This window comes from Rhizobium sophorae (assembly GCF_013087515.1).
Lineage (GTDB): Bacteria > Pseudomonadota > Alphaproteobacteria > Rhizobiales > Rhizobiaceae > Rhizobium > Rhizobium sophorae.
Window position 1 is genome coordinate 1 of sequence record NZ_JABFCN010000062.1, and the last position, 56,264, is coordinate 56,264.

At 55.6% G+C, this 56,264-nt stretch carries 55 protein-coding genes and 1 pseudogene; 16 read left to right on the forward strand and 40 right to left on the reverse strand.

Annotated elements, in window-relative coordinates; genetic code table 11:
- Positions 1–461 precede the first annotated feature (461 nt).
- From G9X64_RS31620 to G9X64_RS31650, 7 genes are all read right to left on the reverse strand, one after another.
- Complete coding sequence (locus G9X64_RS31620) at positions 462–1,355, reverse strand: TniQ family protein (RefSeq protein WP_312864208.1); 894 nt, start codon at positions 1,353–1,355, stop codon at positions 462–464.
- Complete coding sequence (locus G9X64_RS31625; RefSeq protein WP_171378143.1) at positions 1,352–2,413, reverse strand: ATP-binding protein; 1,062 nt, start codon at positions 2,411–2,413, stop codon at positions 1,352–1,354. Before G9X64_RS31625 ends, G9X64_RS31620 begins: the two co-directional genes overlap by 4 nt.
- A 60-nt stretch (positions 2,414–2,473) precedes the next feature.
- Entirely contained in the window at positions 2,474–4,783 is a 2,310-nt protein-coding gene (locus G9X64_RS31630; RefSeq protein ID WP_171378144.1) for a TnsB C-terminal domain-containing protein, read from the reverse strand.
- A gap of 259 nt (positions 4,784–5,042) precedes the next feature.
- Positions 5,043–5,231, reverse strand: a complete 189-nt coding sequence (locus G9X64_RS31635; protein WP_171378145.1) for a hypothetical protein — start codon at positions 5,229–5,231, stop codon at positions 5,043–5,045.
- A 173-nt stretch (positions 5,232–5,404) separates the two neighbouring features.
- The gene (locus G9X64_RS31640; RefSeq protein ID WP_171378146.1) at positions 5,405–6,238 is read right to left on the reverse strand and encodes a hypothetical protein; all 834 of its coding nucleotides are present in this window, start codon (positions 6,236–6,238) and stop codon (positions 5,405–5,407) included.
- A 63-nt stretch (positions 6,239–6,301) separates the two neighbouring features.
- Positions 6,302–6,559, reverse strand: a complete 258-nt coding sequence (locus tag G9X64_RS31645; protein ID WP_171378147.1) for a hypothetical protein — start codon at positions 6,557–6,559, stop codon at positions 6,302–6,304.
- Between the two features lie 306 nt (positions 6,560–6,865).
- The gene (locus G9X64_RS31650) at positions 6,866–7,549 is read right to left on the reverse strand and encodes a hypothetical protein (protein WP_131710945.1); all 684 of its coding nucleotides are present in this window, start codon (positions 7,547–7,549) and stop codon (positions 6,866–6,868) included.
- 135 nt (positions 7,550–7,684) lie between these two features.
- Between G9X64_RS31650 and G9X64_RS31655 the strand changes: the two genes are divergently transcribed.
- Positions 7,685–8,008 (forward strand): hypothetical protein, encoded by a 324-nt coding sequence (locus tag G9X64_RS31655; RefSeq protein WP_171378148.1) that lies wholly within the window; start codon positions 7,685–7,687, stop codon positions 8,006–8,008.
- Between the two features lie 23 nt (positions 8,009–8,031).
- Here the strand turns inward: G9X64_RS31655 and G9X64_RS31660 are convergent, their stop codons facing one another.
- The gene (locus tag G9X64_RS31660; RefSeq protein WP_171378149.1) at positions 8,032–8,613 is read right to left on the reverse strand and encodes a PIN domain-containing protein; all 582 of its coding nucleotides are present in this window, start codon (positions 8,611–8,613) and stop codon (positions 8,032–8,034) included.
- A gap of 174 nt (positions 8,614–8,787) precedes the next feature.
- Between G9X64_RS31660 and G9X64_RS31665 the strand changes: the two genes are divergently transcribed.
- A complete protein-coding gene (locus tag G9X64_RS31665) occupies positions 8,788–8,979 on the forward strand; it encodes a hypothetical protein (protein WP_130872578.1) in 192 nt (63 codons plus the stop codon).
- A gap of 29 nt (positions 8,980–9,008) precedes the next feature.
- On the opposite strand, the gene G9X64_RS31670 is transcribed toward G9X64_RS31665, so the two are convergent.
- The 9 genes from G9X64_RS31670 to G9X64_RS37330 form a co-directional block, all read right to left on the reverse strand.
- Positions 9,009–9,836 carry a hypothetical protein gene (locus G9X64_RS31670; RefSeq protein WP_171378150.1) on the reverse strand — a complete coding sequence of 276 codons (828 nt, stop codon included), beginning with the start codon at positions 9,834–9,836 and terminating at the stop codon, positions 9,009–9,011.
- A complete protein-coding gene (locus G9X64_RS31675; protein ID WP_130794450.1) occupies positions 9,833–11,023 on the reverse strand; it encodes a toll/interleukin-1 receptor domain-containing protein in 1,191 nt (396 codons plus the stop codon). The genes G9X64_RS31670 and G9X64_RS31675 overlap by 4 nt, the downstream gene beginning before the upstream one ends.
- 126 nt (positions 11,024–11,149) lie before the next feature.
- Complete coding sequence (locus G9X64_RS31680; RefSeq protein WP_171378151.1) at positions 11,150–11,725, reverse strand: toll/interleukin-1 receptor domain-containing protein; 576 nt, start codon at positions 11,723–11,725, stop codon at positions 11,150–11,152.
- A gap of 86 nt (positions 11,726–11,811) precedes the next feature.
- Positions 11,812–12,480 carry a uracil-DNA glycosylase gene (locus G9X64_RS31685; protein WP_171378152.1) on the reverse strand — a complete coding sequence of 223 codons (669 nt, stop codon included), beginning with the start codon at positions 12,478–12,480 and terminating at the stop codon, positions 11,812–11,814.
- Positions 12,477–13,616, reverse strand: coding sequence for a MazG C-terminal domain-containing protein (locus tag G9X64_RS31690; protein WP_171378153.1), 1,140 nt, complete (start codon positions 13,614–13,616; stop codon positions 12,477–12,479). Before G9X64_RS31690 ends, G9X64_RS31685 begins: the two co-directional genes overlap by 4 nt.
- Positions 13,613–14,254 carry an Nmad2 family putative nucleotide modification protein gene (locus G9X64_RS31695; RefSeq protein ID WP_130794442.1) on the reverse strand — a complete coding sequence of 214 codons (642 nt, stop codon included), beginning with the start codon at positions 14,252–14,254 and terminating at the stop codon, positions 13,613–13,615. Before G9X64_RS31695 ends, G9X64_RS31690 begins: the two co-directional genes overlap by 4 nt.
- Positions 14,251–14,733 (reverse strand): TIR domain-containing protein, encoded by a 483-nt coding sequence (locus G9X64_RS31700; protein ID WP_130655558.1) that lies wholly within the window; start codon positions 14,731–14,733, stop codon positions 14,251–14,253. Before G9X64_RS31700 ends, G9X64_RS31695 begins: the two co-directional genes overlap by 4 nt.
- An 84-nt stretch (positions 14,734–14,817) precedes the next feature.
- Positions 14,818–15,123 carry a hypothetical protein gene (locus tag G9X64_RS31705; protein WP_171378154.1) on the reverse strand — a complete coding sequence of 102 codons (306 nt, stop codon included), beginning with the start codon at positions 15,121–15,123 and terminating at the stop codon, positions 14,818–14,820.
- Positions 15,072–15,470: a dTMP kinase gene (locus tag G9X64_RS37330; RefSeq protein WP_376766413.1), complete on the reverse strand. Its 399-nt coding sequence runs from the start codon at positions 15,468–15,470 to the stop codon at positions 15,072–15,074. The genes G9X64_RS31705 and G9X64_RS37330 overlap by 52 nt, the downstream gene beginning before the upstream one ends.
- Before the next feature lie 26 nt (positions 15,471–15,496).
- On the opposite strand from G9X64_RS37330, the gene G9X64_RS31715 reads away from it, so the two are divergent.
- The 4 genes from G9X64_RS31715 to G9X64_RS31730 all read left to right on the forward strand — a co-directional run bounded on the left by G9X64_RS31715 (position 15,497) and on the right by G9X64_RS31730 (position 20,106).
- Positions 15,497–15,985, forward strand: coding sequence for a TIR domain-containing protein (locus G9X64_RS31715; protein ID WP_130794438.1), 489 nt, complete (start codon positions 15,497–15,499; stop codon positions 15,983–15,985).
- A 3-nt stretch (positions 15,986–15,988) separates the two neighbouring features.
- The gene (locus G9X64_RS31720; protein ID WP_281360288.1) at positions 15,989–16,450 is read left to right on the forward strand and encodes an Nmad2 family putative nucleotide modification protein; all 462 of its coding nucleotides are present in this window, start codon (positions 15,989–15,991) and stop codon (positions 16,448–16,450) included.
- A gap of 230 nt (positions 16,451–16,680) precedes the next feature.
- Positions 16,681–19,278 carry a patatin-like phospholipase family protein gene (locus G9X64_RS31725; protein ID WP_246271101.1) on the forward strand — a complete coding sequence of 866 codons (2,598 nt, stop codon included), beginning with the start codon at positions 16,681–16,683 and terminating at the stop codon, positions 19,276–19,278.
- A gap of 84 nt (positions 19,279–19,362) precedes the next feature.
- Positions 19,363–20,106, forward strand: a complete 744-nt coding sequence (locus G9X64_RS31730) for a TIR domain-containing protein (RefSeq protein WP_171378156.1) — start codon at positions 19,363–19,365, stop codon at positions 20,104–20,106.
- Here the strand turns inward: G9X64_RS31730 and G9X64_RS31735 are convergent.
- Both G9X64_RS31735 and G9X64_RS31740 read right to left on the reverse strand, forming a co-directional pair.
- Entirely contained in the window at positions 20,090–20,515 is a 426-nt protein-coding gene (locus tag G9X64_RS31735) for a hypothetical protein (RefSeq protein WP_171378157.1), read from the reverse strand. The genes G9X64_RS31730 and G9X64_RS31735 overlap by 17 nt on opposite strands.
- Before the next feature lie 150 nt (positions 20,516–20,665).
- Positions 20,666–22,606 (reverse strand): DNA/RNA non-specific endonuclease, encoded by a 1,941-nt coding sequence (locus tag G9X64_RS31740; protein ID WP_171378194.1) that lies wholly within the window; start codon positions 22,604–22,606, stop codon positions 20,666–20,668.
- A gap of 375 nt (positions 22,607–22,981) precedes the next feature.
- On the opposite strand from G9X64_RS31740, the gene G9X64_RS31745 reads away from it, so the two are divergent.
- A complete protein-coding gene (locus G9X64_RS31745; protein WP_171378158.1) occupies positions 22,982–24,514 on the forward strand; it encodes a TIR domain-containing anti-phage reverse transcriptase in 1,533 nt (510 codons plus the stop codon).
- A 39-nt stretch (positions 24,515–24,553) separates the two neighbouring features.
- On the opposite strand, the gene G9X64_RS31750 is transcribed toward G9X64_RS31745, so the two are convergent.
- From G9X64_RS31750 to G9X64_RS36865, 3 genes and pseudogenes are all read right to left on the reverse strand, one after another.
- On the reverse strand, positions 24,554–24,916 hold the full coding sequence (locus tag G9X64_RS31750; protein WP_131618756.1) for a hypothetical protein: 363 nt from the start codon (positions 24,914–24,916) through the stop codon (positions 24,554–24,556).
- A gap of 152 nt (positions 24,917–25,068) precedes the next feature.
- Positions 25,069–25,338, reverse strand: a complete 270-nt coding sequence (locus G9X64_RS31755; RefSeq protein ID WP_246271103.1) for a hypothetical protein — start codon at positions 25,336–25,338, stop codon at positions 25,069–25,071.
- Between the two features lie 311 nt (positions 25,339–25,649).
- Positions 25,650–25,854 (reverse strand): annotated as a pseudogene (locus tag G9X64_RS36865) (hypothetical protein).
- A 969-nt stretch (positions 25,855–26,823) separates the two neighbouring features.
- Between G9X64_RS36865 and G9X64_RS31760 the strand changes: the two are divergent.
- The 3 genes from G9X64_RS31760 (at position 26,824) to curA (ending at position 30,804) form a co-directional block, all read left to right on the forward strand.
- A complete protein-coding gene (locus G9X64_RS31760) occupies positions 26,824–28,014 on the forward strand; it encodes an adenylate/guanylate cyclase domain-containing protein (RefSeq protein WP_171378159.1) in 1,191 nt (396 codons plus the stop codon).
- Between the two features lie 266 nt (positions 28,015–28,280).
- Positions 28,281–29,531, forward strand: a complete 1,251-nt coding sequence (locus G9X64_RS31765) for a YncE family protein (protein ID WP_171378160.1) — start codon at positions 28,281–28,283, stop codon at positions 29,529–29,531.
- A 241-nt stretch (positions 29,532–29,772) separates the two neighbouring features.
- Entirely contained in the window at positions 29,773–30,804 is a 1,032-nt protein-coding gene (gene curA, locus G9X64_RS31770; RefSeq protein ID WP_376766414.1) for an NADPH-dependent curcumin/dihydrocurcumin reductase, read from the forward strand.
- 30 nt (positions 30,805–30,834) lie between these two features.
- Here curA and G9X64_RS31775 read toward each other — a convergent pair whose 3' ends face one another.
- Complete coding sequence (locus tag G9X64_RS31775) at positions 30,835–31,569, reverse strand: hypothetical protein (protein ID WP_171378162.1); 735 nt, start codon at positions 31,567–31,569, stop codon at positions 30,835–30,837.
- Positions 31,570–31,649: 80 nt separating this feature from the next.
- Positions 31,650–32,636, reverse strand: coding sequence for an MDR family oxidoreductase (locus tag G9X64_RS31780; RefSeq protein WP_171378195.1), 987 nt, complete (start codon positions 32,634–32,636; stop codon positions 31,650–31,652).
- A gap of 119 nt (positions 32,637–32,755) precedes the next feature.
- Here G9X64_RS31780 and G9X64_RS31785 point away from each other — a divergent pair, with 119 nt between their 5' ends.
- Complete coding sequence (locus G9X64_RS31785; RefSeq protein ID WP_125849383.1) at positions 32,756–33,121, forward strand: winged helix-turn-helix transcriptional regulator; 366 nt, start codon at positions 32,756–32,758, stop codon at positions 33,119–33,121.
- Between the two features lie 24 nt (positions 33,122–33,145).
- Here G9X64_RS31785 and G9X64_RS31790 read toward each other — a convergent pair whose 3' ends face one another.
- The 13 genes from G9X64_RS31790 to G9X64_RS31850 form a co-directional block, all read right to left on the reverse strand.
- Positions 33,146–33,517 carry a response regulator transcription factor gene (locus G9X64_RS31790; RefSeq protein WP_171378163.1) on the reverse strand — a complete coding sequence of 124 codons (372 nt, stop codon included), beginning with the start codon at positions 33,515–33,517 and terminating at the stop codon, positions 33,146–33,148.
- A 79-nt stretch (positions 33,518–33,596) separates the two neighbouring features.
- On the reverse strand, positions 33,597–34,226 hold the full coding sequence (locus tag G9X64_RS31795; protein WP_171378164.1) for a response regulator transcription factor: 630 nt from the start codon (positions 34,224–34,226) through the stop codon (positions 33,597–33,599).
- On the reverse strand, positions 34,207–35,802 hold the full coding sequence (locus tag G9X64_RS31800; protein WP_171378165.1) for a sensor histidine kinase: 1,596 nt from the start codon (positions 35,800–35,802) through the stop codon (positions 34,207–34,209). The genes G9X64_RS31795 and G9X64_RS31800 overlap by 20 nt, the downstream gene beginning before the upstream one ends.
- A gap of 286 nt (positions 35,803–36,088) precedes the next feature.
- Positions 36,089–36,532 (reverse strand): hypothetical protein, encoded by a 444-nt coding sequence (locus tag G9X64_RS31805; protein WP_171378166.1) that lies wholly within the window; start codon positions 36,530–36,532, stop codon positions 36,089–36,091.
- Positions 36,533–36,727: 195 nt separating this feature from the next.
- Positions 36,728–38,383 (reverse strand): FAD-dependent oxidoreductase, encoded by a 1,656-nt coding sequence (locus G9X64_RS31810; protein ID WP_171378167.1) that lies wholly within the window; start codon positions 38,381–38,383, stop codon positions 36,728–36,730.
- Positions 38,384–38,406: 23 nt separating this feature from the next.
- Positions 38,407–38,709, reverse strand: coding sequence for a UBP-type zinc finger domain-containing protein (locus tag G9X64_RS31815; protein WP_171378168.1), 303 nt, complete (start codon positions 38,707–38,709; stop codon positions 38,407–38,409).
- A gap of 376 nt (positions 38,710–39,085) precedes the next feature.
- The gene (locus G9X64_RS31820) at positions 39,086–39,565 is read right to left on the reverse strand and encodes a sigma factor-like helix-turn-helix DNA-binding protein (protein WP_125849367.1); all 480 of its coding nucleotides are present in this window, start codon (positions 39,563–39,565) and stop codon (positions 39,086–39,088) included.
- A gap of 488 nt (positions 39,566–40,053) precedes the next feature.
- A complete protein-coding gene (locus G9X64_RS31825) occupies positions 40,054–40,467 on the reverse strand; it encodes a GlcG/HbpS family heme-binding protein (RefSeq protein ID WP_125849365.1) in 414 nt (137 codons plus the stop codon).
- Between the two features lie 187 nt (positions 40,468–40,654).
- Positions 40,655–41,374: a hypothetical protein gene (locus tag G9X64_RS31830; RefSeq protein WP_171378169.1), complete on the reverse strand. Its 720-nt coding sequence runs from the start codon at positions 41,372–41,374 to the stop codon at positions 40,655–40,657.
- Between the two features lie 26 nt (positions 41,375–41,400).
- Entirely contained in the window at positions 41,401–42,231 is an 831-nt protein-coding gene (locus G9X64_RS31835) for an alpha/beta fold hydrolase (protein WP_171378170.1), read from the reverse strand.
- Between the two features lie 380 nt (positions 42,232–42,611).
- The gene (locus G9X64_RS31840) at positions 42,612–44,111 is read right to left on the reverse strand and encodes an aldehyde dehydrogenase (NADP(+)) (protein WP_246271110.1); all 1,500 of its coding nucleotides are present in this window, start codon (positions 44,109–44,111) and stop codon (positions 42,612–42,614) included.
- A 52-nt stretch (positions 44,112–44,163) separates the two neighbouring features.
- A complete protein-coding gene (locus G9X64_RS31845) occupies positions 44,164–44,751 on the reverse strand; it encodes a TetR/AcrR family transcriptional regulator (protein ID WP_171378172.1) in 588 nt (195 codons plus the stop codon).
- Positions 44,752–44,865: 114 nt separating this feature from the next.
- Positions 44,866–46,260, reverse strand: coding sequence for an ATP-binding protein (locus G9X64_RS31850; protein WP_171378173.1), 1,395 nt, complete (start codon positions 46,258–46,260; stop codon positions 44,866–44,868).
- A gap of 355 nt (positions 46,261–46,615) precedes the next feature.
- Here G9X64_RS31850 and G9X64_RS31855 point away from each other — a divergent pair, with 355 nt between their 5' ends.
- The 3 genes from G9X64_RS31855 to G9X64_RS31865 all read left to right on the forward strand — a co-directional run bounded on the left by G9X64_RS31855 (position 46,616) and on the right by G9X64_RS31865 (position 48,017).
- Positions 46,616–46,918, forward strand: coding sequence for a hypothetical protein (locus G9X64_RS31855; RefSeq protein ID WP_171378174.1), 303 nt, complete (start codon positions 46,616–46,618; stop codon positions 46,916–46,918).
- A gap of 99 nt (positions 46,919–47,017) precedes the next feature.
- Positions 47,018–47,377 carry a response regulator gene (locus tag G9X64_RS31860; protein ID WP_125849349.1) on the forward strand — a complete coding sequence of 120 codons (360 nt, stop codon included), beginning with the start codon at positions 47,018–47,020 and terminating at the stop codon, positions 47,375–47,377.
- Between the two features lie 4 nt (positions 47,378–47,381).
- Complete coding sequence (locus G9X64_RS31865; protein ID WP_171378175.1) at positions 47,382–48,017, forward strand: nucleotidyltransferase family protein; 636 nt, start codon at positions 47,382–47,384, stop codon at positions 48,015–48,017.
- Between the two features lie 6 nt (positions 48,018–48,023).
- Here the strand turns inward: G9X64_RS31865 and G9X64_RS31870 are convergent, their stop codons facing one another.
- Positions 48,024–48,686 (reverse strand): response regulator transcription factor, encoded by a 663-nt coding sequence (locus tag G9X64_RS31870; RefSeq protein ID WP_130816915.1) that lies wholly within the window; start codon positions 48,684–48,686, stop codon positions 48,024–48,026.
- Positions 48,687–48,897: 211 nt separating this feature from the next.
- Here G9X64_RS31870 and G9X64_RS31875 point away from each other — a divergent pair, with 211 nt between their 5' ends.
- Entirely contained in the window at positions 48,898–51,444 is a 2,547-nt protein-coding gene (locus G9X64_RS31875) for an MFS transporter (RefSeq protein WP_246271112.1), read from the forward strand.
- A 214-nt stretch (positions 51,445–51,658) separates the two neighbouring features.
- Entirely contained in the window at positions 51,659–52,417 is a 759-nt protein-coding gene (locus tag G9X64_RS31880; RefSeq protein ID WP_171378176.1) for an SDR family oxidoreductase, read from the forward strand.
- 40 nt (positions 52,418–52,457) lie between these two features.
- Here G9X64_RS31880 and G9X64_RS31885 read toward each other — a convergent pair whose 3' ends face one another.
- Both G9X64_RS31885 and G9X64_RS31890 read right to left on the reverse strand, forming a co-directional pair.
- Positions 52,458–55,214 (reverse strand): ATP-binding protein, encoded by a 2,757-nt coding sequence (locus tag G9X64_RS31885; protein WP_210259751.1) that lies wholly within the window; start codon positions 55,212–55,214, stop codon positions 52,458–52,460.
- Between the two features lie 182 nt (positions 55,215–55,396).
- Positions 55,397–56,185, reverse strand: a complete 789-nt coding sequence (locus G9X64_RS31890; protein ID WP_171378177.1) for an SDR family NAD(P)-dependent oxidoreductase — start codon at positions 56,183–56,185, stop codon at positions 55,397–55,399.
- Positions 56,186–56,264: the final 79 nt, after the last annotated feature.

Here is a 56,264-nt window from a genome sequence, read left to right on the forward strand (position 1 = left end):
CCATGCTCGCTTTGGCCGCAACAATCCTATGGCTCAGATAAGTGTCCACAGCTCCTAGTCTCGGATTGAATCCTGACGGCCTAAAAACGGGTCAATTCAAGTCGTTCTTGTGGAATTTATTTCCAGCTGCTTGAAAAATTAAGTCCGTGCATGTGCAAGTCACTTCCTACGATTTCGAGGAGGCAGGATCCCAGGCGACAACTTGGTGAAACTGCCGGATTGTCTTTTCTCGGGGGGTAACGCGACGTCGCGTCGTCTAAAGCGCCAAAGAGGGAACCGCCCAGCGTCTGACGAGACATTTGCTGAGAAGCGGAACAGCTAAAGGAACGCGGGGAGGAAAAGACAGGGCGTTTGCCGCGAGCCTCAAGCGCATCGTCATTGATTGATCGATTGCGGAGCGTTGGTCGCACGATTGGCTAGTTGAGGTCGAAGAAGAGATCTAGTTGATCAGTCTGCGCCGATCATTCCCCAACGACCTCTCTCATAATTGAAATGACTTCGCGGTAGCCTGGATCATTTTCAAACTCCAAGACCTCGGCAGCCAGTCTGCCGAATACCATCGTCAGTGATTTTCTTCCGCGCGGCATCGGACGCGAAGCGATTTCGTGGAGCACCTCTTTGACAGCTGCCAGCCCAGCGCTGGTGACTGCGATCCCCTCACGACCCGCATCCACCCATTCCGACGATGTCAGTGTTTCCAGATCAGGTTCGCTTCCATGCCGCATTACCGCACCCAGCGTTTCTGTAAAGTGGATCGCTGTTTGCAGTGGGAGCGCGTCGAGCCACGCGTCGGAAACAAGGTCCTCGTTGAGGCGCAGCGACACGTACGGTTCGAATGGTGACGACCGGAGCTGGGATGTGGAGCGTTCGATCAGCTTAAGGTTCTCGCGTACGACCCAGGCGAAATCTGCGCTGTCTTGCCATGTCCGCCCCTTGAAGGTCATCAATTCGCGATCATGAATGGGGCAGCAGCGCATCGACTTGAGCGCCCATTCCACCTTCGAATAAGAGCGAGTGGGGTTGTGCTGCGGTCCCATCCCGTCGATCACACATTGGGGACAAAGTCTGCAGCGGAGGGGATCCACGAACCGCCTCGCGAAGCGGTGCCCATTGATCATGACATCGCGTCCGACCGAAGCGACCCCGACATCCAGACGTGTCGTAGGAACACCTGTGATCTCGGCGAAAATTCGCATGTCCCGGGGCCCGCCATTGAGCAGGCCCCAGAAACTAAATTCGAAAAGCTCAGCAAAGTAAGATGCCGACCTCAACCCGTACGCCGCCGCCAACCGCGAGCAGAAACTCCCGACTGGTTCTCCCGGATTGAATTTCACTACTGGTCGGATGGTACTCACAGGCCGAGTACCTTTGCATGACGGGGATGCTCTTTCTGCCAGAGGCGGTCCGCCTCACGAAGTTTGGCCAGCCGTGGGGTGATTTCGCTCCAGTGTGCCACAGAGAAGATGTTATCGAGTGGACCGCAGCCCGAAAAGTGGCTGTACGCCTTCTTGAAGTGCTCGTCGGTCACGACGACGTCGTCGTCCCAGATCGCATTTTCAGTTGCCGCGCGAATGATCTGGGTGACCGTTCCGAAATCGTGCTCGCCAGCATGCGCCAGGCGGTGGACGAATTCCGGATCATCATGCAGCGCGGTTTTAAGGGAGGCATGCTCGGTAATGATCGTCTTTGCAGCGTGCTGGATGGTGGCAATGCCGACGGCGTCTTTCATCTTTTCGAAGTGGACGACGGTATGGCGATTGGTGAGCTGCTTTATCGTGAGAAAAGAACCAAGGGGCTCTACGCCCGCCAAAATCAGGCGCACCGGCCAGTCGGGCATCTGCACCAGGTTCTTGAAAGCATTTGCGATCTTGGTGATCTCGATCACATTGGCGGTGTCGATGGCGTGCTGCGCTTCGTCGACGAAGACCCAATGAACCCGTCGTGCTTTCAAGGCAGAACGGAACACCTGCCAGGCCTCATTTTCTTGCATTTTCTTGCGGATGGGAAACTTGAGTGCGTGAAGACCCTCCAATACGAAAAGCAACGGAGTGTTTGGCGAGGGGTTGGTAAATGAGAGAACGGGATCGAACTCGTTGCCGTCGTCGTCAACGTAGGGCAGCATCGCGGGACGCTGGTTGATGTGCTCGAACAAAGCGGTGGTTTTGCCCGCGCCGGATTCGCCCAACACGGCGATGATCCGGCGCTTGTCAGGACGGGAAAACTTCCCAATTTCGGAAACAGCAATGCTGGTTTCCTGGGCATCGAGATCATATGCAAGGCTTTCGTCGCGCTTTAGACCGATATATCGACCGTTCATATGTGCGATACGATCCGCCTTCAGGAGACGATGCGCAGGTTGCAGTGCGCGAATGCGGGCGATGGAGGGGCTAATCATGGTCGTTGCAGTGGTCATAAACGGTACCTCTTTTTGAAAACAAGGGATGCCGAGCCCGGTCTTCCGGGCGCGGCATGGCTAGCGATCGAAGCGGCTGGAGGTGCTGGGGGCGATGGCCCGTGCGGGGTCAAGCGATGATGAGGAGCGATCGGTAGCAGGCGCTGCCTCCACGCTCGCCGACGGACGCTTCGAGCGGTCGCTATTGCCCCGCTTAGACGTCTTGGCGTGTTCTGCCGCCCGCTTTTGCGCCTTGGCCTCCTCGCGGGCCAGCAGCATTCCAGCATGCATGTCGCTGTAGAGGTCGATCAGGTTCGACTCATCGTGCAGTACAGGCACTTCTTCCTCTTCGTCATCGATGATCTCGACCGTGTGAGCGAGGCTCTTTTCCCAGCGCTTAAAGTCGTCGTCGTTAACGACCGCTGTTCCGAGCTGCGCTTCAGCGCGAGCGATCTCAGCTTGATTTCGAAGATATTCCTTGGCCCTGAGAGCAACCGAACGGTGAACCTTTGCCGTCGTCTGGTTCAGGATGCGAAGACGTTTGTTGAACGCTATCCACTTCCAAACACTCATGCCCGCGAATTCCTGATGCAGAGCTGGGACGTTCAACCAGCCTTGCTCATGTTTGACGGAAATCATGCCAAGGTCCGAAATACCTACTCGGATTTCGACCTCGATATCCTTCTTCAGGAAGAGGTGATGGAGAGCCTTGGACCAATACTGGATGCCAAGGAACCGGATACCTGCGTTTGTGAGCTTACGGGTGCCCTTAACGCCAAAAATGTGGCGATGAATGTTCTGAGACATGGGCGGCGTAGGCTTGTAAAACTTGTTCAGGCGCTCCCAGGCTGCAAGCGGCGTTTCCCCCTGAAGCCCGTAGTGCGCAGTGTTGTGGTAGACATCGATCAGGAAGCGATACATGAGTTCCGCGTACTGATCATACGCGATGCTGGCCTGCTCTGACGCAGTAAGGTCGCCCATCTCATCTGGACTGCCCCACGTACGTCCGGCAAAGGTTGCGAGCGCATCCCGATTGATGGTGCGGAACCACCGTTCGATCGTACCTTTCGAGCGAGGGTCGCCCGCTTTCGGCTGGAAGAAGCATGCACCGGCGTCAAGCACCGCTACGCGCATTGCCATGCTCGCCAGCCAAGTGGCGGAGTCAATGACCACTTCCTCGGCATTGCCCTGCTGCTTCCACCTGGTTACGCAACCAAGGGTCTCGGAGAGCTGTGACTTGTCTTGAAAGACCATGCCCAGAGTGGCAACGGCCGTCGAAGCGCTCGGTTCTTCTGGATGGAAGCGAAGCCCAAGAAGGTTTTTTGTAGCGGTGTCGATAGCCGCTGTGATCCAAAGTCGGACCCGTGAAACGACATCTTTCTCTGCTTTCGTGAGCTTGTTCCACAAGCCTGCAAGCATCATGATCGTCATGAGGTCGACTTGGCTTTCGTCAAGTTCGATCCGCTCAAGTGGTCGATCGGTGTCGATGCCGAAGCGAACTGCAGCATTCTTATTCCGTGCTGCCTCCTTTCCCAGATAAGCTAACTCAATATGGCCTCTCGGAATCTGATTGCAGCGCTCGCGAAACGTATCGATGTTCGGAACCCGAAGTTCTTCATGAACCTTCGCACCTAAATCCTTGTTCTTCTTTCGGATCGCGTCGTTCTCTCGATCGAAAGCCGCTCCCAGCATTTCATAGAGCTCGGTGATTGCCGTTCGATCCGACGACGCCTTGAGTGCGACATGCTCATTGATAATCACCAATTCGGGCGCGGTAAAATGTTCTCTCCGGCCCTTACCAGTGTTGTCGTAAAACACGATGGGATCGTAGTCCGCACGCTCGTAGCGCGTTACCCAGTCGAGAAGTGTTCCTCCCTTGGGCGCAGCGGGAATGGTTTCCATGGTCTGGCGTTTTCGGCCTTCATCCTCATGCAGCTTCTCCGCCGCCGCGACGATCAGCGCGTGCTGTTCGGTAGCCCAACGTGCGGCATCTGCTTTGGTACGCTTTACCTCGCCGCGTTCGTAGGCGTTTGCGAACCGCTTGCACCAATCTACGCAGAAGAGGATGTGCTTCTGCTCATCGGGCTTGAGGGGACTGAGCAGGCTTGAGATATCGGTCGAAGCAAAATGGCCGTGCTGAGGGCGGCGACGCGGGATGTAACCCATCGGGTTTTTTGGGCGATGGAATCCCTTGTGCAAATCGATATGTGAGAAGAACTCCTCGGGACCGGGATCGCCGACGCGCAGGAACCAATGACCATCCTGAGCGGAGCGCTGCCACTCGTACATGATGTCGCGATCTTCGACGCGGTCGCCTTTGTAGAAGGAATAGATGCGGTATTCGAATTGGTTCTCTTCGCGGTAGCGGTAGGCGTTCAGTGCAGCGGCCATTTTGCTTAACTCCTTTGAAAACGCACAAGAATTCTCACGCGGCCTTTCCGGCCGATTTAGCCAGGACCCACTGAGAGCCCTGGTCTGCAGAAGAGTGAGGTGAGCGGCCGTGCTACGGCGGAGCAGCTGGCCAGATTCCCAAGGACCGGCAAATGCTGCGAGTGCGGAAGATCGTTACCAAGACGGCAGCCTCCGAATGCACCCCGTGGATCGATGAACGATGGTCATTGTGGGTTGAGACCTTAGCGGGGAGCGCGGTTTAAGACTGGTTTTCGCTGTCGCTAAGGACCTCGTCCGTGCTCTCTTGAAAAGTCCACGCACCACTCGCGTAGAAAAATGTTGCAAGATCGCAGGCGTACTCGTCGACCTCAACGCGCTGGCGAGTACCAAAGGCGGTCAGATCACCTGAATGCTTCGCGAGCAGCTCGTTGCAGATTGTGTTGGTCATTGCATGGTTCCTTTTAGGCAAGCGTTCCCGATCAGCCTCATGCGGCCGTCGACGAGCGCCAATTGGCGCGTATGAGAGTGGAGAGGTGCTGGCCGCTTAGGGTGGAGGGCGGGCAGCGGTTGGACCAGCCCGATGATGATGCAGCAACAACGATGAGACTTGACGCATCGGAGTCACTCCTCTTCCTGCCGGACGCGCACGTACGGTGCGTCGATAAGCTTGCGGTGTGGCTGAACGAGTTCGAGAACGCCGTCGTAGAGTAGGCACAAAATGGCATTGAAACCATCGGCAAAACGCTTGAAGGTCCGGGCAACCTTGTAGGCGCTGAACTCACCCCGGATGTCTCTTACGAGGTCGAGCATGTACTGGCAGTCGGCCTCATCGCGAACTTTATGAGCATGTACGATGCTCTTGCTGTTCCAAGCGACATCGCGCGTCAAAGTACGATCAGTCAGGAGGACAACCTTGTCAGCGAAGCCGTCCAAATGGGGCTTAGTGCGCTCGACAACATCTTTGATTTTGGACTTCTCGAGCTGGTCGACGGGCTTGATCGGGTAAACGATCTTAAGGCCGTTCTTCAGGCTCGCTCGAAGGTCATAGATGTGCTTGCGCTTCTTGCCGTCGGCATCAAAATATGTGACTGCGGGTGGCTGGTCCTCGATCTCGACAACCGCACTGCTTGCCATCAGAAAAAGGATACAAGTCAGTTCGTAGGTGCTGCTGAAACCGATGGCGCGATTGGTCCGCGGGTCTACGATGTAACCACGAGCGTGCGATTTCGTACGCTTTGGTGGCTGTCGCGTCCCGGTGGAAGCCTTATGCCCCGTCCAAAGCTCGGCATCGTGCGCGACCCCATCGTCGTCATAGAAGCGAACGGTTACGAACTCACCTGCAGGTGCGTAATCCCCGAGAGCTTGGTCGTATACCGTCGGCTCGTCATCGACGTAATTGTCGATGCCGTGCTCGCATTCGATCATGTAGCGAAGAACCCGCTTGGTCGTCATCACATTCCTGTTCCGGACACGGCTGTGCCACCAATCAATAAAGATGGGGTGATTGGTTCGCTGGAATCAGCGATGGACGGTTATGACAGGACGATCAGGGGACGCGGGCGGGTCGGCATCGGGGCCGTCAGGTGCGTGATATTCGTCGACAACGGCCTTGGTGGCGGCTTCGGCAAGGGAGATGACCACATTGTTGGAGGTGGGCGCATCGTAGCCCAGAGGTTCGAACGAGCGCCGGAAGAACAGCTCTGTGAACGCCTTGAACGAAGGCGTCCAATCATTGGGATTTGCAGACGATTCAGGCGTGGGGTGGTAGATGGACATGCTCGGCCTCCATAACAAACTGGATTGTTTGGAGGGCAAACCGTTAGCTAGAACGACCGCGATCGAACTAACAGGCCTAACGGTGTACCCATAGCCAAACTGCTATGGCATGTCCTAAGTATCGCACGACCTTCGCCCCTAAGCGCTTTCGTTATCGATGTCCCAATGAAACACAGGCTTTAACGATAGGAAAGAGGCGCGGATCTCAGATCGTATCGAAATGGTTTACTTTCTAAAAACATGGTTAACGCCAAGCATTGACCGCAACGGCCTGCTCCAAATGGGGACATCATGGCCGCGGCATTGTCAAAAGGGTTTGAAGATGGTCTCGTGGTTTGAGATCTGAGCCTTCGGCATCGGTTCTGCAAGATAGGATAATGCCAGGAGGAGTCGTGTTACCGCTTCACTCATCACCTCATCAGAAGAGACCATTGGGTCGCCGACAGTCTGCGACAGGGTTATTGCGGATAGATCCGCGAGAGGCGCAGCGGCAAAAGCTAGACGCCCCTGTGTGCGCAGGATCCGTGCGAGCGACGCGTCATCCGTAATTCCCGAAGCATCTGAGCCGCACACAAACGCACAATGTAGGCTGGATTTCCCCGAATTGCTTGAGAGGATGACCAGGGCGCCATCAATGAAATCGCCTGCTGTTGTCTTTAGGCCCGCAGTCAAGCCGAAGTGTACATAGAATGCTTCTGGATAACCGTCATCTGGGATCTGTGCGGGCGCCGCCACCTGCGTCCCGGCAAGCGCTTGCATGGGCTCGGCCATATCAAAAACCTGCCGCCCATGATCATTCCAGGCGTTGAACATCACTGTGAAGCGGTTGATGGCGGCCATAATCTGCGGCATGTCCGCTAGCAGCAGGTCGGAAACGTCAGACTGATGCTCATCCAGCTCCGCGTGCGCTGCGGAGCTTGCACGCAACTGCGCGGCTTTGGCTAGCCTGTTGAATCTGTAAGGCTGGTAAATGGTGTGATCGGCGGTCATGACTGATGCTCGGTTTGGTTCAGAATGTTTTACAAGCTGCGTCCGCAAGAAAGAAGCCCAGTGTCACACACGGTCTGGGATGTGGTACGACGTTAAAAGCTAATCACCTTCCACCATCCCCGCAGCACAGCTTCAATGCCGAATATGAACCTCACCTCTGGATTCGTGTCCGAACTCGTTCGTGCTGCCAATCAAATCGAGATACTTTCGATTTCTGAGGTGCGGCGGTTGCTTCAGAGGTCGATCGCAACCATTCGGGATCTTCGACAAGCAGTGGGAATTCCTTCCGACGGTACGGCAAACGATGCCTTAGTCCGATTGAAGCTTGCTTCAGAAGGTGTCGAGCGCCTTTCACATGAGAAACAGGCGAAAGCACTGCTGGAAACCGCGGACCTCATCCGCACCCTTGGGATCGTCCACCAAAGCGGAACACAAGTATCGGTCAGGCCGGTCGATTAACCAGCTCAAAAGCACGAGTCAGATTAGTCAGCACCGTTCAAGAGGGCAAATAGGGGCGATGTTTCAATGCCTTCGTTCTCTTCGAAAGAGTCATTGGCCACCAACGGATAAAGATCAGCCAACGGCTCCATGCGGGTGTGCCACTGATTTGCAAGTGGGTCGTAGATCCCAGGAAGGGGATAGCATTCATGGATTAGCATGAAGTCGCTGACGTTCATTGTCGCGATCGGCAATCGCCGAACCAGCGCGGCAGCAGCGATATGGAGGTCTTGGCCACCTCGCGGCTTCTTTCCATTACCACCTTGGGTCAGGCGCTGGAGCCGTGGATCGGCCGACAAAACACCCCAGGTCTCGCTGACCTCCCGGTCGGTTTCAATAATCGGGATCCCCGCTCGTACGAGCTCGTGATACCAAGCGCTCAGCTTTACAGCCTTTAGCGGGTTGGTGGCGCAGACTTTGGTTATTCCCATCTGCAGTTCCATCAGGGCGCCCGCTGGTATGAAGTAATTGTCCGCTGTGGCGAGAAAGTCGATTACGCTCTCTCTTGGCCGGGGCAGGGCAGTCTCGCTGATCACGCACGTGTCTAGCAGAAATGCTGTTTTCATGACGCGTCCTCTCTGCTGAAAAAGGGTGCCGAGAGTGTGGTTAATTGATCGATAACAATTTCTGCGAAATATCGGGGTGTGTTTGCCGCGCCGGTGGAGCTGCTGGATGTCGCTCTACAGGCTCGGAATTCCGTGCTAAGGAAATTTACAAGAAATGCGGAACGACTCACGCGAATGCCGTCTAAGGAAATTTTTGTGCTGGGTGAGGGCGACAAGGAAATCATAGATTTCCTTGAGAAAGTGCGTGCCGCCAACGGCTTGCGTGTGCAGCTGGGCAAAGACGTGTTTTCTGTGACGATCTCTTCTGAGTCTGTTTCCGACAAGGGCCGTGAATATCTTACTAAGGGCGGCCGCGTCTCGGAGTGACGCCCCGACATAGTGGGGCGATCACATGGCTAAGCGGTCATCCCACCTTGCGAGCCGAGGTTAGCCTTTGTTAAGCCGCGCAAGATCAAGACAATGGCCTGGTCGACATGCGGAGTGCTCGCGAGAACCCGGTTCTCTTCTGCAGACAAACCGTTGTTTAGCTTCTTGCCCTTGAACGAGTTGAATTTGTCTCGGCCGGGCCATTCACGCACGCTATTCGGCTCCAGCACGCCGATTTCCTCGGCAACATCGCGAGCGCAGCCGCCGAACCCGCCCATGACGTAAAGCGGCTGTTTTGCTTGAAGCGAATGAAGCGCCTCCTCGGCGATTCCCGGCATGTCTCCCATAAACTTGTCGACGCGGCCTCCAAGGATGATCCTGGCATCGGTTTCCGCCAGCATCTTGTGTCGCATTGAGGATAGTCCAAGCGCCCATTCTGGCTCCGTCGGCTGATGGGTTTTCAGATTGTGGCGCTCTTTCAGATCGAGGTCTTTGCCGTTGATGTCTAACAGCCGAAGCTCGGCGACTCCCTCCAGATCGGCAGATGCTTGGTCCAACTGTTCTGGTTCTTGCCGAATATGGACCGGCCAAGCGAGATAGTTGGTCACACCTAGTTTGCGTGGATTGATCGTATCGCGGCGGTATCGCGCGGCAAGCTCGAATAGGAGGTTGCTAAAACCGTCGGTGCGGAGGTCCCCGCCGTAAACGAGCTTTGCGCCAAGTGCGAGTGTATGCCGCGCAATCTCAGTCATCGCGTCGCGAAGATGTTCCGCCTGCAGCCCCAAGCCTGGCATGTCTGGGCTTTCTGAAGTGGAGACCGCAATCGATTTGTTGTCCAGAACTTCCCGGTAGGTCATCGAACTGCTCCCGCCAACCATTCCGTGGCACTACGTAGCTGGATATGCGAGGCGATATCGTGAAATAGTCGTTGTTCCTCGGCGCCCAGGGGAGGGTCCGGGTACACGATAATTGTAGGCTCTCCCTCAGTCGCAGGCACGAGCGCCGCAAGCGAAATGAGTTCAGGTGGCCTGGGCAAGAACGTGACACCCGGGGAAGCTTTTGGACGCATGAGCTCGACTCTACACTGCCAAAGGAAGTCTCGCAAAATTTCATCCAACAACGCGCGTATGACAACATCAACACGCGTCAATTTTCGGTCATCCAACCGGATAATTGGTACATTTCCAAGGTAGGGAAAGCCGCGTTCGTCTTTGTCGCTAATGCAGTTCGCGATGACGAGAGGTCTGTGGTGGCGTTTAGCTTCAATAATCTCACGGCGACACCATTCTCTCGATGAGAACGAGTCCGTATGTATCGCCACGACGGCACTCACCTCGATCTGAGAAAGCAGAACATCCTGAAATTTGACGCCAGGTGGGATGTCGTAAACGTCGAAGAAACTGTCCAGACCATCACGGGTCGTGAGCTGCTTGCGAATTGCCTTGGCGATGCGCTCCCCGGCGTCGTTGGGATCATGCTTCGAATGACTGAGGAATATATCGACTTTCTTCAGGTACCCGCGCAAAGCCTCTCTGGTCTCACCCGGGCGTCTCAGATGCTCCAGGTAGTGCCGGAGCATCCTGCAGAACTGGTAGGTCAAATGGCCGATCAGTGTGGCAGTGAGATCAGCAAGGCTGCCCTTCCATTTGAACCACCGAAGTGCCTGCTCGTCCAGCTTGAGGGCATCAAGCACTCCGGCGTCCATTGCCACCGGGAAGAGCCTAGTCGCGAGGCCGGTCGCTGCAGTCTGAGCGACTATCTCCTCAAGGTAAGAGGTCCATATCGGGTCTTTTGAGAACTGTTGATCTGCCAGAACGATTACAGCAGACGTTTCGGCGGAACTGAAATCGATAGGCAAGGGCCTTTTTGTCCCGTCTGCGATCGCGAAGCGATAGACGACGCTGATGCCGGTACCCCCGGTAATCCGTTCATAGTTCTCCCTGCGGAAGTGCTCGAACAGTGCTTTCGCCACCTTTGGCCCCAAATCGAAATTGGGATGCCAGACAATGTAAACAACCAGAAACGGGCGTGCCGTGTCGACCATCGGTATCTCGCGTTCGCCCAGATTGCAGGCGAGGAAGGGGTTTTGTCACAAGTATGCCTTGAGATTACATAAGACGGGTATTTGGTGGAGATAAGCAAGCGGGTTGCGGCGAGGCTCTCAGGCGGCCTACCGCTCGTTTATTTTGTCATTGTCTTTTACCCACTCATTATAGACGGCATATTTTGACTCGGTTTCCCAGATCCAAAGCCGCTCCTGGCCGCTTCTATCCTTCGCATTGCCCACATATGGGTAAATTCCAAGGTACTCTTGTCCCACGTACTTGCTGAGTACGTTTTTTGTCACCGGGAAGATGCCCACCTTCGAACGGTATCCGTCGAAGTAGCCGAGTTCCCAAGGCATCCATTTCGACACGTTCGAGTTCTCGCTGTGCAAAAAGAGAAGAGACTTCGACTGTCGAAGCCGCCTCCGGAGAGTTTCGGCGGTCGCTTTTGTGACGTTGTCAGGGGCAAGGTTTGGATCGTCAAACTTATCGACGTAAGCCGTCAATCCATAATCCTTCAAGGTTTCCTTGACGCCTAAAATCACTTCGCTCTGCTCTTGCGACGAGTAACTGAGGAAGACGTCGAATTCGGTCGGAAGGCTCACTGAGGCCTGTTCCAGGATTGCCGTAGCGGTTTTTTGAACGCGTACCGTTGTAGCCTGGGCACGCGCTCTGATCGCAGCTTCTGTGAATGTCGCCATAAAATTGCTCCATAGATATCAAGGGGTGTCCAGATGCTCGACGCCTTGACGTGCAAGAAATTAGACAGGTGTCGACTAGCCGCGGTTCAGAACATGGCCAGCTGCTGGGTAGCTTTGGAGGCGGAAGGCAAATCGTAGAGTCCTTCGATCCCAGAGATGAAATCACTCTGCCCGCCATAGCTTGGGTGACGAACTTGCATTGCATCTATGCCGAGATCGGCGAGGGCAAGCTGCGCGTCGCGCCCGACGGCCACAACCACCCTTGGGTCGAGCACGTCAAGAAGCCAGCTGAGCAGTGGGCGGCAGGCATTCCGCTCGCCGCGTGTATGGCACCGATTGGACTGAGGATCGCCGTGTTCATGCGGGTGGAGGGGAAACACGTTCCACAGGAAGACGGGCCGTTGGATCCGGTTGAGGGTCTGCCAGATGACGCTCGCGGTTCGCTCGGCCAATGCCGGACCCTTCGTCGCGCGGACGAGAGGGAGGTCCCCGTAAAGAACCGAGTGGTCTGTCAGGTGAGCTTCATCGGTCAATGCGAGGCCGGTGCGTCGTCCGCCTCGATATCCAAGGTCGCGAGCAATCCAGATAGAATCGACTTTGCGATCGATCGCTGCATCCAGGACGAGCTTGAGGTTCATTCGGCGGATAGCCGGAGCGTCGTCCTGATCGAAATCTCCGCAAGCATCCGAGTACGGATTGAAGGCGTCCTTGAAGGAAAGGTCGGCCAATGTCTCAACGAACTCGGTGGTGTTCATTGCGGAAGTTCCTCTATCGATAGCGACCGCTTCTCTACATCAAGCTTGATCCGGCCGCGACGATTATCTCTCAGATATCGGAACGCGTGGTTTCCTTGAAGGATGGCATCTTCCCACAGCCAAAGGGGTGAGGCGTTCACCTCGTAGCCCTTGGCGAATTGTCGGACGTTCTTTAAAAGAGTGAGACTGAGGTCACCCGGCTTCTGATCGGCAAAAAATTCGAATTCTTTCGCGACACCAAACACATAGGTCGCCAAACCTTCTTCAACCTGGATCGCCCGTCCACCGTCTTCGCCTTCGTCGACGCGGACCTTGCTCTTCCGCTTGCGCTTGAGAAGCGCTCGGGTGACGGGTGACCATCCGAGAACTGCGGCATAAGCATAGTGAAAGACATCGTGGAAGCGGTAGTCGTCGGGCTCCATGATGTTGTCCGTTAGCCGGTCTCCTATGAACAGGCCTCTGCAGCTCTGGAGCACGTAGCGTTTGTCATTACTTGCCTCGCGCTCGTAGATGTCGATTTCGAGCGTCCGAGGAAGCTGTTCATCAGGCGGAAAGTCCTGATCGAAAAGTGGAGGGTATACCCGTTCCTGCGGCCAGCGATCCTCAGTTTTTTGAAGGTTTGCGCGAGCTGCCTCTTCGAGCAGGACGTCAGACTCGTTGGCGACCTGCACCAGACGGTTTAGCACGCCAGCCAATCGGGTTTGCAGGAGCGATTTATCGCCGTGAGACGTATCCACCGTGCTTGCAAGCTCGCCGGTCGCAGCCGTCAAGCGAAGAAGCGTCTTTTCGAATTGAGCGCTGGGTGTATTCATCGGGAGGGTGTGTTGGGGCTGCAGCGCAGAGAACGCTAGGTCCGAACCGTGACCACCGCCTGCCAACGTGGCCAACTTAATGTCGGCATGATCTGCGATAATCGCCAAATACCAAAGCGTATCCCCGAGTTCTTCGAGCACGGTTTGCTTATAGCCGACGATCGCAGCGAAATCGCGCTGGCGTTTCTTCACTTCGCTCAGCAGGCTTCCCACCTCCCCAACCAGGCCGAGCACAGGTAGGTCAAAACCATTGCCTTTGTTACGGGTCCGGTCGCTGCGAGAAGCCAGCAACTGATAATCGTTCAATCCGAGCGATGAATTCATGACTGGGCTCCTTGCGATCGTAGAGTCAACCATTCGAACGGGGCTCCTCGCAGGCCTCCTGGCCCAAGAGAGCGAATCCAGGCCACAAATGCACCTTCCATCACCTCGTCTTTGAATTTCGAGCGGCCAATACCGTTTTTGCAAATGTGCCTGCCGCGATTATCCACGAGGTTTGCGGGGAACTCGGGTCCTTGCCCACCGAAATAGATGTAATCGTCGCTCAGGAGGACACGATCGACTTGCGTGTCGTTCGCAACGTGCTTGGGGTTGGGACCGCCGCTGACTTGGCTATGGAAGGAGTCCCGCTGAGACCAGCCAGCAATTCCTGCCGCGTGATAGTATATATTGTCGCCCGCGCTCTGCTTTCGGCTTCCGTTTCTTATCGGCTTCTTGGCCTTGAACCGTGGCTCGGAGTCGTACCCGTCAAACGTCAGGTGGTCTGTGACACGCATTGCGTAAACTAGATGGCCACCGCGTCGGACGGTGCGATCATCGCTGCCACATCCCACGACCCAGTCTCCGATTTTGGCGTGCTGTCTGATCAGGGGCTTGCAAGTTGCTAATGAACAGATCCCGTAAAACGGATTGGGAGCGAAGCCGCTGTCATACCTTACTATATACGAATAAATGCTCATCATTTCACTCCGCAAGGATGCCGTTTGATCGGAAGGACAGGCGCAGCGGTGCCATCGGGCAATTCCGATTTGTCTTGGTCTTCTACGATTGCCTCGACTATGGAGTTGCCGTGCCAGCCGACGAGAGCGTCGTGATACTCCTTCAAGGCATCCGGCAGTTCGCAACCTTCTTCGCCCTCCGCCCACACGCCGACGATCCGTTTGCCCCGGCTCGCGGCATATTCGATTTCCCAGTTCACCCACTCGCTGTGGCGGGTATCGGCAGTGATGTAGACAATCAGTGTCGAGGCCCACTCAATTTGGGGGGCAAGAATAGAATACTTGATGTAATTCTCGTCATTTGCGTTGTTGGGATTGCTTGAGTTGATAGACGAGTCTCGGACATCAAGATTATGATCACTCAGGATCTGTTTGAGCTTTGGGAGCCCATGATCGTCTTCATGGATATGACTGATGAAGACGTTTTTGAGGAAATTCGTCACTGTTAAAACCTTTAGCTGAAACTCGCTTCGTAAAAATCGCCAGCGAGCCTCGATGAAATTTCAATGCTATGAATTGGTTGCCGCTTACGAAGCTAAAGCTTTCGAGATCGAGGCTAAAGTCGAGTCAACAGCATCCGGCAGCGACCCCATATTGCTGATTTTAACGACTGAATACTTGCCGCTTTCGACCGCAGCCAGCTGAGCATATTCTTCGCGAAGGCGCTGCCAACCGGTAAGATCTTCTCCCTCACGGTCAATCGGGCTATCCCTATCGACAAGAAAGGCGGCCGCCGGTTTGATGTCGCCCCACACCGTTTCTTCAGCGGCAACTAGCTGTTTCAGCGCCGTCTGATCACCGCCGCTGACATTCCATAGACCAATGTCGACCACCAGAACCGATCAAGAACCACGTTCTTACCCGCTACAATCCAGGGTCTAATACGGGTTTCGATCACGTCTATGTGGGCGGCGACATGCAGCGCCTGCTTTGCGAGCGGGGACATACCGGCAATGCCAAATTCCTCCGGCGCATGATGGATACGGTAGATTGCTTTCCCCAGCGTGCCGTCATCGCGGCCCGGAAAGCTTAGAAACTCGGAAGAATCCCGAGGTAACCTTTGTTTTAGCTCGTGTACGATCGAAGATTTCCCGACCCCGTCAGGTCCCTCGAATATCAACAGTTTTCCGGCCATAGTTTCCCCCGCGACTGTCGAAAACAAATTCAACTTATGGTACATGAGTCGTCAACAATTGGAGAAGAGAAATGGCTGGTCGACGTCATGTTTTTATTAGTCATCATCACGCGGATGACGCGCATGTCTCCAAGCTAACGGATTCCTTGGCCCGGAAGGGCTACGAGATCCGAAACAGCTCCATCAGGGCTAAACCAGCAAACAAAGAGCGTCTCGCCAAAGGCCTGGTCAGCGACAATGCGATCAAGCGCCTGTTGAGGATTAAGATGTCGTGGGCGTCGACGGTAATTGTACTTATCGGGAAAGAGACGCACGCAAGGCCGTGGGTTAACTGGGAGATCAAGAAGGCCCACGAACTTGGGAAGCGTATCATCGGCGTTTTCACCAGGGGAGGCACCAAAGCGGATATTCCGCCCGCTTTCGAAGACTACGGCAGTGATCTAGTCAATTGGAATCCGGAGGCAATTATCGATGCCGTGGAGGGCGCAGACCCTAATTTCCGTGACACTGACGGTTCTTCACGCGCCCCGGTCCACAATCCCTCCACATCGCGCTGCTGATCTATGGCCGTCTATATCTACGTCGTCGCTCGGGATTTTGGCTTCGCGCCGAACCCTTTTCACGGGGTTTGCACTCTCGCCACCTGCAAGCCAATCGTCCGTCGCATGGCGAAGGTCGACGACTGGGTTTTTGGAATGGGCGGAGGTAAGCTTGGCGCGGTGAGCCGATGCATTTTTGCGATGCAGGTGACCGAAGCTGTCTCCTTCGACGAGTATTGGGCGGATACAAGATTCAAAGACAAAAAGCCCGTCCGCAACGGAAGTCGTACGATGATGCTCGGTGACAACATTTACCACCAGAGCAACGATGGATGGCAGCAGCTCGACTCCCATCATAGTCGTCCCGATGGTTTACCTGATATTCACAACATCAAAACCGACACCGGGACGAATCGGGTATTGCTCTCGGAGCACTTCCTTTTATTTCGGGAAGGCGGCGCCGGAGGTCTCGAAGGCCGTTCTTGATGAAATTGGCTACAAAAACATCCGGGGACACCGGGTCTATAGGAATTACGAGTGTCAGGGACTGCTTGATTGGCTCTCGACAACTCAGTCGGCCAACCTCAATCGCGTGGTTGACGATCCCTTCCAGTTTCATCAAAGCGCCGCCCGATATTCGGTAAGCGATGACAAGATTTTAGATTAGACCATCCAGCGGTGGTGGACTTCGGAATAGTTCAGATTGCGAATTGTAAATGACCGACGATAGCCTGGGGATCGGAATGATGACGACAAATATTCGGTCAAATCTCACGACTCCGCCCAATGCCATCGTCTTCGGGCCGGGTTTCTTCGACGCCTATGGCGACCGCGACTGGACTGCTGACAACCCTAATATGGCCGCTGCTCATCAATTCAGGACTGAATTGATTTCGAGGGTCGCTACTGCTCGTCTTTCATACGGAAGTGGCGTTGAAAAACGAGCGTTGGAAAGCATCGTTGAGCTATTCAAGATAGCGCGGGCGATTACCGCGAAGAACGTAGGATGCGGCACATTCGAGATACTGGTTTGGCATACTTTGAATGCAGTGGTGAGACCCTTTACTGCGAAATGGCATCCTCTTAGCCAATCGGGTGTCCTTGATGCGCTTGATGCAAGCGATGACTTCCGTGCTGAACTATACCGTGTTCAAAACGCGCTGCGGGAGCTTGAGCGAGGACTGGCGCTGCTTGAGGGGGTTACTGCTTCCTATAACCCAGGCGTAGCTGCCCTGGGGGGCACCCAAAAAGCGGAGCCAGGGGATGTAACTTGGCGCCCGGCTGGCGGAAATGAGGATTTCGAGGGGCTGGAACGCGACGCCATTGAACGCCGAAGAAAGACCTATAAGGTTTCACCCAGAAACTGGGCCGCCGGACTCGCGCTTTCTGGGGGCGGTATACGGAGCGCCACTTTCTCCCTTGGTGTTCTAGTCGCGCTCTCGCGGCGGAATTTGCTGCCAGAGTTCGATTACATGTCCACCGTTTCTGGCGGTGGGTATACCGGCAGTTTTCTCACATCGCTTCTGGGCCAAAGCGGCTTGAACGAAGGGATGGGGCTTCGCGGGGATCAAGTGCCATTTAAGCGGACAGAACAAGAGTCACCGTTTTTAATGGGCGTACGGCAGCGGGCGAGTTTCCTTTCTGCCGGGGTCATCGAGCGCCTTCTCTTGGTGATGCGGTCGACATACGGTGTGTTTATCAACGTTTTGCTTGCGTTCGGAGTCGTAGCTTTCGTGGCTGCGATCGAATTGTTTGGTAGGGAACTCACGAAATCACTCGGGGCACCGACATGGATTGGCTGGGGTTTTCCTGTTGCAGCGCTAATTTTACTTAGTTTTGTGTCACGGCAAGAAAGGTTGCAGTTAAACGAACTTAACGGGTGGCATTCCTTCCTTGGTGCCATGTTCTGCTTGCCACTGATCTGGAAGGCCTTAGGCGTATTCCATCACGGAGTGACACTGCTTACCAGTGGACCTGGTTGGATCCTGGGAATAAGCGAGCTCTCCGCAACCCTCCTGATCGGCGCGATTTTGTTAGCCCTTCTTGGTGCAGCTTTCGCAGTTTACGCGAACGCCCGGTCTGTTATCGTCTCGGCTGTGACCGTCGCTGTGCTCCTTTTCGTCGAGCATGCATTCTTGGTAGTTTTCCAAACCATAGGGCGGTTCGACACCGCCCTCGTATTCGCCGCGATTGCAGGAATGACAGTCATCCTTTGGTGCGCGGTCGATGTGAATGAGACTTCGCTCTATCGCTATTACCGGTCGAAGCTTGCGACAGCTTTCATCTGCGTCAATGGAGAGAACCCGTCACCGCGCGTTAGCGACTTTCAGCCCGAACTTTCCTTTTATCCTATCGTCAACTGCGCGTTAAACGCCCCAGGATCTAAAGAACCAAAGATGCGAGGTCGGCTTGCGGATGTCTTCTCATTCACGCCGCACATGACCGGGAGCAATCTGATTGGTTATCATGATACAAAGCTGTGGGAGGTGAGTAATCCCAAAGTGGATTTGGCGGCCGCCATGGCCCTTTCAGGTGCTGCTGTGTCGCCGCAAATGGGTTTACGGACCACAAGGCACGGAAGTTTCTGGCTGACGCTGTTCAACGCACGGCTCAACGCCTGGCTGAAAAAGCCCAGCGAACTCAGCAAGGAGCCAATGTCGAACCAAGAGAGCTGGTGGAGCCGTGGTCCTGGTCTCCAATACCTATTCCGCGAATTTACTCCAACTGCCAGTGAGAAGCTGCCTTTCGTCAACATCTCGGACGGCGGCCACATCGAAAATCTTGGGGTCTACGAGCTACTGCGGCGCCGGTGCAGGTACATATTGGCGATCGATGGAGAGTCTGATCCCAGGATGACCTTCCATGGGCTGACGAACCTCCAGCGGCTTGCCTACATTGATATGGGCATTCACATTGATGCGGAGCTGGATGAGCTGCGGTTGATGGACTCTGGTTTTAGCCGGTCCCATTTCAGATTTTGCAAGGTCCGTTATCCGACTGGTGACGCTGCGCGTCCATGGGAGACCGGATATCTTCTCTATGTGAAGCTCTCCTTGACTGGCAACGAGGGCGAGTTCCTTCGGCGCTTTCGTCTCGACGAACCAACTTTTCCGCATCATTCGACAGCCGATCAATTTTTCTCGGAAACCCAATTCGAAGCCTATCGTTCGCTCGGTGAGCACATTGGCGACAAGCTCTTTATGGAAGCTGTCGTTGAAGAGCTGGCAGGCGAACCAGATATAGCGGTGAGGGATTGGATGAAGAAGTACGTGAAGAGCTTCATCGCTCAACCATCAATTAACCAGCGCGTGTAATCGAATTCGTCATACCCTCATAAAGATACAAATTATTAAACCTGGGGTAGTTTATAGGGCATGTTTTTTCTTCAGGGGATGAGCATGCTTCCAAAAGTCTTTATAGGATCAGCCAGCGAGAATACTGAGCTGGTAAACGCTCTTCGTGCCGAGCTCAGTGGCGTAGCCACTTGTGTAACGGACAAGAAATTTGCCCCGGGCAAAAGCTTCTTGAGCAACCTACTTCATTTGAGCAACGAAGTGGATTTCGCGGTCTTCGTCTTGGCAGCGGATGACATTTTAACAAAAAGAGGGATGGCCCCAGGGTCGTGCCCGCGAGACAATGTTATATTTGAACTCGGTATGGCATACGGGGCGCTTGGAGACGAGCGCACGATCACATTATGTCCGAAAAGCCATGATCTTCAGCTGCCAACTGATCTCCACGGCCTGCACCACCTCGAATATCACGTAGTCGATGACGATCCGTCCGAAGGAATGATCGTGGCGGTGCAGAACGTGATCAGAAAGATCAAAAAGGAAGGTATCCGGACGAAAAAGTCGCATGTGGAGGCTTTAGTAGCGGACAAGATCCTAATCGAGAAAGTTCCAGAACTCGCGGCAACTGATCTCAAACGATCAACCGAAGGTAAGAGGATCTCCGGCCAAGGCATTGCGATCACAAAGGAAGAAGAGTCATTCCTGGTGAAAAGTGGGAACAGGACGGAGCGGCAGGTCATCAAGATTTCCGGAGCGGAGTGGTGGGGTGGCAAAGACGGCTGGAAAGCCGACGAGGCGATCGTTAACCGCCTCCAGAAGTATTTGCCGAAGGTCAAAATTTCGGCATAACGATCTCGCATTCGCTCTCGTCCGGCTGCCATTCAACAAGGACCGCATCGTCTGGAAATATGAAAAGGGAGGGAGGCTGTGTTTGGGTTGTAATAACCCTTCGACAGTCTCGCGCTCTCATATTGCCCACCAAAATCTGCTCGTCAGGCCTTTTGTCGCAGTAGACGTCTTCAAGAGTTCGGACGTGGCCACCAAGGAAGTAGGTAGGGCTTACTTCCAAGCTTTGGTTGCCATTGGATTTAAGATAGCGTCGTACGAAATGAAACGAAAAAGGCTGGTCTCCCCATTGGGAGGTCATGCGGTTGGCTATCTTCTTTGCTTCCTCGACGTCGAAAGAGGTCAGATTGCCGACGACTTCATCGGCGCGAAACATCTTGGGAAAGGAAAAGTGAACCGAAATTTCTGACATGAGATGCTCCATTGCTTGAGACCCTCATGAAGTCACGAACGCTTGCAAGAAACGACAATCCAATCGCGTACTTTTCAAGTGCCCGCGCCGTGACGTTGCTGTTCCATTGCCCAGGCAACCACCCCGTCGCTTAGTGACGTCTTCCTCGTGTCAGATCAAAATATCATTCACCGAGCTTATCCAGCGTGTTCGGCGCGTCGACTCCAGACTGTCGTGCGCATCGAAAGGACGAATTCGTTCGAAGTTCAGCCCCGTCTCACGCTCAATCGTCGCGATCGTCGTCTGGATCTTGCGGGTCCGAAGTTCCTCGAACCGGTACGGTGCGAGCGCCTTGAACACTTTCGCCTCGTAGAGAGCATCGACATACTGGGTCTGGCCGACAATGAACGCGGCCGCTGACACATTCGTCGCGGTCTTTTGGACGACCGCGATCTTCCAGAAGGAGAGGGGAATCTTCCACGGTCCGCCCTTTCGCTCTTTGCCGTAGGGCGGGTCGTCCGGGCGATAGATCGGGCCCTGAAGGACGGTGACCTTGCGTTCTGTAAGCTGCGTTTGGTTCAGAACGTAATCTTCGAGATCGCCCCAGTCGACATTGTTGTACGCCTGAAATTGCGGGGCGGCGTTGGTGTAGTGGAACGAATCCTCATCTCCATTGCGAGCCTCCTCCAGAGAGCCGCCCCAAGCCGGATCGAAACGTCTGACGAGATGACCACGGCTGAACTGTACCTTGTCGTTTCCCTTGGCCTTTTCGTAGAATTCGCCGTCAGGCTGATATTCGTCGGCGATCCGCGCATCGCGCCGAAAACTGCCGGGACGATCACCGGGGTGGCGAAGCTCCGACCCGTTTATGTTCACTGCAGTGATCAATGCGAACTTTCTGTCCGCATGCATGATAACTGAGAACTTATTATAAACGAGTTCGACCCCAGTACCGCTCAGCAGTGGTGCTGCTTGAGCTTTTACCGGTGCGATAATTTGTTCCAACGACAAGCGCTCGGAGAGAAAGTCCGGGTCGTATCCATACACCGTGTTCTGCTTTGCCCAGCGCGTCGGCTTGTATGGTTTTCCGTCGGCTTCCAAAACCTCAGATGAGGTCGTGGAAATCTCCGGCACCATTGGCGTGAACCCCAATGCTCGCTCCAGCCGGTCCAAAACACGAAGAGCGTGGTCGTTTTCCAGGCGCCTCCGTTCCAGAAGCCGGAAGATTGCGCTTATCCTCACACCTTCGTTGCCAATCCATTTGATTGGCGCCTCTGGTTTTGCAGTGTCCCTGGGCGCTGCGACAGCTTTGTGGTGAAGGGCAACGACCTGCCATTGATCATTGAGTACCGGCGAACCCGAAGATCCTGGCTCTGTGTCGGTTCGGTAGTGGATGAAGGCGTCGAGGTTCCGGCCAGGTATCTTAAGGTTGACGACTTGGTTGCTGCGGATACTGATCTGCTTTGGTCCGCCGCCAGGATGTTGAATTATAGTGACCCATTCTCCTTCAACCGCTTTCCCGGAAAGGGGCAGAAGGCTGAGCCAGCCGAAGCGCTCCAAAGGAACGCCTTTCTCGGACACTGGCGCCACTGAGACAAATGTCACGTCGGCCTGCGGGTCTGAGAAGAAGATTTCATGCGGCATCAGGTTGAACTGGATTGGCGTCCCAAGCACCCCGTCTACATCATGCTCGTATCCGAATTCGGCCTCGGCTTGGCCCGCCTCGATTTCACTCCCGAGAACGTGGGCATTCGTCATCAGCAGCCTTGGACCGACGAGGAAACCAGTGCCGTACCATTCGCCACCCGGCGAGGGCACCCGTATACGACAGACGGCCATGGATGCTCTCTTGCCGCGTTCCAGATAGTTGATCGACGTGAGATCGCTTTTGCCGATAATACGCTCAAAGCCGGTCGGATCGGCTTGGGGTGGCTCCAGTAAGTCTCGACGGATTGCAAGTCGCTCGGCGGGCTCAACGGCGGGCGCAGTATTGGCGGTGACTGCGAGCGCCCGAGAGGAGGCGTTAGCTTCCGCCATCGCCTTGGAAAGCTTCTGATCCGTGGTCGTTAGGAGGTCTCGCCGTCCCAGCGTGAAATTCTTTTGGCCTGACATTGCGTCCTCGATTTGCCCCGACATGTCGAAATGCAATATTTCCCAGCTGATGATGCCGGTAGCGGCTGACGATGTGCCACTACTTTAAACTGTAACTGGGCTGTGGCAAGGTGCAGCCGTTTGTGCCGATTGCGCGGATGCGGTTCATTCTCGTCCGCCGCTCTCGCTGCCGGGTGGCCTTCCCAAAAGTGGCTGGCCACGTACAATTTCACCGTGCACAAAGAGGAACCTGGCTTGACAGCTCCAGCGGCACATAAGACCTATGTAATTGAGGCTTGGCCCTCTAATTTGTGCCGGTGAATTCACGGCAACTCGCTGAGACGTCAGTACACAACCGCGCGGGCCGGGCGATTGCTCAAACGGTGCACCACGGGAATGGTAAAGAGCGAGGGCCAAGCCTTGGAAACGCGGGAAACACCAATCAACAATGCGCTTCTGCAACTTCGCATGGCCCATTCGGTCACGGATGTCGCTTTTTCCCTTGGACTAGAACCCTCAAAGTTCTTTTACGTGGTCCAGAACGCGGACAATGGCCGATATTACAAGGAATTCCAGATTCCAAAAAAGAAAGGCGGCATGAGGCACATCGCCAAGCCCGTTAGAGGCCTGGCGCTGGCCCAGGACAGACTGGCGGCGATACTTCGAGACAAATACGAGCCGAAGCCGTTCGTCAAAGGATATGTGAAAGGGCAATCGTTCTTAACAAATGCGCGGTATCACGAGCGTCAGAAATGGGTGTTGAACATCGACATCAAGGATTTCTTCCCATCCATCGGGTTTGCGCGTGTTCGTGGCCTGTTTATGTCGAGCTACTTTGGCTTCAACGATAGGGTAGCGACGATCCTCGCCAGGATCACCACTTTTAAGGACGGCCTTCCGCAGGGAGCCACGACGTCGCCTGTTATCGCGAACATCGTCGCGCATAACCTCGACAAGAAGCTGCTAGCCATCGCCGTCAAAGAGCGGCTTCGGTATTCGCGCTATGCCGACGACATTACCTTCTCATCGAGCCAGAAGGCAGTCCCTCCGTCGGTCGTCCGTGGGTGGGAACCGATGCACGGTCCAAGAACGGTGGATCTAGGTGGCGCCGTTCTGGAAGCATTCCGGTCCGCTCGGTTTGAGATAAATGATGAGAAGACGCGTATTCTTTTAGCGAGCGAGCGACAGGAGGTAACCGGCTTGATCGTCAATCGCGGTGCCAACGTTTGGCGGCGTGACATCTCATTGCTTCGAATGAAATTGCATTCCGCTCGCGTTCATGGTCCTGAGAAAGCGGCCAAGCTTTGGCTGAAAACTACCGAGAGCCCAGTGCATTTCTGGCAGCACATTGAAGGATGGCTCTCATATATCTCTCAGGTGCGGGGCGGGGACGATCCGGTTACTGCGAAACTATGCAAGATGGCGGTCCTGAGCGGCTTCAAAGGTACGACATGGATTGAGGCCTATGCCGAAATGGTGCGGGAATTTGACGTTTTTCTCTCTCATGCGAGTGAAGATAAACCGAAAGTACGCATCCTTAAGAACAAGCTTGAATATTATGGAATCAAGGTTTTCTTTGACGCCGACAGCATCGAATGGGGAGATACGATCGTAGAGAAGATCAATCATGGCCTGCTGAAGTCGAGTTATTTCGTCCCTTTCCTTTCCAAGACGTTCTCCAGCAAAGGGTGGACTAACAAAGAGCTCAACTCTGCCATAGCGATGAACGTAAATCGCAGAGGGCGAATCCTTCCGATTTGCGATGGAGATTTTTCTATTGAGGAAAATTATCCACTCCTGAACGAGACGTTGTACAAGACATGGCCGTCAGACCCTACTGAAGAGGACCAGTTCGTAACTTCGGTGGCGGATGAGATCTTGAAGAGGGTTCAAGACAAGCAATCGCAGCAAAACGACCTAAGTGGCTGAGACCGAGGATGCCTTTTGTCCATATAGGCTTCCTCAGCCTTAGATATTGAGTTGTCGGGAGGCGCTACGCTCTCTCGGACGCCGTAGCACTAATAGAGCTTCACCAAAGATCTCTCGACGACGAGTCGTGCGTGCCTCGATCGCACGGGCCTTGTCGGCCTCGGACATATACGACGCCTGGGCAAGTGAGGCCTCGTTTTCCACCATGTCAGTCAGCAGATTGCGCATCACCCCGTTCTCCTCCTTCAACCGGGAGAGCTCAGTTTTAATCGGGGAGGCCGAAAGTTTGCGGGCAATCGTTTCGTCAATGGTCTTCTCGACCAGGCGTGTTTTCGCGGAGAGGTAGCGCCCAATGGCGAAGGTCAGAAACATGGCGCAGATGGCGAGGCAGAGGTAAAGCATTGTCGGGCTCCAATCACCACCTGGAGATCGTGATTTCCGAAGCTGAATTCAATAAGACGGCCGTCACTCTACGCGCGAGACCGTCAAAATCTCAGTCTCAGCGGACGAGGCTTGCGCCCCAGCAAGATTACTCGCCAGTATCCGGCTCTGTATCAAATCTTAGGCAAGAGCTCGGCCTTCTTCGTTGCGAATTTGTCCCCGGTCAGAATGCCTTTGGCGCTCTTCGTTCCATTGTTTGAAAGCATGTCGGCAATCTCAGCTGCCTCCAGCCGAGCAGACGTCTTGTAAGGATAGTGCTTCCAGCACCACCACTCCTGCTGCTCTGACTTGCCGAAGCGAAAGCCAGCCCAGTCGCCGCAGTGACACTTCCTCGCGATCAGGACAGGGGCTCGTTGAAGAGTGGGACGATCGGTGCCGCTCATCTAAGCTCCTTTAGGACCCAGCCGCCTTTTGGCGTGGGCCATCCATTTTTGGCTGCGCGAAATTCAGCTTCCGCCAATGCTTTTCGTTTGGCGTCGAGCATACCTGAACCCCACACCGTGATGCGAAGGCGTCCGGCGGTGAATACGTACCTGTCCAAATCAGCGTTCCGGCCAGTCGCATATCCTGCGCGGAAGCTTGTCCTGGCTGCGCTAGCGTCAATGCGGTTGCGGTATGAAGCAGGCTGTCCATCCCACCATCGCTTGAAGGCGGTTTCCAAGTTTGGCCGGGATGGTCTGGTTTTATCCAGCATCTAGGCCTCCCTATCGAATTTGGGCGACCAGCCCCGAGTCATGCCGACTCATTGCGCTCTGAGCGAGGGCAAGCTGGAATCGCAGATGCTTAATGTCGCTGAGCAATGTGGCGACAGTCGCTTTTGCATCGTCGTCATGGAAGGCGAGTGCTGCCTCAACTTCGTAGTCTAATTCTGCCGATGGAGTCGCGAACTTAACGGACATTGAACCGCCCACATACCCTTTGAACTATTTGAGTGTTCTCATTATGTTCTCTTCCGCTTTGGAGTCAACAGGCGTCGCTGTATGGCTTCGCGCACATCTCAGAAAGGGAGTAAGCAGTCATGGCGCGACGGAAAGGCGAATTGACCCCTGCGGCGATTGACCGAGGATGGCCGTTCCAGGTGGCGCTCCTAGCTGAGCTCTCTAAAGGCAAACTTGGCGAGGAACAGGCTCTCTACTGCAATCGGCTAATGCGCTGCAGCCGGGGTCACACAGTCTTTCACGAGGATCAGCATTACAACATACATTGCTTCGCCACGAAGGTCGGCGCCGAAGCCTTCATGGGCGAAGTTCGGGGGCGAATGGTTTGATCCTCGCGATCGAGGACGGGGCGCCGATTGGAATAAGTGGTTTAAGGGGAGGGCAGCCTCCAAGCTCGTCAGTTGTTCCCAGCGGTAGTGGCGCAGCACCTTTTTTGGTCATGTCACCCAAGTCGAGTGGCAAAGGCCTGATCCCTCGTCAGACCAGGCCCTCCCTTTGCCGCCTCGAGGAGCACGGCGGCGGGGTCATAGAAAATGTCGACCGTCCGGTCAACGGGAGAAAGCATTGTCAACCGCTCGAACCTTTCCCGGAACCGCCGTAGGTTTGCCAGATGGAAGGTCTGTTCAGCTACCAGATGACGTTCTCCGTCAATGGATTTGGATAGAAAAGCCCTTATCCCGATTGACGATGATTTCGGATTGGGTGACGTACGCGCTCCGGACTTGGCTGCTTCGGCTACTTGGAGCGGGCGACCCTCAGGTCACTTGATGTTAAACCGCGCGTTTATCTCCTGCCTTCAGAGGATAAAGCTCACCAGAATTCTCCTTTGTCGAGGTCAGGAAAACGAGGTAGGGATGCGGCGCGGGCCTTGACGCAGAAGCGTGCGAGTAGGGTTCGTTGGTTCCTCGTCTCATTTGAAATGACCACATCATGTCGGAATACAAACCTATCGGTTGGCCACATAACCGTGATGAAACAATGGAATGGCTGGTCAACGGCACCAGTCGCGAGCGCTTCATCGACGACATCTTCACGGAACTCTGCGAGCGTCTTCGAAGTGCCGGGACGCCTGTCGCTAGAGCTACATTGTTTCTGAACACCTACAATCCGCAGTGGCAGGGAGCACGAATCCTATGGCGGATAGGCGATAGCAAGGCCGCGATCATCACCTTTGATTACGGGATCGAAGACACCGGCCGTTATCAAAACAGTCCAATTCGGGAGTTGGACGAGGGTGCCGATGTTGTCCGCCGTCGAATTTCAGAGAGGCGCGGCCAGGCGCCGTGGTATCCGGTCTACGATGAACTTCTGGAGGAAGGTCTCACCGACTACCTCGCCTTGGGCGTGGAGCATACGCTCGGGAAAAGGCAATCTGTGACATTCGCCAGTGACGGAGCTGGCGGTTTCTCGGAGGCAGATATCCAGCTTCTCAAGGATATCTTGCCTGCGCTAGCCCTAGTGAGCGAGATCAGGCTCAAGAACCGGTTGGCTCGAACACTCTTGGAGACTTATGTCGGCCCGCATGCCAGCGAACAGATCTTGGCTGGTGCGACCCGGCGAGGGAGCGGCACAACCGTTCGTGCTGCAGTCCTGATATGCGATCTGCGCGACTTCACGTCAATTTCTGACATGTGGCCGCGCGACGACGTCATCGAATTGCTAAACAGCTATTTCGACGCCGTATCGGACCCTATCGAGCAGAAGGGCGGCGAAATTCTTAAGTTCATGGGTGATGGCCTACTCGCTATTTTTCCTTTGAGCAATCCGCAGGCTTGTGAGTCCCTCTTGGCAGCCGTTACCGAGGCGCGAGCGAACATGTCAGCGATGAATGACCTCCACGTTCAAAAGGGCCATCCGGCGCTGCGGTATGGAATGGGGGTCCATGTTGGTGATGTCATGTACGGCAATATTGAATCCCGAAAGAGGTTGGATTTCACCGTCATCGGACCCGCCGTGAACATCGCTTCGAGGCTGGAGAAGCTTACTAAGACCATCAAGAAGACGGTTCTGCTGTCCGCTGATTTCGTTGAGGCCGTGGGGAAGGACGCGCGGATGGAGGGGCTGGGATCATTTGAGCTTCGAGGTGTAACGAAGCCCATCGAGGTCTTCACGTTCGGCTGATGGACTTCGGAACTCCAGGTTCGTAACCGGTGTTCCGTCCCACGTTGCCCCTCTCCGTTAAGATTGTCCGAGATCAGGGAAACCACCTATCTAGGTTTATTGACGCTAGCTGAGAAGGCATTTGATTGCTGACCTGCTAGGTTGCCTTTGCGAAGTCCCGGAAACAATTATTTGGAACAGCTAGTGGCTTAGCGGCGAGCAAGGAAGCCTTGAAACACCAGCGGTAACAGCGGAATGTATGCGAATTGGCTTGGAGCGGGGATTGGATGAATTTGAAAGCAGCGTCAGTAATTGCCGTTACCATAGGATCAGCAATCGCGGCATTTGGGGCTGTCGATGGGGTCATCGCTGCTCCTGAACAGATTGGCTGCTACGGCGACAATTGGGGTCCCACTCTCGCCATGCTTGAGCCGACGCCCGCCGGTCCGATGAAGTTGAAGACCTTGCGGTGCACGCCGATCCCCGAAGGTTGGCCGAGGATGGTCCCGCCTGCGCTGTCGCCAGACGGCGAGCTTGTTTACGCGTTCGGTTCCTGGAAAGGTTTGTGGCTCGGTGATGTGACGCGTGGTGGTCGCGCTCATACGGTGAATGAAAAACTTCCTGGAGACCTCTTCACACTGACGGCTCCCTTTACATGGCTGGATGACTCCTCGTCAGTTATCGGCGTGAAGCGTGAGACGACCGTGGCAGGCAGCGTCACGTATAGTTCTCTGCGGCCATATCTCTTTCGCGTGGATGGCTCACAGGCGAAGCTGCCCGAACTCACTCATCCAGGTGGCGCACTCGATGAGCTTTACTGGATCGATGGTTCGGGGTTAGCACTCGCGGGCTTTGGGATGTACGAGCGTGACGACGAAAAGGAAGAAGAGCATAAGCAAACGCTTGCCTTCGTTGACGCTAATACGGGAGCGATTTTACAAGCCGTGGAAAAGGCAAACGTGCCAGGGCTAGCCGATCAAAGAAGCCTGGAAGCTGTTAAATCCAAGATCGACCCATCCGGGAGGGCACACGTCCTCGTGAAATGGGGACCCAGCAAATGGTTGCTCTGGGTTCAAGGCCAATCACCGAAAATCGTTCCTTTGCCGCAGACTGCTCAGTGGTCGCCGTTCGTTCTTTCGAGCGATGCCTCGAGCGTCCTGATGATGGGCAATTTGAGCGCGACGGGTTGGGTGTGTGAACTATCAGACCGTTGCCCCCAGCCCATACCACAATCGGGAATGATCGCTGAATTCCGGGACCTCCCAACCGGTCTCGTGAAATGGACGATTTCTGGCACTGCTTCGTATTTTTCCCGGAGTCTGCATCCGGCCGTCAGCCCAGATGGCCGCTGGGGTTTGATATCGCTCCCGGACGAGCAAGGAGCCGCACTTGCATTGATTTCGATGACATCTGGTAAAGTGATTCAGAAAGTGCGGCAGCCGGGTTGGGGGCCGATAGGCCTGTCATTCTCCGCTGACAGTAAGTCCGCATTCGTCACGGGTGGAACGATTGTGGCTACATATGCCGTGGCCGAATAAGTGCCGTTTTCATCACCATAAAGCGAGAGTCGCGTGCTGGTTGAAAGTCGACCTCTCCGCCAGGTATTGCTGCGGTGGTGTTTTCTGACGCTAATGAATTCGTCGCTGATCTTTGACCTAAGTAAGGTTTCAGCACCGCAGCGCCAGCGCAAAATCTGGCGGGCCTGTAACTCAATTCTGAGGTCTTGCCTTCTGGCGACATGATGCAATCTATCGGTCGGTAATCGAGTTCACGAGGGAAATGCCCATGACCACTGCACGACAGATCGTCCTCGCCAGCCGACCTTCAGGGTCCCCAACCTCGAAGAACTTCCGGCTTGAAGACCGCGAGTTGCCCGAAGTGCAGGAAGGCGAAGTGGCACTTCGCGTGCTCTACCTCTCTTTAGATCCTTACATGCGCGGCCGCATGAGCGACGCGAAATCGTATGCCGCGCCAGTGGCGATCGACGGCGTCATGGAGGGAGAGACGGTGTGCGAAGTGACTCGCTCCAGACACCAGGACTTCAAACCTGGTGAAATCGTCCGTGCTCGGACTGGATGGTGCACGGACGCCGTTCTAAACGGGGAGTCCATACAGCATGTCGATACCCACGGAGCACCAGTGACCACGGCCATCGGTGTGCTCGGAATGCCGGGGTTCACGGCTTATAGCGGCATGAAAGTGATTGGGCAGCCCAAAAAGGGCGAGACGGTTGTTGTCGCCGCGGCCTCAGGGCCGGTAGGATCCTTGGTGGGGCAAATCGCGAAGTTAGCAGGTGCAAGGGCCGTCGGCATCGCGGGCGGCCAGGAGAAGTGTGCCTATGTGAGAAACGAGCTCGGCTTCGATGCAGTTGTCGATCATCGATCTAAGGGTTTTGCGTCCGATCTCGCAAACGCATGCCCAGACGGTATTGACGTCTATTTCGAAAACGTTGGAGGTCCGGTGTGGGACGCCGTTCTGCCGCTGATGAACCTTTATGGACGTGTCCCCGTTTGCGGGTTGATCGCTAACTACAACGGTGCGAGCTCATCAGACCATGACAAGCTGCCTGCCACGATGTCCGCCGTGCTGAGACGAAGCCTGCTGATGCGAGGCTTCATCAACACCGAGTTCGTCAAGGAACACTATACCGCCTTCCGGCAGGAAATCGGACCGCTTGTTGCGTCAGGGAAGATCAAGTACCGCGAAGATATCGTTGACGGCTTGGAGAACGCGCCCGATGCATTCATCGGGATGCTTTCGGGCAAAAACTTTGGGAAGCTTCTCGTTCGAGTCTCTTCTGGCTCGCGATAACCTATCTACATCCTAACATTGCGGTGCCTCTCAGCCGAAACCTTCGCCTGTTCCGATAAAGGTAACATCAATCGTGTTTGCGAAAGTCTTTGTACGCGAGCCATCCGCGCCTACTGAAAATAGGACGAGGGTAAACTTGCCGCTTCCTTCAATTTTGTCGGAAACGCTGAAGGCCCACTGAACCGTATTGTCGTTCTGTTCACCCTGGCCAAAATTGAAGCACGGTGCGGTGTCAGAAGTTGCGATAAGATCCTGCCGAAGCTTGTCGAGCGCGTCCGCGATTGGCGTTCCGCGAAACTCCGGGGGCGCCGGTGGTGGGTTAATGATGCGCTGTTTCTTCGAGCTTTCGTCTTCGATCTCGGCATCGGCTGCCGCTGTTAACGGGAAAATTGAAAGCTTCGTGGTGATCGTATCGTTCAACACCCTAGATACGCCGACACTGCCGTCCAATGTTGCAAGGTTTACTGGGACCTGCAGTCCACCACTTCCGGACGTTGTTTGATCGACTTTAGCAGTGACCGTTATCGCTACTTTCGATACGATGAAATCCACCGCGCCAGCGCAAACTTTCCCGCTTCCCACTGCTGATTTGTCATTTTGGTGTCGGTATATATAGGTCCCAATGTCATGTTTTATCTGCCGCACAAGGCTCTCGAATGCGACAGTCCGGCTTACATCTGCGGTGTTTGCACCTAGCCCGCAGCTCGACAACAATCCGGCGGGCACCGCTAACAGCACCCCCCTGCGGTTGATGAGAAGGTCCATGAAAACGTCCCCCGACGAAGTTCAGTGAATTTCAACCCGAGGGCGAGTATGGTCACAACCTGGTGCACCTGTCGAGTCTCTCAGCGGTTCACGTCGACTAGCGTACGGCCGCGAACCTTGCCTTGAAGCATGTTTTCGGCAACGCCCCTGACTTCATCAAGCCCGACCTCGCTCACCATGGAGCCGAGTTTCCTAAGATCCAGATCGGTCGCCAAGCGTTTCCACGCTACCTCACGTAGAGACTGTGGCGCATTGACGGAATCGATCCCACAAAGAGTGATACCCCGCAAAATAAAGGGCAATATCGAAGCTGGAAGCTCCATTCCGCCTACAAAGCCGCAGGTTGTCACGGCACCGCGGTACCTGGTCTGGCTCAAGATATTTACAAGGGTCTTGCCACCGACCGCATCGACAGCGCCCGCCCAACGATCGGCCCCCAGTGGCGGACCGTCCTCCGAGAGCAGGGCTCGATCCATAACTTCGGAAGCACCGAGCGACTTCAGGTAGTCAGCCTCAACGGACTTGCCACTCGAAGCAGTCACCCGATAGCCCAACTCGGCCAGGATGGCGATCGAAACAGAACCGACGCCACCGGACGCGCCAGTCACAAGGATGTCTCCACGCTCGGGATTGATCCCGCTATGTTCGAGCACAAGTACGCTCAACATGGCCGTAAAGCCTGCGGTTCCGATTGCCATGGCATCGCGCGTGCTGATCGACCCTGGCAGTTTTACCAGCCAATCGCCCTTGACGCTTGCTTGCTGCGCATAGCCTCCGTGATGATCTTGGCTGAGCCCCCATCCAGTCGCGACAACCTTGTCCCCAACTTTGAAACGGCCGTCGCGCGAGCTTGCGACAGTGCCAGCAAAATCGATGCCCGGGACTAGTGGAAAGGACTTGATGATCCGAGGGGTCAGGATAGCGACCGCGTCCTTGTAGTTCACATTCGACCACTCAACCGCAACCTTCACGTCCCCATCGTTAAGTATCCGATCATCCAAGACTTCGACCGAGGTCGTGACGGCGCCGTCGGTAGCACGATTAGCAAGGATAGCCCGAAATGTCATGGTACGTTCCTTTCGATTGATAATTGCCATGACTTTTAGGGGCTTGCGGCGATCATTGAAAGAACCCACAATTATAGCTCATACTACCATTTTTGTAAGTATCGCCCACGGAGGATCTTGTGAGACCTAAACGCCTAAATCCGAAGAGCGACTGTGCGGTCGAGTTGACGCTGTCTGTCATCGGCGGTGTATGGAAGCCTCTGATCCTCTTCAATCTTCTGATGGGAAAGAAGCGGTTTATGGAACTCACGAGGCTCATCCCGAGCGCGACTCAACGCATGCTCACACTTCAACTGCGTGAGCTTGAAGAGGATGGATTGGTGACACGCCACGTTTTCCCGGTTGTTCCCCCGCGCGTAGAGTACGAGGTGACCGATTTGGCGCGAACTCTAGCGCCCGTAATGTTGAGCCTGCGGGACTGGGGTGAGCGTTACCGGCTTGAGCAGCAAAAGCTGCCCCCGCTCGAACCTCACTGTCAGGCCTGAAAACAGGTTTCCAGATCAGCATTCTTATAACAGCAGCGCGGATTCCACATGGGCTAGGAGAGCCTTCACGTCGACGGGCTTGCCGAGGAATGCAAATGCTCCGCCTTCCATCGCCTGGGCTTTAGTACGTCCGTCAAGATACGATGTGACGAAAATGATCGGCGGCCGCTTTTGATCCGTGCTCAGGATTTTTTGCAAATCCAGGCCGCTCAAGCCGCCGGGCATGTCGACATCTAGGAGCATACAATCAACATTCTCGCGATCAGGCGCCGCAAGATAGTCTTCGGCTGACGAAAATAAACGGCTCTCGTATCCACAGGACACCATGAGGTCGTCGAGTGCCTCGCGGATGGCAAGATCGTCGTCAACGACTGCGATAGTCTTGGAAATGGGCAATTTCGGAAGCCTGAATGTGAAAGTTGGACACGAATTGAGTTATGCGCTCTCGCCGAGCGCTTCGATACCACACCTGGGTCTAGGTTCCGGTGATTTGGTGCATCTTTTTGAGGAGATCTGCGAGCGTTCGGACCTGCATCTTCCTCATAACGCTACCGCGATGCAGTTTCACCGTCACCTCACTGATGCCCAGCTGGTATGCGATTTGTTTGTTCATCAATCCCTTGTTCACTGCTGTTAAAACCTCGCGTTCTCGCGGTGTCAGACTTTCCAACAGCCGCCGGACATCCTGGGTGGCGGCGACGGCTTCTCGAGCCGCCGCATCCCTCGCCAATGCGACGGTCACCGCGTCAAGGACGTCCTGGTCGCGGAATGGCTTGGTGAGAAAGTCTACTGCTCCGTCCTTCATTGCCTGGATGCCCATCGGAATATCGCCGTACCCGGTGAGGAAAATCACGGGTAGCTTGCTACCAATGCGATTGAGTTCGCGATAAAAATCCAGCCCGCTCACCCCAGGAAGTCGGACATCAAGCAGGATGCAGCCAGGCGCTGCGATGTCTGCCCCCTCAAGGAATTCCTTAGAAGATCCAAAGCTTCGGGCAGGGATGCCGACGGATAGAAACAGATCGCTCAAAGATTCACGTATCGAGTGGTCGTCATCCAACAAATAGACCGTCGGTGCGACCGGCTCATGCGTATTGCGGTTCATGCTTTTTAGCTCCGACCAGTGGAAGAGAAAGTTCGAACACCGCGCCGCCCGAAGCGTTGTTTCGAGCGGTCAATCTTCCGCCTATCGCCTCTACGAAGCTCTTACAGACAGACAAGCCAATTCCCATCCCCGTCTCTTTGGTGGTGAAGAAAGGTGCGAAGAGCTTATCAACGGCGTCTTCCGCGATGCCGGGACCATTGTCGGCAACTGAGATCACGACCTGATCGCCATCCCCGGGGCGGACCTCGATATTCACCTGCGGGTTCGCCTGCTGGGAGTTGGCAAGAGCCTGGATTGCATTCGTTACGAGGTTGATCAGAACCTGCTGGAGCTCGATCCGCATGGCGATGACCTGCGGGACGGACTTGGAAGAGATGATCTTGTGCTTCACCCGATGTCCGTCAAACTCTGCTTCCATGATCGCGCACGTCTCTTCGACTAGATGCACGAGGTCCACGCTCGTTGGTTCGCTCTGTGTCTGTTCGATCCTGCTCCGTGTTTGCTTGATGATCTCGCTTGCTCGCTCGCCATCTCGAACAATCCGGTCCGTTGCCCGCTTAGCGGCTGCAAGATCGGGTGGATCGCGGTCCAGCCATCTGACCAGCGTTTGTGCACTCACAATGATCGCGCCAAGCGGCTGGTTAAGCTCGTGGGCCAACGATGTCGAGAGAGCGCCGATCGCGGCTGTTCTCGACGATGCCGCAAGTTCTGCTCGCGCATCCTGCAACGCCTTTTGAGCAAGCTCACGCTGTGTGATGTCTACCATGCCCGTGACCACGCGGTTGAACGCGGTGGCATCCTCCGGAAAGCTGACCGTTAGAAGAACAAGCTTCTTTTCGCCATCGTCACCGACCACAGTCACGCTGTCGGAAAATGAGCGGCGCCCCTGGAACATTGCTTCCAGCAGGTCAAGAAAGGTTTCATCGCCGGGCGGCAGGATCCGTCGCAGCGATCCCGGCGTTTGATCAATTGCATTTCGACCCAATAGTTCGACCGCCGCCTCGTTCGCCGCCACGGTACGAACCGCGGCGACGCATCTATCGACGATTTCTGGCTGTTGTCGCGCATATTCTCGAATGTCGTCGACCCCCTGAGCCTTCAGCGAGAGCAAAATCTCTCGAACAGAGGAGTAGTCGCGTTCCCAGAGTGCAACTTTCGTGCGGTCAAAGATAGCTCGATATCTACTCTCGCTCTCGCGAAGTGCGGCGTTAGTGGCGATTAGCTCGGACCGTGACGCTTCATTTCGCATCAGCAGAGACGTCGTGATGACTAGTGCGGCCAGAGCGACGCTGAGCCGAAGCAACGATTGCAGGTCGATAAGCGCGTCGCTGTGAGCGTAGACGTAGGACGCGGCAGCAAGCACGACCGCCACCACGCACCCGGTCACATGGCCACGGGCAGTTAGGATATCCCCAAGTAGAAGGAGAGCGATTACATAGAGGACCGCGATTGCGCCTTCAATCTTGGTGAATGTGTCGATGTAAAAGATGGTCCCAGCAAGAACCAGCGCCACAGCAGCAAGGACGGTGCCGTACCCGTTGTCCGTTCGACCATTGAAAAAGTGTGTTGATGTCATCCCGATCGCAAAGCCCCCAATCCGCAAGAATCGTACCACTCTCAACGGCGATGTCACCTGTACTGTGGTCTAAGGTAACGTTTCTACGATTGTCGGGATCGATGGATCCGTAACGGGCCGTCTCTCGAAGTATTGTACGATCCGGCAGTCATCAATCCCGATGTGGTGTTTTCCGAAGTCTTCAGAGGACCCGAATTCGGAAGTCGGATCGTATTCCATGCGACGAGCGGAAAAACTACCCGCCAACAACGGGTGTGGGTCTATCTCCGGGCTTGTGTTTACAGGGCTACAGCTGAAAGCTGGCACCCCAGCTTTTGACTGGCCAATGGTTTTCGGCTCCGTGCCCGACGTTGAAATAGAAGTTGTTCAGGAGTTTCTGGCTAAAGAACCACACCATTTCGGTAAATTGCTGCCTTGTGACCTCAAGCCCAAGGTTGAAGGACGGCATGTTTTCTGACTTGAACATAAACCCAGCTTCGACGCGCTGCGGCGTTAGCGGAGTGCGTACCCAGAACGAAACGACCGCAGGCCACCGCATTTTTGTGCGAGGCGAGATCACGACCGCGCCCACTATGAGGTATGTAAATTCGACTGACATCTCCGGAGGTCCAGGTTGGATGTGCTGGCCGATGGAGCCGGATGGGCGTTGGGCGAATTCTCCAGCCCAATCTCCCACTTCGACCTCCGGCCAAGGAAATTTCGGCAGCTCCTTTTTTGTGCTTTTCGGCATCGGGAACCTCTCCGGCAATGAACGTCAGCAGACAAAGGACAAAGTGCGTCGACTCTTCATGCAGTCAAGAAGACCCCAGGTCCTGCATCCGGATCGACGGGGTATGGCGCCGGTTCATGTCGACGGCTCCAGCCTTTTCTCAGCCGCGATCGGAGCGGCCTCCTGAGATAAAATGGTCGTCGAGCCACCTGTGTGTTAGGCGAATGCCTTCAATGCAGCATGGATTTGGGATACGACGGCTGCGCCTTCACCGACAGCGGCAGCGACGCGCTTCGTTGAACCGGACCTGACGTCGCCAATCGCGAAAAGATTTCGAAGGCTAGTTTCAAGAGATGTGCGTTGACCGTCGTTGGCGCCGGTAGTCTCGGGGCCTGTGAGAATAAAGCCAGAGCGATCGCGCTTCACATGCTCGACCAGCCACCCGGCGTTGGGATCCGCGCCGATGAAGAGGAACATATGGCGCAGCTCGAGATCTCGCTTTTCACCCGTCGCGTTGTTCCTTACGACGGCTCCAGAAAGCTCAGAGCGGGTGTCGCCGGATACAGCGTCGATCTCGCAGCCCATATGTATTTCGACATTTGGTAGCTGCCCGATGCGGTCCACCAAATACTGAGACATGGTTTCTTCCAGGGGGCGGCGGGCAACGAGATGCAGCTTCTTTACCTGCGGCGCCAGGTAGGCGACCGCCTGTCCCGCGGAATTGCCGCCGCCAACAAGCGCGATCTCTTCACCTTGGCAGAGGCGGGCTTCAACAGATGTGGCCCAGTAGCAAATCCCCGATCCCTCGAATTTATCAATGTCCGCGACGGCTGGTCGGCGGTACCGAGCACCTGACGCGATTACGACAGTTTTGGCCCGAACGGACCGACCGTCATCCAGTTCCAAGGAGTGATAACCATCTGATGCGGGCACGAATTTTCGAACTTCGATTGGCAGCGCGATCTCTGCACCAAACTTGAGGGCTTGGTTGAACGCTCTGCCAGCGAGAGCTTGTCCCGATATTCCCGTTGGAAAGCCAAGGTAGTTCTCGATCCGAGCCGACGCCCCGGCTTGGCCGCCAACAGCTCGTTCATCCAGCACTATCACTTTCAAGCCTTCGGATGCGGCGTAGACCGATGTAGCCAATCCAGCGGGGCCTGCCCCGACGACTGCAACGTCGTACAGGACGTCCGTGTTGATGTCCGGTGTGATCCCAAGACAAAGAGCGGCTTCCTGATTGCTTGGATTGTTGAGCACACTGCCGCTAGGGCAAACCATGACAGGCAAGGCGTCGGCCGAGACGCCAAGCTTTTTGACTAGCTCACGGCCACTCTCGTCCGCTGAGGCGTCGAGAACCAAGTGAGGATAGCCGCTGCGCGTGAGAAATCCCTGCAGACGAGTGATTGCGGCGCTTCCAGGGGTGCCAATTAGGATGGAACCAGCACCTCCGGTGTCGATCAAAGCAACTCGACGAAGGATAAAGGCTCGCATCACCAATTCGCCAATGTCGGCTGAACCAATAACCAACGCCCGGAGGTGTGATCCGTCGTAGGGTAGCGCAACGCACCCCTCCGCACCGGCGGCGCCTCTCACCAATGAAGGTCGACCTGCCAGTTGACTGACCTCGCCTGTGAACTGGCCGGGCGAATGGGTCACCACGTTCAATTCATGCGAAAGGCCGTCGTGTCGAAATACGTCCAAGCTTCCTTCAAGCACCAGCCAGACTGGCGCGTCTTTTTCGCCGAAATGCACCACTATCTCGCCTGCAGAAAAGTGGTGAGGTTCCCCGCTGGCGAACCTCCGGGCCGATATCATCTGCGTCGGGCTCAAGACTGGAAACATCTGTTCCGCGCGATTATTCGAATTTGCCATGAGAATGCTCCGCCGCTCCGGCTTCAATAGAATTTGGGAATAGGCCCCGGATGTGGTGTCCGATCGGGAAGTTCGACGATGGTCTCGTCGACAAAGCACCAGCCCCAACCTTCGGGAGGGTCGTAGCCTTCGATTATCGGGTGGCCGGTCTCCTGAAAATGCTTGGTGGCATGATGACCGATGGAATCATCGCAACATCCGACATGGCCGCATTCCCGGCAGAGCCTGAGGTGTACCCAGCCTTGACCAATCTCCAGGCATTCCTCGCAGCCCAATGTGCGAGGTTTCACTCCGTATACGCTAGATCCATGGTTGCACGTACTCATGGGGACCCCCATCCGATTGGTTGTTGTAATTGACCGGGAGATTGTATCGAAGTGCCTGCTTCTAGCAACGGGCGGGAGATCCACCCGGCTAAGGCCCCGATAAAAATTCCTGCCACCGTCCCAAGGACGAGCGCCGTCTGACGCGGTAGCTGATATCCCGCGTTATGGAGTGCATTGTTTAAGCTTGCGGGTACGTCTTCAGCCCCGACGGGGTCAAGCGTTCGACGAAGAGCCTCGGCCTGACGTTCATAGGCGCCCACACGCTGGGCGGCGCTCAGATCGCCATGGAGATAGGTCTCGACTTCAATCTTTTTCTCTGGAGCAAGACTGTGGTCGATGAAGCATTGAAGGTCTGCTTCTGTGATTACCCGAATTGTCACTTCACCCTCCGCAGGTAAGGCCTTTTGATGAGCGTTTGCCGGATTGGGGCTTCAACGATGAGCCTGAGCTGCTCCCGCGCTTGCGGCAGCAAACGTAGAAGCTCGCCCTCCGAAATATCCAGGACCTGCGCAGCCTCGCGATGAGAGAGCCGCTCTACCGAAGTCAAAAGGATCGAGCTTCGTTGGACCGGCGCGAGTTTTGACAAAGCGATCGCTGGTCCGATGACCTTTTGCCCATAGTTTTCAGGATAGTCAGCGGACGGCGTTGCCGACGCTTTCCCGTCCACCAGGCCACACATCAACCTAAGAGCATTGAGGCGTACATTTGAGTGTCCCATCCACAGCCACCGAGCTCGCAATTTCTTAAGAGTGGTGAGCACGAGGACATCCGCTGCATCCACGTCCGGACAGTGGCCTCGCGCAAAACGCCTCAACGACGGAAGGTGTGGGAGAACTGCTTCGCTAAAGTTTTTCATAGGTTCTTTCTCTAAGCGCCGGACGGGGTCAAATCTTGGATGATTTCGCCGCCGCGTCGTTGATGCTTCAGCTCGCGTAGCGCTTGAGTGGGAGTGGGAGTGGGTAGGAAGCGTAGTGACAGGATCGGATTGTCAAAGAATTGGTCGCGCAATTGGGTACATTCGTCTCATCAGCCGCCCGGGACCGCCCTCCCGCTAGCCGCTGGTCGTGAGGGCAAGCCCCTTGCTGCGAATGCTCTCCAAGCCGCATTCGCGTCGCGGCCCCTCGTTTTGGATCCCCCAACCAAAACGAGGGGCCGCAAAACCTTCGGATTCTTTGGCAGTAAAAAGCCGCGTGCGAGACGCGTTCCTTCTAACGAGGACGTCGGCTTTGCCTTTAAGACCCCACAAGACGCCACCTTGGTGAAGCTTGGCGGCAAGGAAACCGGTCCATTCCACCGTGTGCTTCGACGGCAATGTCTACGAGGCTAGTCATTGGATTTCTTCTGCTAGTTTGGGTTTGGAAGAGCTTGAAGCGCAGCTTCAGCAACGGCAATGTCCTGTTCGATGGAGCCACCGCTGACGCCAACGGCTCCGGCCACGTTGCCATCGAGAAGGATCGGAATGCCCCCACCAAGGATGACGAAAGCCCCGCCATTGACCGAGCTGACAGCGAATAGCGATTGTCCTGGCTGGATCATTGGAACGAAGGCAGCGGACGGGGCGTGAAACGCCCTGGCAGTCCGGGCTTTGCCGATCGCCAGGTCGAATGCTCCTGGCCACGCCATGTCCATCCGCGCCATGGCGACCAGGTCTCCACCACCATCGAGAATGACGATTGTGGACTTAACGCCGATCTGGTTGGCCGCATGTTCGGCTTTTTCGATCATGGCTCTGGCGAGGGAGAGGTCGAGGACACTCATGCTGTTATCCAGTGCGCTGAGGGATCGGGGCGACACCGCACCCAGCAGCGGCTGGGTGCAGTTAGTGCGATTGTGAGATCGGGTACGGTGATGACTCGTGCGGCTTGTGACGAGCGGCCGATTGCAGGTCGAACACCGCGTGCGACCGTTGAGGGCGGGCGAGGGCGGTGCCTCGCCCGCCGGGCGATCAACTTAGTTTGATGTCAGAGAGATCGATGGAAACGACCAAAGGCTCGGCCATGGATTGTCCATCGGGCTGGCGTGGAAAGATACGGCGCACGGTCGGGAACTTGATCCCCTGAACTTCGGTATAGTCGCTGATGTAATGTGCACCAGGTGTGTTGCCAGCGATCTCGACGTCGTAGTCGTGACGTTTCAGCAGACCGGATTCATCGATGTAGAGCGTCTGGACGGTGCTGTGGGTCGCGATTTCTTTCGGGAACGTCACCTTCAGGTGCTTCCAGGTCTCGCCTTTCTCCGTCCAGTCACCGAGTTCTTCGGTTTCGACCCCCGGCGCCGCGAGCAGGAACGGCATATTGAGATAGGTCCACATGGCGATCCCGGCGAAGTAGGCAAGCTGCTCCTCAGACCAGGGTGTTTCCAAGGTGTGGCCAGCGAACGACGCGCGAGGGCTTTCGAGTTCGCCGACGATATTCCCGCCGTTGTCCTTGATGGTGACCTTGCCTGGTTCGAAGCGTGTGACTTTCGCCTCGGGACCCAGAGGGGAGTGCGATGCCCATTCATCGCCGAGACCGACGGTGACGTTCGTTTCATCAAGCTTTCCAGCCTGGCCCTTCAGTGTCCAAAGGGCGCCGCCTTGGACGAGGTGAGCGGACAGCTGAGAGAACTTTTTCCACTGATCGAGACCACCGTGGGCGTCGATAATCTTCTGTGCGAGTGCGTTCATAGTATTTCTCCTTGTGTGTGGCGCGATCAGGCGTCCAGGAATGTTTTGACGTGCGCGACGAAGGTCTCTGGGTACTGGAATAGCGCACCGTGGCCAGAGTCCGGATAGATGATCAGGGTGGCCGTGCTCATGTTCTTGAACATCTCGTACGCGTTGATCGACGGGAACATGGTGTCGTCGCTTCCGTGGACGATCAGAGCAGGCTGTTTGATTGCCTTCAGGGAGGCGTGATCCGGGTCTTGCTCAGCGCACCAGCCGATAATTGAAGCGGCCTGAGGATTGCTGACGTCTTCGCCGCTCTCGGGGTCACGATCGTTCTTGCGGACGGTAGCACGGGCAACGAAGGCTCTCGCAGCTGCCTGGCTTGCGTCTGACGGCGGGAAGAAGAGGGGGAGGCGCACATCAGGAGCATTTTTGGAAAACGCGTCCTGGACGACCTCCATGAGGTGCTCTTCTCCTCCCTTTGGTGCGGTGCCAGCCAAGATGATTTTGCGGACCTTGACGGCGGAACGGGCGGCCATGACCTGCGCCAAGAAACCGCCGAGCGAGAAGCCAAGGAGATCGACTTCATCGAGGCCAAGTGCGTTGATGAAGTTCTCAGCGTCAGTCGCCATCTGATCGACGTTGTCGGGCGTCTTGCCGCCAGATGTCCCGACGCCAGCATTGTTGAAGATCACCACCGGGCGATCCGCTGCAAGTGAATTGGCAACGATGGGATCCCAAGCGTCCATTGTTCCGGTGAAATGCTGCATAAAGACCAGCGGGACGCCGGTCTTCGGCCCAAGACGGCGATAGGCGAACCGTATACCCCCAGCCTCGACGTACTCGGTAGGTGCTGTCTCCAATGCGACGGACATGCTGTATTCCTTCCTCGGTGATGCGGCTGAGCCGTGTGTGTTTCCGAGGAGATACTGCCTGCCGGGTGCCAACCACGCGAGTTAAGGCATATTAAGTGATGTTAAGGCCGAAATAGCTGGGAGCAGCCGTTGATTGCGGAACAAAGGGGAGGCGTTGGCACCCAGCTTGGCGCATTCGGATCTATTCGAAAGAGGTGCCGAATTTTCTTGGAGAGGCTGTCCGGATGACGGCGATTGAGGTTTGGGCCTTGCAAGTGATCGTGCGCCAGCGCTTCATTTCGAGCGAGGATGCTCCAAGCTCGTCAGCGATCGCGACTCCAACAAGGATGCCCAACAAGCTACGGTCAAGCTCGTCATGGGCATCCTTCGAGGCGAGGATGTTACTTTCCTGTGCCTGAGTTCTGGAGAGCCGACGGCAGCATGACGTCCGGGAAATCCTGATAGGAAACCGGGCGCAGGAAGCGATAGATCGCTAGTGTTCCGACCGACGTGGAGCGGCCATCGGATGTTGCCGGGAAGGGGCCTCCGTGGACCATTGCGGGCGAGACTTCGACGCCGGTGCCAAAGCCGTTGATCAGCAATCTCCCTGCCAATTGTTGGAGGCGCGGGACGATCATTTGAGCCGCGGGATAGTCGGCCTCGTCAACTTGCAACGCAATCGTCAGCTGACCTTCCAGATTATCGACGACCTCTAAGACCTGGCGTTCATCCGAGCATTTGACGATCAAGCCTGCCGCGCCGAAGACCTCTTCCTGCAATTCGGGGTGAGCGAGGAACGATGAAGCGTCGGTCTCAAACAGCGCCGTAGCGGCCTGAAATTCCTTGCCATCCTGTCCGCGAGCAAGCTCCGCCACCGAAGAGTGAGACGCCAGTCGCTGTACCGCTTCACAGTAAGCTTTGAAGATCCCGCCTGTCAGCATTGTTTGTGCCGGTGTCTCCGCAAGTGCCCCACGCGCTGCAGCTTTGAAGGCCTCAAGGCCGGGACTGTCAATCGCAATCAACAAACCGGGGTTCGTGCAAAACTGACCAGCACCCAAGACGAGCGATCCTGCGAACGCCTTCCCAATGTCCGGCCCCCTTCGCTGCAACGCATTGGGAAATAGGATGACCGGGTTGATGCTGCTCATTTCGGCGTAGACCGGAATCGGCTGCTTGCGCTCTGATGCGATCTTCACTAACGCCATACCACCGCGTCTGGACCCCGTGAAGCCGACCGCCTTGATCCGATGATCGGCGACAAGCGCTTGTCCGACTTCAAAGCCGGTGTCGAAGAGCATCGCGAAGGTCCCCGGATGCAGACCACTATCGGACACGGCCTTTTGTACGGCATGCCCGACCAGCTCGGAGGTTCCTGGGTGCGCAGAGTGGGCTTTGACAATAACCGGGCAGCCAGCCGCCAGCGCGGATGCCGTGTCGCCGCCTGCAACAGAGAACGCCAATGGGAAGTTTGACGCTCCGAAAACAGCGACTGGACCCAAGGCGACGTTTCGAAGTCTCAGGTCAGGCTTGGGAACGGGCTTACGCGTCGGATCGCCCGCATCAAATCGTAGCTCTTGGAAGCGGCCAGCCCTTACCTCCTTGGCGAACAGTCGAAGTTGACCGACGGTCCTGGCCCGCTCGCCTTCAAGTCGACCTCTTGGGAGGCCGGTCTCGGCCATGGCCCGCACGATCAAGTCGTCACCGATTGCCTCAATTTCTAGAGCAACACGGTCAAGGAAAGCGGCTCGCGTGTCGAGGCCAGTTTCGCTGAAGCTTGGAAATGCTTCCCATGCCAGTGCAGAAGCTTCGTTCACCTCATCGAGCGTGGCACCTGCGAATTCGACGGGCAAGCTGTTGCCGGTCGCAGCCTCGACTGCAAAGAACGACTTTCCTTTGCCCATCCGGGCGGTTCCACCGATGAGCAAGCTACCGTTTAACATTTTCGAGGCCTTTCTAAAGTTGATCCGGACCTACATTGCTGAGCAATGCAAAGGCCATTTTGAAGAAGTCATCCAGCGGACCACGGTCGCCGGTTAGCTTCGTGCGAAGTTCGCAACCTTCCCAGCTGCTCACCAAAAATCGGGCGAGTTCACCAGCCTCGATGTCGGAACGAACTTGTCCGATTTCTTGTGCTGCTTTCACCGCGGCTGCCAAGCTCTCTGTCCATCTGTCTAGATCAGACCGCAGAGCTGCTTGTAAATGAGGAACCGCCGTCGAGCTCTCCGCGGTTAGATTGGCAATCAAGCAACCGCGGTCAAAACCGGCTTCCTGATGACGCGCCAGGCAAAATTCGAAGTGGCGTCGTATCCGATCTATGGGTGGGAGGTTGGCGTCGAAGAGAATTTCCCGTTGAGAGGAAGCCACGTATTGCTCCAACACCGCGATGGCCAGCTCTTCCTTCGATTTGAAATGGTTATAGAAGCTTCCTTTTGGAACTCCGGCGGTGTCAGAAATTTCTTGGACGCCACAACCGTCATATCCAAGCGCGTGAAAGCGCTCCAGACCAGCCGCCAAGATCCGTTCCCTCACAGACGGTGCCATTGTCGTCTCCCTTTTCAAAATGGGATACGAACGCAGGCGTCAGCCTTCAAGCCCCGCGAGCTAATAGTAGCTGAAAATTGAGGGGTGCAGGTTCATGAATCTGAGCCGATTGAATCAGCTAGGCCTTGGTTCCGAACCCATTTCAGGAGTTGGATGCGGGCTACGGCCAGGCATTCCCGGCATTCCGAAGTTGTCACGACCTTGCTTCGCGACCAATTCGGCGGCGAATTGTGCCGATGCCTCAGATAGGAACCAGGCATGGTTCCCAGAGGAAGATTTCAGCAGGGACTTCGAAATCAACCCTTCCATCGCCTCTTCATCGATGCGGCGATGGCGCGATCCGGTCCTCTCAGTGCTCGCAAGCGTGCAAAACGCGTCCCGTTCTTCTGAAGTCAAAGACCTGTAGCTCCAATCCAAATTCGCACGTAGGGACTTGTGTCTCTCGGGCGCAGTCCGGCGGCCAAAGCGAAGAACTGCCAGAGGCTCATGTAGTGCTGCGTCGAGACCAGAAATGCCAAGGTCCCTTACCCGGTGCGCTGCGAGTTCGAGCGCGAGCGGCAGGCCATCCAATCGACGGGCAATATTGGCAGCAAGTCTGAGTGTCAGTGGGTCAGCAGTATTGATCTCAGCGCCCGCAGCCAAGGCTTCTTCTAGAAAGTAAGAGAGGGCGGGGGAGGCTTCCAAGCATTCCGCATCGTCATTTCCTGGGAGGTCGAGTCCAGTTAGGTACCTGACGCGTTCGCCAAGGCTGCGTAGTGGTTCGCGACTGGTCGCGAGAACCATGGCAGAGCCCGTGCTAGCGACAAACGTTTCGGCGAACGTTGCGACGTCGTCCACGATGTGTTCGCAGCCATCCAGAATAATCATGATGTCGTCATCGCCTACCGCATCAGCGATTCTCGCGACCGTCAATGTAGTGCGCGAGTGCTGCAGTAGCGCCTTTCCTACAGCCGAGAGTAAGTCTCCTTCGTCGCGAGCCTCAGTTAGGTCGACATGGAACACCTTCTTTTCCAGTCGCAGGAGGTTCCCAATCGCGATGGCAAGTGCAGTCTTTCCAGAACCTCCGGGGCCGACGATGGTCGCCAAACGGTGACGCTCATGCGCCCACCGGGCCAAAACTGCATCGCGACCGACCAATGGTCGGCGTGGCCAGGGCAGATTGCCCTCCTCAGCCTGTTGCACCGGTGTGTCCAAGGGAGGCTTGCGCGTCACAGAGGCGGCAAAAACGTAACCCTTCCCCGCGACGTTTCGGATAATGCCGGTGGCGCCCTTGTCGTCGAATGCTTTTCTAAGGGCGACCAGGTGAACGCGCAGCGCTCCCTCGTCGACATGCGTGCTGCCCCATACCGACTTGATGATCTCGTCTTTCGTTACGATCTCGCCCGGGCGGCTCGCAAGCGAAGCGAAGATATCGAACGCTCGTGACCCCAGGTGCACGCGCTCTCCCAGGTGGGTGACCTGTCGAGCTTGGAGGTCGAATGCGAATTCGCCGAAAGACGAGCTGTTCATTGTGTTCTCCCAGGTCATTGTCGATATGCGACCGTTTCAAATGGCGATCACGGTACCGGTGATGACGTGAGAGGCTACCCGTTGGAAGGGATGGTTCAAGCACAACCAAGGTGCAGTCACCCTATACGCCGGTATAGGTATCTGCGTCGCTTTGGAGCCCCCGCAACAGGACTTTTCTGCGGCGATTACAAAGCGTTGTTCTGAACAAAGGTGGGGACATGAAGGCGCAGATCTCAGGATCGGCTTTCATCACCCCATACGATGGTTTGGGGTGCCGAAACCACCGTTCAATCGAAACCTGGACGGGAACAGGACATCTCTTGCTCATTCACAAATCAGCCCAAGGGATTTAATTATGAATGTCTATCTCGGCACCATCACACGCTCTTCTGGCATCATGAAAGCTGCAGCGTACGGAAGCGGCTTGGTCTTTGATACGCCCTCGGAGACTGCATACGAGCGCAGCCCGATCCATTTTCCAGACCTCACCGACGAGATCGTCTATCAGGGCATTCTATCTCCGTTCCAGAGAAGCAAGATCATGCGGGTCGGAAGCCGCTCTCGGAACAATGTCGGCTGCGAAGTGATTGGTACAACTGTCAGAAATCAGCGTCGGCGCGAGTGGGTCGTATCCGTTGGCGGGAATACGCTTCATTAGCAGTACATGAAATACAAACCATCGTATGATTTCGGAGGGCTCGGAAAAGTCCTACTGTCGCCGCGAGGCTGCATCGGCAGCCGTGAAAGGAAAAGCCCAGTGTCTGCCGTTAAGAAATCCGTAGCGATCGTCGATGATGACGAAGTGCTCCTTGAGGCAACAAGCGGCTTCCTGGAGGCGATGGGTTACGAGCCGTTGCCATTCCCGTCAGGTGAGTCATTCCTGACCTTCGATCAAAAAGAGGGTCTCACGTTGCTCTTGTCAGACATCAACATGCCCGGCATGAGCGGTTTCGAACTTTTGGACATTGTTCGAAAAAAACACCCCGACATGCGAATAGTGATGATGACGGCCTTGAAGGACGAAAGCATCATTCGGAAGGCTCTTGCCGGTGGAGCGCAAGCTCTACTGCAAAAGCCCATCCTCGCAGATGACCTTGTGAAGTGTATCGAAGGCTGAAGGTGTGAGCATTGCGCTGACGTCTCCGAAACTACCTTCGGTCGCGGTTGTCCTGCTCGCCGCCGGAACTGCCAGCAGAATGGGCGAGGGCGGAAAGCACAAGCTCTTGGCAGAGTTTGACGATGTTCCCCTCGTTCGCCGCTCAGCCATTGCGGCGCTGGAGAGCGGCGCCAGCTCGGTTGCTGCGGTAGTGGGTCATCGGCACGATGAAATCTCTGCCGCCTTATCAGGTATCCCAGTTGAGACTGTCTACAATCCACATTACCGTAGCGGTATGGCGACCTCATTGATCGCCGGATTTTCGGCCTCCGAGGTTATGTCGGCTGATGGGGTTCTCATCATGTTAGCGGACATGCCGGGCCTTACAGCCGACCACCTTGCGATGCTGATCCAGGCTTTTGAGAATTCTGGCGGCAGGGCTATTGTCCGCGCAACTTTTCATGGCAAACGCGGAAATCCAACTATTCTCCCGCAGTCGCTGCGTGTCTCGGTGATGGAGTTGAAAGGCGATATCGGCGCCCGTCAGATCATTGAGAGCTCTGGCGTCCCGATCATCGAAGTTGAGATCGGCGCCGCGGCCAGCCTCGACGTGGACACCGTAGAAGATATTCTCAAAGCAGGCGGAAAACCGACTCGATAGATCTCGCTAACCGACGCTGGCAGGTTGCAGGCTGTCCACCTTACGGATCAGATCGGCGATTGATGTGGCTTTCATCTTCCGCATGACGTTTCCACGGTGAATCTTGACCGTGATCTCACTAAGTCCCAGCTCGTGAGCGATCTGCTTGTTTAGAAGGCCCGTGGCAACGGCTGCCATCACCTGCTTTTCGCGAGGGGTAAGCGTAGCGGCCAAGGCGGTAACTTCAGAGTTCGCCGAAACCTCCAAGCGTCGGACCCGGTCCTTCTCAATGGCAATCGCCACAGCGTCCAGCATTTCTTGGTCGCGAAAGGGCTTGGTCAGGAAGTCGACTGCACCAGCTTTCATTGCCCTGACGCTCATTGGAACGTCCCCATACCCTGTCATGAATATGATCGGCAGCTGATTGCCCAATGCATTGAGCTTGGTTTGCAGATCGAGCCCACTTAGGCCCGGCAACCTGACATCGAGGACGAGGCAGCCTGGACGATCAGGAAGTGCTTCTCCCAGTAGTTCCGCAGTTGATCCAAAGCCAAGGGTCTCAATTCCTACCGATTGCAGGATCTCTCGGAGACCTTCTCGCATACCATCGTCATCATCGACGACAATCACCAACGCGGCCGAACTATCGGCTGGGCTAACCGCCGCAGATTTGAATGGGCGCGTCGTCATTGGTTAAACCCTTTAGAAGCATTTCGTGTCCAACTCGACACATAGCTTTTGCGGATCGAACCCGTCAATATGAATGCGTCGCTGACAGTAGCGAGCCAACCCTATCCATTGGTATTGGTTTTGAGGGTCCAACATTGACTACGAAAAGTCGTGAGCCTACGGGAACGAATGGCGCATTTTGCCGACAACTCCAGGGACGGCTTACAGTTTTATGATCGATAGCGCGATTTTGACGCCCGCAAGGAGTTTTCGTCCGAGCATTGACCGGCCAATGACGGTTCGGGTCCTGTTATCCAGCCTCATCGGGACTTCTGTCGAATTTTACGACTTCTACATATACGCCACTGCTGCCAGCTTGATTTTCGGTCCGCTGTTTTTCCCAGCTTCCGTCAGTTCTTTGGAGTTAATAGGCGCTTATGCGAGCTTCGGCATCGCCTTTATTGCCCGGCCACTTGGCGGAGCAGTTTTCGGACATTTCGGCGATCGGGTCGGACGCAAGACCACCTTGATGGCATCGCTGCTCATGATGGGGATCTCCACCGCGGCAATTGGCCTGTTGCCGACTTATGCAGTGGTTGGTTGGCTGGCTCCTCTTCTTTTGTGCATGCTTCGATTCGGACAGGGCCTGGCACTCGGCGGCGAGTGGACTGGCGCTGTTTTGCTCGCGCTGGAGAACGCGCCTCCTGGTTGGAAAGCTCGATTCGCCATGTTTGCGCCGCTCGGTGCACCGATCGGCTTCGTTCTAGCCAATGGATTGTTTCTGTGCCTAACGCTCGCTCTATCACCGGAGCAGTTCGTCGACTGGGGGTGGCGAGTACCCTTCCTTGCAAGTGCTCCTCTGGTCGGAATGGGGCTTTGGGTCCGGTTCAATCTAGTAGAGACGCCGGAATTCCAGGAGGCAATGGCTGAGGCGCAGCCAGCAAACGTGCCATTGGTCGAGGTCCTTCGGGACCACATGGGCGCCGTCGTTGCTGGCGTTTTCGGCGTCGTCGCATGCTTTTCGCTGTATTACACCGTAACAGCCTTCGCGCTTGGCTACGGGACATCCACGCTCGGCTACTCTCGACCAACCTTCCTGATGGTCGAGCTGGGCGCAATCGGCTTCATGGCCGTCGCCATCATCCTCGCTTGTTGGCTGTCAGATCGCATGGAGCCTGAGCGCGTTCTCATCTACGGCTGCTTCGGAACGATTGTCTCGGGTATTGCCTTGTCTCCAATGCTGGGCAGCGGATCGCTTTTCGTCATTTTCCTGTTCCTTGCGTTCTCGCTGTTTTCGATGGGCTTCGTGAACGGGCCGTTGGGAGCTTGGCTTCCAGGCCTCTTTCCGGCACGGGTTCGGTACACTGGAACGTCGATCGCTTTTAACATTGGTGGCATTATCGGCGGTGCTTTCTCGCCAGTGGCGGCCCAGGCGCTCGCTGATTACAGCGGTCTCGTGGCCGTTGGGTTCTATCTCGCCATTACCGGCGGAATGAGCTGGGTCGCGTTCGATGCCAGCGCAAGACGCCGTACCCTTGGTGCGCTCGCGCAGAGTGAAAAGCGCTATCGTTCGATCTTTGAACAGTCGCACGTCTCGCTGGGCGAGGTTGAACTCGCCGAACTATATCAACGCATCGAAAAACTGCGTAATGATAGGGTTGATATCTCCGCACTTCTTGTGTCGGATCCTGGCTTCGGGAATGAATGCTCACAGCTGATACGCTTTGTTGACGTTAACGAAGCAACGGTCCCGCTACTCGGCTGCGCGTCCCGTCACGACGTTCTGGGATCAATTGACCGTTTCCTACCGCCTAGCAATGATCTCGCTGTTTCAATCGTTACGGCGATGTCGAACCAGGTTCATAATCTCGAGATCGAAACCAAGCTTTTGCGCCACGACGGACGTGAAGTTATCGTGGTTTTCTACATCGCTTTCCCAGATGATGCCGCGGCATATGACCGTGTCGCCTGCGCGATGATCGACGTGACCCAACGCGAACAGGCGAAGGAAGCACTGATCGTTGCCCAAGCCGAACTCGCACGCGCCAGCCGTGTTGCAACTGTCGGCGCAATTTCGGCATCGATTGCTCATGAAGTCAATCAGCCGATCGGTGCGGTTGTCATGTTTGCCCAAGCGTGCGTTCGGTGGCTTCAAACGAGCCCGCCCGATCTTGCGGCGGCGACCAAGGCCGCGGAAAGAGCTGTTGAACACAGCGTCAGGGCTAGCCAGATTATCCAGAGAACCCGCGAGAGGCTGAAGGGTGGTGGTAAGCGGCCTGAGATCCTTGATCTGGGCGAACTCGTCTTGGATGTCGTGGGCTTACTCGAGAGGGAAACGACCAGCGGCGCGACGACGGTTCGGATTGATTTTGCGAGGAGCGGCAGCGTGGTCGCCGATAAGGTCGAGCTACAGCAGGTCGTCGCAAATCTGATCACGAACGGCCTTCACGCAATGAAGGATGTGCCTGACGCATCGCGCGAGATCACCCTGCAAATCCATGGCGATGACTCAGAGTTTTTAAAGTTATCGGTAAGGGATCGTGGCACTGGCGTAGATGAAGCTAATATTACAAAGTTGTTCACTCCATTCTTCACAACGAAGGGCGATGGAATGGGGATGGGCCTCGCGATTTGCAAGACGATCGTAGAGGCTCATGGCGGATCGTTGTCAGCTAGGAACCACGGCGAAGGTGGCGCGATATTCGAAATCGTCCTTCCAATCGCAACCTCAGGCGACCCTGCCGCGGCTTCCGAAATTGTGCACGTTCATGCTCAGTAGGGCGTTAAGGACCCTAATATCTCTTAGCAAGCCTTAACTCGCAATTTCGCGCCCGTTGCTCGATCTTGATGTTGTCGAGCCAACACGGATTGCAGCGACGGCGCACGGGCCAGCAGACCTAAGCGCCTTTTCTCCGCCAGACTGGTCGATCCCATCGCTGCGCCGATCCTGAATAGGGCCGGGCAGCATCGCTTAATTTCCAGGGAGAATAGCAATGAACCTTAAGGGAAACACGATCTTCATCACTGGTGGCGGCTCCGGCATCGGTCGGGGGCTCGCTGAAGCTTTCCACAAACTCGGGAACCAGGTGATCATTTCAGGGCGCCGAAAATCGTATCTCGATGACGTCATCAACGCCAATCCTGGGATGGCGGCTTACGAGCTGGACATAACCGATGTCGAAAGCATTAACTCGGTGACAAAGCGCATTGTTGCGGACTACCCAGACCTCAACGTCCTGGTCAACAATGCTGGCATCATGCCGTTTGATGACGCCGCGCATCCGATCGAGGAGACAGTTCTCCAAAGCATCGTAAACACCAACCTTCTCGGTCCCATCCGGATGACGTCTGCACTCGTCGAGCATCTCAAGACCAAGGCAGACGCCGTGATCATCAACAACACGTCGGTCCTCGCATACGTGCCGATCGCCTACAATGCCGTTTACTCCTCCACGAAGGCAGCATTGCACTCCTATTCGCTGTCGCTGCGTTTCGCACTTCGCGAGACCTCTGTCTCGGTGCAGGAGATCGCTCCGCCGTGGGTTGACACCGATCTGATCAAGAAGAGCGGTGATCCTCGGGCGATGCCGTTGGAAGCTTTCATCAACGAGACGATGGCGAAGCTTGCGAGCGAGTCGCCCGAAATTATCGTCGACATGGTCAAACCGCTGCGCGACAACCCCGGTTCCGGCGAACACGTTTTCTTCACGCAGTTCAACCAAAGCCTGATCGACAATCCGATTCCGCGCTAAGTCTGATCGTCCTGTTTCTGGCGGGCGGTCGACCCGTCCGTCAGAGATCACCGACGTCGAGAATCTCCCGTGCCTTCGCAATATCGGCGGTCAAATAGGCTCCGTCGACTTTATCGAGAGTGCTTTTGATCATGTTACGCGCCGTGATCTCCTGATTGGGCCCCGCCAGTTCATAGGCTGTGTTAGCCGCCCTAAGTTCCCAGAAGGGGGCTTCCATCCGACGCGCATCATCCAGGGCAGCTTCGATCAGCGACTGGGCTTGAATTGGATCGGACTCGTTTAATACCTTGGCCTTTATCCGGAGTAGTTCTGGACGGCACCAGCCGCCTTCTCCTCTTATGCCTCGATCCAAGGCCTCTAACGGTGCCCGAACGCCCGCCAGGACGAGCAGGTATTCCAACCTCATTCCGACTGCCGAACGGAAAATTTCTTCGGTCTCTGGCTGTTGAATGCCATCAGAGATAAAGGACCGATAGGCAGCCACCCATAGCGACCATCTGTGGAGGTCATGCTTTTTGGTGAGTGTCTCCGCGATATCTAGATACTCACCCGCTCGCTTTTGATCGCCAGACAAGAACGCGATCGGCGATGCCGTCAAAAACAAAAGTAAACACGTTGATATCGAATAATCGAGAGCGCGGGCCTCTTCCAAGGCGGAGTCGAGTTCTTCGAATGCTTCAGAGGTTTCACCCTGCAAGAATTTCACGAAAATGAGCACCGCTCGGGAAATGATGCGCTGATCGAAACCGACACCATCGTTTAAGGTCCGCCGCAGAGACCCTTCAGCATCCCGAAGAGATCCTTTCACATGTTCAGAGGCTAACTTGAGGTGGCCATGGAAGAAGTATCCGTGTTCAAGCATCCGGCTGAAAGATCCCAATGACATCTGGGGAAACCGAATTCCAAGTTTCAGCGCCATATCAATAGCTTCAGAGTATCGCGCGTTTGAAACCCAAATGGAGGCTCGGCCCGCCGTAGCTCTTATGAATGTGGGCATGTCGCCCAGCGATTCCGCAATCTCGGCACTGCGATCGAATTCCTCCAAGGCTTCAGGGTCGGCAGGGTAGCCTCGGACGTGGAATAACGCTCCACCCCTTGATATCCGAAGCTCCATTTCGATGCGCGTCCCTACGTGCTGGGAACCTGGAAGTCTGGCCAAGGCTTGCTCGACCACCTTCGATTGTTCGTTCATGAGGCCGAGTTGCGCCCACAGAACTGTTGACTTCGCCGAGAGACGGATCGCGAAATCGGCGTCGCGTTCATTGTCGAAGCTCCACTGTATCGCAGCTCGGACGTCATTAATCAGAGATGAGTAGCGTCGCATCCACTGCGGAGTGGCCAGAACCTTCCAATCGGCTTCCGCGCTTTGCAGCTCCTTCTCACAATAGACAGCGTGCGCGGCTCTGATCGCATCCGACTGACCGCTCTTCTCCAGCTTCTCAAGACCATAACGCCTGGTCGTTTCGAGAAGTCGATAGCTTCCGTCTCCGGCGCTCACGGATAGAAAAGACTTCAGGAACAGACCGTCAAAAGCCTCGTAGAAGTCGTCCTCGGAGAGACGTCCTCCGCTAACAGAGAGAGCTGCATCCGACGAGAATGAACCGGCAAACACGGCAACGTATTCGAAAAGCGTTTTCTCTGTAGGGGTCAGGCTATCGAAGCTCCAGTCCAGCGTGGCTCGCAGGGTCTGTTGGCGGGGTGGGGCGGTACGGCGCCCCCGTCGCAACACGGTCAGCGGGTCATCCAGGGAGTTGGCAAGATTGACAAGGCCAAGATGAGCGACGCGGGAAGCTGCGAATTCGATCGCAAGCGGAATTCCATCAAGCCGCCTGACGATTGACGCAGCGGTTTCAAAATCCTCAGGCCGATCAAAACTTTCGACGTCAGATGAAAGCATCATCCTGTCGATAAAGAGTTCCATCGCTGAAAACGAGGACCAATCAGCGTTGGTGGCGTCCTCCGGCGGAGTGACCAGCGAGGGCAGTTGCCGGATCCTCTCGCCTGAAACGCGCAGGGGTTCACGGCTGGTAGCCAAGATCGAAACGTTAGGCGTAGCAGTCAGAATGTCTTCGGTCGAAGACGCGGCCTCGAGAATCAGGTGCTCGCAATTGTCGAAGACGAGCAGAACATTGCTATCCTCCAATGCCCGCAACACGCCAGGCTCGGCGTCGTCCGAAAACACTGTGACTCCAAGCAGCGAAGCAAGTGTCGGCATGATGAGCCGCCCGTCGGTGAGTGCAGCAAGATCTACAAACAGGACGGGTCGTGACTCGCTCAGGATCTCGCCAATAGCGAGAGCCACGGACGTTTTTCCAATTCCTCCAGCACCAGCGATGGTGACGAGGCGGTTCGACGCCATGAGTCGGGCGGTCTCCTCAACGAAAGTTTCCCGGCCGATCAATCTTCCAGCAAGACGAGGTAAGTTGCTTGAGATGTTCGCCTTTGGAACCGCTACCGGCTGCACATTAGTGCTGCTCTCACCATCTTCAACAGATTGGACCGGCATGACAAAGGCGTAGCCACGACCAGGGATATTTTCGATATATCGCCCGGCCTCTCTATCCCCCAACAGCTTTCGAAGCGTCACCATATGGACGCGCAGAGCGCCTTCGTCGACGGTTGTAGTCGTCCAAACGGCTTTGATCAGTTCATCTTTACTGATGATCTGGCCAGCTCGTGCAACTAAAACGGCCAAAAGGTCGAAAGCACGCCCGCCAAGGTGAAGGATTTTCCCAGACTCGGAGAGGCTGCGATGAGCGATATCGAGTTCAAAACGACCAAATCTCAGTACAGTCATTAGTCGCTAGACCTGATCGGCCAAGAAACTACAGAAATTCGGTCGTTTTCACCTATTGCTGACGCTGAAAGGTCCAACGCTTGTACGGATGCCACTCTCATGCTCAGCCCATTCTTGATATCAGAATGGTCTATAAACCAACTGGTTCATGGGTTCAATGAACCTCTGCGTGAACAAGCGGGCTATGCGTTATACCCACCGTCGACGTTCAACACGCTGCCTGTGATGAAAGAGGCGGTCGGCCCCGCAAGAAATGTGATTGCACTTGCAACTTCCGATGGCTTTCCAAGCCTCTTGAGGGCAGTTGAAGCGCGTTCGGATTCCATGATGTCCGGTGAAACTGCAACGGCGTCGAACGCGATGGCGCCCATCTGGACGACGTTGATCGAGATTCCGCGTGGTCCCAGATCATGGGCCGCACCCTTGCAGAAGGCGGCCAACGCCGCACGCGTTGCCGCAAAATCGGCGAGGCCAGGGGTTCCAACGCGATCCGCGAGGCTCGACCCAAGTGCGATAACGCGTCCGCCGTCCGTCATCACTCTGATCACGGCTCTTATGAGAGCAATGTTGGATTTCACGTTCAGGGAATATTGGAACTCAACTTGGTCCTCATCCAGGTCATCATCGTCAACTTGCCATTGAACGCGATACTCAGAGTTAACGACCAAGACGTCGATCTTGCCGAATTCCGCCATAACCTGTCGAACCAGCTGGGTATGCTGTGTTGAGCTCGAATCCGTCGGTGCTTTAAACACGACGACCTTACAGCCGATGCGGCGGAGTTCGTCTAGCAAAGCAGGCTCAACTTCCGTGTCGAGAAGCGTCAATGCCAGATTGGCGCCGCACCCAGCCAGCGCGGCAGCAGTGGCCATGCCGACACCCTCATCCGCGCGGGTCAAAAGCACTACTTGTCCAGCCAGGGGCCGGAGACTATCGATCCGTCCATCCAAAGTGACGTCATCCTGTTGCATTTGGTGCTTATAGCTCCCTATCCGCCTAGCTCCACATATAGGCTCGCCCTGGAACTGATTATTGTATCATCGGGCGCCC

What these genes read in the sequence shown, in the direction of transcription:
- G9X64_RS31730 (WP_171378156.1), top strand. Translation starts at nt 19,363, where the DNA reads ATGCTTCCAAAAGTCTTTATAGGATCAGCCAGCGAGAATACTGAGCTG.
- G9X64_RS31720 (WP_281360288.1), top strand. Translation starts at nt 15,989, where the DNA reads ATGGCCGTCTATATCTACGTCGTCGCTCGGGATTTTGGCTTCGCGCCG.
- G9X64_RS31885 (WP_210259751.1), bottom strand. Translation starts at nt 55,214, where the DNA reads ATGACTGTACTGAGATTTGGTCGTTTTGAACTCGATATCGCTCATCGC.
- G9X64_RS31670 (WP_171378150.1), bottom strand. Translation starts at nt 9,836, where the DNA reads ATGACCTACCGGGAAGTTCTGGACAACAAATCGATTGCGGTCTCCACT.
- G9X64_RS31655 (WP_171378148.1), top strand. Translation starts at nt 7,685, where the DNA reads ATGCCGAATATGAACCTCACCTCTGGATTCGTGTCCGAACTCGTTCGT.
- G9X64_RS31675 (WP_130794450.1), bottom strand. Translation starts at nt 11,023, where the DNA reads ATGGTCGACACGGCACGCCCGTTTCTGGTTGTTTACATTGTCTGGCAT.
- G9X64_RS31800 (WP_171378165.1), bottom strand. Translation starts at nt 35,802, where the DNA reads ATGACATCAACACACTTTTTCAATGGTCGAACGGACAACGGGTACGGC.
- G9X64_RS31695 (WP_130794442.1), bottom strand. Translation starts at nt 14,254, where the DNA reads ATGATGAGCATTTATTCGTATATAGTAAGGTATGACAGCGGCTTCGCT.
- G9X64_RS31825 (WP_125849365.1), bottom strand. Translation starts at nt 40,467, where the DNA reads ATGAGTGTCCTCGACCTCTCCCTCGCCAGAGCCATGATCGAAAAAGCC.
- G9X64_RS31835 (WP_171378170.1), bottom strand. Translation starts at nt 42,231, where the DNA reads ATGTCCGTCGCATTGGAGACAGCACCTACCGAGTACGTCGAGGCTGGG.
- G9X64_RS31745 (WP_171378158.1), top strand. Translation starts at nt 22,982, where the DNA reads ATGGTAAAGAGCGAGGGCCAAGCCTTGGAAACGCGGGAAACACCAATC.
- G9X64_RS31750 (WP_131618756.1), bottom strand. Translation starts at nt 24,916, where the DNA reads ATGCTTTACCTCTGCCTCGCCATCTGCGCCATGTTTCTGACCTTCGCC.
- G9X64_RS31630 (WP_171378144.1), bottom strand. Translation starts at nt 4,783, where the DNA reads ATGGCCGCTGCACTGAACGCCTACCGCTACCGCGAAGAGAACCAATTC.
- G9X64_RS31685 (WP_171378152.1), bottom strand. Translation starts at nt 12,480, where the DNA reads ATGAACACCACCGAGTTCGTTGAGACATTGGCCGACCTTTCCTTCAAG.
- G9X64_RS31845 (WP_171378172.1), bottom strand. Translation starts at nt 44,751, where the DNA reads ATGGCACCGTCTGTGAGGGAACGGATCTTGGCGGCTGGTCTGGAGCGC.
- G9X64_RS31665 (WP_130872578.1), top strand. Translation starts at nt 8,788, where the DNA reads ATGCCGTCTAAGGAAATTTTTGTGCTGGGTGAGGGCGACAAGGAAATC.
- G9X64_RS31725 (WP_246271101.1), top strand. Translation starts at nt 16,681, where the DNA reads ATGACCGACGATAGCCTGGGGATCGGAATGATGACGACAAATATTCGG.
- G9X64_RS31680 (WP_171378151.1), bottom strand. Translation starts at nt 11,725, where the DNA reads ATGGCGACATTCACAGAAGCTGCGATCAGAGCGCGTGCCCAGGCTACA.
- G9X64_RS31740 (WP_171378194.1), bottom strand. Translation starts at nt 22,606, where the DNA reads ATGTCAGGCCAAAAGAATTTCACGCTGGGACGGCGAGACCTCCTAACG.
- G9X64_RS31880 (WP_171378176.1), top strand. Translation starts at nt 51,659, where the DNA reads ATGAACCTTAAGGGAAACACGATCTTCATCACTGGTGGCGGCTCCGGC.
- G9X64_RS31660 (WP_171378149.1), bottom strand. Translation starts at nt 8,613, where the DNA reads ATGAAAACAGCATTTCTGCTAGACACGTGCGTGATCAGCGAGACTGCC.
- G9X64_RS31870 (WP_130816915.1), bottom strand. Translation starts at nt 48,686, where the DNA reads ATGACGACGCGCCCATTCAAATCTGCGGCGGTTAGCCCAGCCGATAGT.
- G9X64_RS31820 (WP_125849367.1), bottom strand. Translation starts at nt 39,565, where the DNA reads ATGAAAAACTTTAGCGAAGCAGTTCTCCCACACCTTCCGTCGTTGAGG.
- G9X64_RS31840 (WP_246271110.1), bottom strand. Translation starts at nt 44,111, where the DNA reads ATGGGCAAAGGAAAGTCGTTCTTTGCAGTCGAGGCTGCGACCGGCAAC.
- G9X64_RS31715 (WP_130794438.1), top strand. Translation starts at nt 15,497, where the DNA reads ATGGCTGGTCGACGTCATGTTTTTATTAGTCATCATCACGCGGATGAC.
- G9X64_RS31635 (WP_171378145.1), bottom strand. Translation starts at nt 5,231, where the DNA reads ATGACCAACACAATCTGCAACGAGCTGCTCGCGAAGCATTCAGGTGAT.
- G9X64_RS31805 (WP_171378166.1), bottom strand. Translation starts at nt 36,532, where the DNA reads ATGCCGAAAAGCACAAAAAAGGAGCTGCCGAAATTTCCTTGGCCGGAG.
- G9X64_RS31875 (WP_246271112.1), top strand. Translation starts at nt 48,898, where the DNA reads ATGATCGATAGCGCGATTTTGACGCCCGCAAGGAGTTTTCGTCCGAGC.
- G9X64_RS31890 (WP_171378177.1), bottom strand. Translation starts at nt 56,185, where the DNA reads ATGCAACAGGATGACGTCACTTTGGATGGACGGATCGATAGTCTCCGG.
- G9X64_RS31760 (WP_171378159.1), top strand. Translation starts at nt 26,824, where the DNA reads ATGTCGGAATACAAACCTATCGGTTGGCCACATAACCGTGATGAAACA.
- G9X64_RS37330 (WP_376766413.1), bottom strand. Translation starts at nt 15,470, where the DNA reads ATGTACCATAAGTTGAATTTGTTTTCGACAGTCGCGGGGGAAACTATG.
- curA (WP_376766414.1), top strand. Translation starts at nt 29,773, where the DNA reads ATGCCCATGACCACTGCACGACAGATCGTCCTCGCCAGCCGACCTTCA.
- G9X64_RS31830 (WP_171378169.1), bottom strand. Translation starts at nt 41,374, where the DNA reads ATGAACGCACTCGCACAGAAGATTATCGACGCCCACGGTGGTCTCGAT.
- G9X64_RS31780 (WP_171378195.1), bottom strand. Translation starts at nt 32,636, where the DNA reads ATGACATTTCGGGCTATCCTTGCTAATCGTGCTACCGACGGCGCCGTC.
- G9X64_RS31755 (WP_246271103.1), bottom strand. Translation starts at nt 25,338, where the DNA reads ATGAGCGGCACCGATCGTCCCACTCTTCAACGAGCCCCTGTCCTGATC.
- G9X64_RS31775 (WP_171378162.1), bottom strand. Translation starts at nt 31,569, where the DNA reads ATGGACCTTCTCATCAACCGCAGGGGGGTGCTGTTAGCGGTGCCCGCC.
- G9X64_RS31650 (WP_131710945.1), bottom strand. Translation starts at nt 7,549, where the DNA reads ATGACCGCCGATCACACCATTTACCAGCCTTACAGATTCAACAGGCTA.
- G9X64_RS31645 (WP_171378147.1), bottom strand. Translation starts at nt 6,559, where the DNA reads ATGTCCATCTACCACCCCACGCCTGAATCGTCTGCAAATCCCAATGAT.
- G9X64_RS31850 (WP_171378173.1), bottom strand. Translation starts at nt 46,260, where the DNA reads ATGAACAGCTCGTCTTTCGGCGAATTCGCATTCGACCTCCAAGCTCGA.
- G9X64_RS31795 (WP_171378164.1), bottom strand. Translation starts at nt 34,226, where the DNA reads ATGAACCGCAATACGCATGAGCCGGTCGCACCGACGGTCTATTTGTTG.
- G9X64_RS31735 (WP_171378157.1), bottom strand. Translation starts at nt 20,515, where the DNA reads ATGTCAGAAATTTCGGTTCACTTTTCCTTTCCCAAGATGTTTCGCGCC.
- G9X64_RS31690 (WP_171378153.1), bottom strand. Translation starts at nt 13,616, where the DNA reads ATGAATTCATCGCTCGGATTGAACGATTATCAGTTGCTGGCTTCTCGC.
- G9X64_RS31810 (WP_171378167.1), bottom strand. Translation starts at nt 38,383, where the DNA reads ATGGCAAATTCGAATAATCGCGCGGAACAGATGTTTCCAGTCTTGAGC.
- G9X64_RS31855 (WP_171378174.1), top strand. Translation starts at nt 46,616, where the DNA reads ATGAATGTCTATCTCGGCACCATCACACGCTCTTCTGGCATCATGAAA.
- G9X64_RS31765 (WP_171378160.1), top strand. Translation starts at nt 28,281, where the DNA reads ATGAATTTGAAAGCAGCGTCAGTAATTGCCGTTACCATAGGATCAGCA.
- G9X64_RS31815 (WP_171378168.1), bottom strand. Translation starts at nt 38,709, where the DNA reads ATGAGTACGTGCAACCATGGATCTAGCGTATACGGAGTGAAACCTCGC.
- G9X64_RS31625 (WP_171378143.1), bottom strand. Translation starts at nt 2,413, where the DNA reads ATGACCACTGCAACGACCATGATTAGCCCCTCCATCGCCCGCATTCGC.